This window comes from Streptomyces sp. NPDC029164 (assembly GCF_055563995.1).
Map to the genome: position 1 here is coordinate 57672 of NZ_JBVHWW010000014.1, position 51139 is coordinate 108810.

The following is a 51139-nucleotide window of genomic DNA, read 5'->3' on the forward strand; positions in this document are numbered from 1 at the left end:
CTCGGGGTGGACCAGGAGGAGTGGTGCGGGCAGTTGCGCGCACTGGCGGCCGACCGGCTGAGGCCGCTGGCCGAGAAGGGGGAACCGGGCCGGGTCAACCGGCCGCTGCTGGCCGCGCTCGGCGAGCTGGGCCTGCTGGAGCGGGTGTTCGCCTCGGGCGCGCTGGACCTGTGCCTGCTGCGCGAGTCCCTCGCCTACGGCTGCACGGAGGCCGAGACGGCTCTCGCCCTCCAGGGGCTGGGCGCGTACCCGGTGCTGCGGTTCGGGAGCGAGGCGCAACGGGAGCGCTGGCTGCCGCAGGTGCGCGCCGGGCGGGCGGTGGCGGCCTTCGCCCTGAGCGAGCCGGGGGCCGGCTCGGACGCGGCGGCACTGACGCTGGCGGCCGAGGCCGACCCGGACGCGCGGGGCGGCCTGCGGCTCAGCGGGGAGAAGTGCTGGATCTCCAACGCCCCGGAAGCGGATTTCTACACCGTGTTCGCCCGGACGGGTGAGGGGCCGGGGGCCAAGGGGGTCTCGGCCTTCCTGGTCCCGGCCGACCGTGCCGGACTCTCCGGGGAACCGCTGGACATGCTCTCTCCGCACCCGATCGGTTCCCTGGCCTTCGACGGGGTCCCGGTCGGCCCGCGCGACCTGCTCGGCGAACCCGGGCGGGGCTTCCGCGTCGCGATGGACACCCTGAACCTCTTCCGGCCGAGCGTCGGCGCCTTCGCGGTGGGCATGGCCCGGGCCGCGCTCGACGCGACGCTCGCGTACACGGCGGGACGGGCGGCGTTCGGCGGGACGCTGAGCGACCTCCAGGCCGTGGCGCACCGGGTGGCCGAGATGGCCACCCGCACCGAGGCGGCCCGGCTGCTGGTCTACGCGGCGGCAGGGGCCTACGACCGAGGCGCGGCGGACGTTCCGCGCCGGGCGGCGATGGCGAAACTGCTGGCCACGGAGACGGCCCAGTACGTGGTCGACCACGCCGTCCAGCTGCACGGGGCGGTCGCCCTGCGGCGGGGCCACCTGCTGGAGCACCTCTACCGCGAGGTGCGGGCGCCGAGGATCTACGAGGGGGCGAGCGAGGTGCAGCGCACGATCATCGCGAAGGAGCTGTACGGGACTCTGCCGGGGACCCTGCCGGGGACCCTGCCGGGGGCCCGGCCCGGGCCGCTGACCGGAGAGGAGGCCGGGCGATGAGCCTGGACCGGATCAACCCGGCGGAACTGTCGCCGGCGACGGGCTTCTCGCACGCGGTCGCCGCCACCGGATCCCGGCTCGTCTTCCTGGCCGGCCAGACCGCGCTGGACGGCTCGGGCAAGGTGGTGGGGGAGGGCCTGCCGGAACAGTTCGAGGTGGCCCTGACGAACCTCCTGGCCGCCCTCGCGGCGGCGGGCGGCTCCCCGGCCGATCTGGCCAGGGTGACGGTGTACGCCGTGGACGTGTCGGCGTACCGCGCCTGCGCGGCCGAACTGGGCCGCGTCTGGCGCCGGTTGGCGGGCCGCGACTACCCGGCGATGGCCGTCATCGGCGTGGTCCGCCTCTGGGACGACCAGGCCCTGGTCGAACTCGACGGCATCGCGGTCCTCCCGTAACCGTCCCAGAGGAGCGGACCCCTACCGCTCAGATCCGCGCACGGGTCCGGCGGTACTCGCCCGTCGTGACGCCGCCGACGCCCCAGTCCTCCAGGGCGACCTCGTCGATGAGCACGAAGGTGGTGGCCGGGTCCTTGTCGAGGACCCTGACCAGCAGGTCGGTCACACCGGCGATGATCTCGGCCTTCTGTGCGGCGGTGGCGCCCTCACGGGTGATCTTGACGTTGACGTACGGCATGACGGTGGATGTCCTTCCGGTGAGAGGGGAGTGCGCGGGCGGGCAGGAAAGGCTCAGGCGGCGCGGCCGGTCACATGACCGCCGTCCACGCGCAGGGCGTGGCCGGTGACGAACGTGGCGCCCGCGAGGTAGAGCACGGCGTCGGAGACCTCGGGGGCCTCGCCGACCCGGTTCAGCAGGGCCAGTCCGCCGAAGGAGTCCACGTCGGAGCCCGCGTGCAGCGGGGTGCGGATGATGCCGGGTGACACGAGGTTGACGCGGATCCCGTCGGCGGCGAGCTCGGCGGCCAGGCTGGTCGTCAGCGCGTGCACTCCGGCCTTGCTGACCACGGGTGCGGACGCCGGGAAGCCGGCCAGCGCGTGGTCCACCAGGACGGTGCCGATGTTGACGATGCTGCCGCCGCGGCCCTGGGCGCGCAGCGCCCGCACCACGGCCTGGGTGGTGAGGTAGGTCCCCTTGAGGTTGCCCGTCAGGAATCCGTCGAGCTCGGCCTCGGTGACCTCGGCGAAGGGCTTGGAGGCGAAGGTGCCCGCGTTGTTCACCAGGACGTCGATTCCGCCGAACCGGTCGAGCGCGGTGCGGACCAGGGCCTCGCCGGTCTCCGGTTCGGCGATGGCGCCCGCGACCCAGGCGGTCCGCTCCGGGTGGCCGAGACCGGCGGCGGCCTTGGCGAGGCGGTCGGAATCCCGGCCGTTGAGGACGACGTTGGCGCCGCTCGCCAGGAAGGCTCGGGCGATGTCCAGCCCGATGCCGCTGGAGGAGCCGGTGACGATTGCGGTGACGGCGTTGGAGTTGGCGATCATGGTGTGTGCCTTCCGGGGCGAGGGGTCGGTACTGCTGACACCGGAAAACCTACGAACCATCAACCCATAAGACCACGACGAAAATTGAAGCATGTCATAATCCCACGTTATGGATGTGGATCTGCGTGACCTTGAGCTCCTGGACGCCACCGCCGAGGCCGGCTCGCTGACCGCGGCCGCCGAGAGGCTCTACGTGAGCCAGCCGGCACTCAGTCAGCGGCTCACCCGCCTGGAGGCCCGCCTGGGCATGCCCCTCTTCGACCGCAAGGGCCGCCGCCTGGTCCCCACCCCCGCCGGCCGCCGGATGCTCGTCGCGGCCCGCCAGGTCCTCGGCGAACTGGCCTCGGCCTCCCGGGACCTGAGGGAGATCCGCGACGGACGCGACCGGCGCGTCCGCTTCACCGCGCAGTGCAGTACGACCTTCCCCTGGCTGCCGCCCGTACTGCGCGCCTTCCGCGAGCGCGCGCCGGACGTCGACGTACGCCTGGAGACCGTCCCCGACGACGCTCCGATCCCGGCGCTGCTCGCCGACCTCGTCGACGTCGCGCTGGTCACCAAGCCGGATGTGCAGATGGACCGGGTGTCCCTGACCAGGCTGTTCGACGACGAGATGATGGCCGTGGTGCCGGCCGGGCACCCGTGGGCCGCGCGGGCGCACTTGACCGCCCGTGACTTCGACGGCGTCGACCTGGTCCTCTACGACGGCTACGACCAGAGCCGCATCCCCTCGATGCCGCTGCCGATCCCGGCGGGGTCCCGGCCCGGCCGGATCACCATCATGCCGGTGGTCACCGAACTGGTGGTCGAGATGGTCGCGGGCGGCCAGGGCGTGACGGTCCTGCCCAACTGGGTGGCCGCCCCGTACGTCGCCTCGCACGGCCTCGCCCTCGTGCGGATCGGCGCGAAGCCGATGACCCGCACCTGGTTCTGCGCCACCCGGACCGGGCCGCGCCCGCCCCACCTGGAAGCCTTCGTCGAGGAACTCACAACCCGCCTGACGGCTCCCAGAAGCGCCCTCCCGGGAGACGCCTGAGCCGCGCTTGCACGGGTGGGGCAGTGCGGCGTCCCTGCGGGGTGCTTGGCGGTGTGGGGCTTGGCCGTGCTTGTACGGGTGGGGCAGCGGTGTGCGCTCGGCCGGATCCGAACGAGACGGCTTCGCCGGTGTCCGCCGAGGAGTTCCGGAACGGGCGGGCCGTCCGCGGGGGCCCTCCGGGACGTCTCCTCGGCTCGCGCCTGCGGGCACGTCACGAACGTCCGGGGCGGTTGCGCGCTCGTCCTGCGGGGACGCCCCTGCACGCCCCCGCTCCCGCTCCCGCTCCAGTCGGCACCGCTCGCGGTGGTGGAGGCCACTCGGGAACTCCGCCGGGGTGGGGACACGGCGGAGTGTCCCCGCAGGACGAGCGCGCAACCACCGCCCGGCGGCCGAAGCCGTCCCCGCAGGCGCGAGCCGAGGAGACATTCCGGCGGGGCGCCGCCCCACCCACGAGCCACGTCCCGGAGGGCCCCCGCGGACGGGCCGTCTGCTCCGGACCTTGCCGCGGTGGACGCGCCTGCGCCTGCGCCTGCCCGTTCCGGACCGCCGCCGCGGCGGATGGGTCAGGGGCGGTTCGCGTCCAGCAACTGGCCCATCCAGTCCTCGATGCCCGCCACCGTCCGCGGCAGGGCGCCCGACATCAGGCGGGCGCCGTCCGCCGTGATGACCAGGTCGTCCTCGATGCGGACGCCGATGCCCCGCAGCTCCGCCGGGAGCGTCTCGTCGTCCGGTTGGAGGTACAGGCCCGGTTCCACCGTGAGGACCTGCCCCTCCTCCAGGACGCCGTCCAGGTACGTCTCCGCCCGTGCCTTCGCGCAGTCGTGCACGTCCAGCCCCAGCATGTGCCCGCTGCTGCACAGCGTGTACCGCCGGTGCAGGTCGCCCTCCGCGTCCTTCAGGACGCCCCATTCCGCCAGGCCTTCCGCGATCACCCGCATGCCGGCCCGGTGGAAGTCCCCGAAGCTCGCGCCGGGGCGCAGCGCCGCGATGCCCGCCTCCTGCGCGGCCAGGACCAGTTCGTAGACCTGCCGCTGGACGGGGGAGAAGCGGCCCGACAGCGGGAGGGTGCGGGTGATGTCCGCCGTGTAGAGGGTGTCCGTCTCCACGCCCGCGTCCAGCAGGAGCAGTTCGTTGCCGTCCAGCCGGCCGTCGTTGCGGATCCAGTGCAGGGTGCAGGCGTGGGCGCCCGAGGCGGCGATGGTCTCGTACCCGGTGCCGTTGCCCTCGGCCCGCGCGCGCAGGCCGAAGACCCCCTCGATCCACCGCTCCCCGCGCGGATGCGCCAGCGCGCGCGGCAGGGCCCGTACGACGTCCTCGAAGCCCGCCGCCGTGTGGTCGACGGCCAGCTGGAGCTGCTGGACCTCCCACGCGTCCTTCACCAGGCGCAACTCCGAGAGCACGGAGGCCAGTTCCGCGTCGGAGGCCGCGTCGCGGCCCGCCGGTGACCCCAGTTCGTCCAAGTGCGCGCAGCGGATGCCGGTGAGGCGCCGCGCCTCCGCCAGGTCCGGTCGGCGGCCCACCCAGAACTCCCCGTACCGGCGGTCCCGGAAGAACTCCTCGTTCCCGCCCGCCCGCGGCGAGCGCGGCCGCAGGTACAGCACCGCCTCGTGGGCGCGCGGGCCCGAGGGCTCCATGACCAGGACGTGCCCGGCCTGGTCCTCGCCCGTGAGGCCCGTCAGCCAGGCGTACGCGCTGTGCGGGCGGAACCGGTGGTCGCAGTCGTTGGAGCGGACCTTCAGCTCGCCGGCCGGGACGATCAGCCGCTCGCCGGGGAAGCGGGCCGAGAGCCGTGCCCGGCGGGCCGGGGTGACGGCGTACGCCGGTACGCGCGCGGAGTCGGGAAGCGGGGAAGCGGCCCAGTCGCCCGCCATGAAGCGGGACAACTCCGCGGACACCAGGCGGTCGTGACTGCCCGTGTTGAGGAGGGCGGGGGTCTCGGTCACGAGGCTCCTTCAAGAAAGATGCGAACTGATGGGCGCACAGGTCTTGTCAGTGCAATTTCACATTACTATGTTACAGCTCACACCGCGGCACGTTAACCCCCGTCAAACGCCGTGTGACCCAGGGCAGTTCACGCACCACCCCCCACCTCACCTCTCTCCCCATCAGGAGTTCTCGGTGCTCAAGCACAGAGCTGTGCGCTCTTCCCTCCTCGCCTCCGCCGTGGCCGTGACCCTCCTCGCCACCGCCGGACAGGCCACGACGCAGGCCGCCGCGTCCGCCGCGCCGGCCCCCTTCACCGCAGCCCGGACCGCTCCCGCCCCCGGCCCCACGGGGAACCCGTTCGACGAGGTCGACCGCCTCGCCCACGCGAAGGACAACACCCCGGCGCCCGCCCCGGCCCCCGGCGGACAGGCCCTCGCCGGCCAGGTGCCCGGCGCCGCGACCGCCGCCGCGCCCGCCGACGACCTGGAGAAGCGCGGCAGGGCCGCCAAGGCGGCCCCGACCGCGACGAGCGTCGGCGTCCCCTGCACCCTCGACGGGATCAAGAACCTCACCCCGGAGCAGTTCGCCGACTTCCTCGGCGACCAGGCCGTCCTCGCCGACGGCTGCCTGCGCGGCCTCATCTGGACCTGGGACGCCCGCCTCGCCCCGGTGATGTCGGACGCCCACGTCCAGGCCGTCTCCCGCCGGATATCCGCCCTGGCCGCCGCCCACGACGGCCGCAACTCCTCGCACCTGGAGGAGATGTTCACCTACCTGCACGCGGTCGCCTACCACGACTTCTCACGCGACGAGATCGACGTCACCGACGCCCCGACCGTCGCCGCGACCCGCAAGGCCATCGACGACTTCGGCAACGCCGCGCGGACCTTCGACGTCACCCCCTCCAACGCCCGCACGCTGCGCGAGGCCCTCTACGCCGCGGGCCCCGGCCTGCGCCAGCACCAGCTCGGGCTCATCAAGAAGGTCCTGGCCACCATGGACCCGGCGCACCCCGCCACGCACCTCGACGCCACCTGGGCGGGCGCCGTCCTCGCCGCGCTCTCCACCAACTACCTCGGCGTCTACCCCGGCAACCAGGACACCGCCTTCCACGCCGCCGTCTCCGCCGACCCCGCCTACCGCGCCGCCTTCAAGGCCTTCGCCGGCTACACCCACCTCAAGGGGACCGGCAACGCCTGGGTGGCCCGCGACGCGCTGGGCGAGTACGGCCGCTTCGGCCAGATCGAGGGCCTGCGGGCCCCGATCACCGCCGACCTCGGCGCGCTGCTCGGGCCCGTCAAGGCCGGCTTCGGCGACGGCAGCGAGCCGTGGGCCAAGCTCGTCTCCTGGCTCAACTTCTACGAGGCCTGCAAGCCGTACGGGGTGTGCAAGGAGGACATCGAGAAGCAGCTCTTCCCCCATACCTACTCCTACGACAACGGCGCCATCAAGGTCCGCACCGCCCTGGACCGGGTCACCGTCGACCAGCTGTACTACGCGAGCAAGCAGGTCAAGTCCCAGTACCACCGCGTGCTCGGGACCGAGCAGCCGCTCGCGGGCGACCCCAACACCGCGCTCAACATCGTGCTCTATGCCTCCCGCGCCGACTACGTGAACTACCACCCGATCCTGACCGGCTACGGCACCGAGAACGGCGGCATCTACATCGAGAACGGCGCCACCTTCTACACCTACCAGCGCCGCGTCCCGCAGGACTCCTCCCTCACCCTGGAAGAGCTCTTCCGCCACGAGTACACGCACTACCTCAACGGCCGCTACGCCGTCCCCGGCTTCTTCGGCGAAGGCCCCTGGTACGAGAGCGACCGCACGACCGCCATGGACGAGGGCACGGCCGAGTTCTTCGACGGCGCCACCCGCGACAACGGCATCGCCGTCCGCAAGTCCCTCGTGAAGAGCATCATCAGCGACACCTCGGGCGGCGGCCCGCGCATGAGCGTCGAGCAGCTGCTGAACGCCACCTACGACGGCGACGGCTTCCGCTTCTACAGCTACGCCGGCACCTTCTTCGAGTTCCTGTGGACCGAGAAGCCCGCCCTGCTGCGCGAGATGTACACCCACCTGCGGGGCAACGACGTGGCGGCGTACGACGCCTGGCGATACCGGATGGGCGCGGACACCTACCTCCAGCGCGACTACGACCGCTTCCTGGACGCGCAGATCGCCAAGGTCGACCAGCTCTACGTGCCGAACACCTCCTTCACCCCGAACGACCAGCTGCGCGACTCCGCGCTCGCGTCGGTGAAGTCGGCCTTCGCCACGGCCACGTACAACACCCCGGACTGTGTGGAGAACGGCGACGCCGGCAAGCGCCGGTTCACCTGTACCGGCCGGATCACCGCGAACCTGAAGAACTGGCGCAGCGACGACCAGAACTTCAAGGACATGTCGGAGACGGTCGACTACTTCATCCTCGACCGGGCGGGCGCGGCCTCCAACAACCTCGCCGACATGAACTGCTCCTTCGGTCCGCTGGAGATCTGGACCAACAACAAGGCGGGCACCGCGAGTTACAGCTGTGAGGGACCGCTCCGCAGCTGACCCGGCACCGGACCGGTCCCGCGCCGGAGGGGGTGCGGGACCGGTCTGGGCAGCCATTAAAGAATGTGACATATTACTGCCGTGCTCAAGAGACACTCCCTGGACGCCGTGATCATCGGCGCCGGCGTCGTCGGGGCGGCCTGCGCGTACTACGCGGCCCGCGCCGGGCTCACCGTGGCCGTGGTCGACCGCGGGGCCGTCGCGGGCGGCACGAGCGGCGCCGGCGAAGGCAACCTGCTCGTCTCCGACAAGGAGGCGGGACCGGAACTCGACCTCGCCCTCCTCTCCACCCGGCTCTGGACCGAACTCGCCGCGCTCCTCCCGCGCGCGATCGAGTACGAGCCCAAGGGCGGGCTCGTCGTCGCCCCGGACGACACCACCGTGCGCGCCCTGCGGAGCTTCGCCGAGGGCCAGCGCGAGGCCGGGGTCGACGCGGTCGAGGTGCCCGCCGACGCCCTGCACGAGCTGGAGCCGCACCTGGCCCCGGGGCTGGCCGGCGGGTTCCACTACCCGCAGGACGCCCAGGTCCAGCCGGCCCAGGCGGCGGCGCGGCTGCTGGCCGCGTCCGGAGCCGAGGTGTACCTCGGCGAGGAGGTGACGGGCGTTCTGCTGGACCGGGGTGCCGTACGAGGGGTCAGCACCCCGCGCCGCGAACTCCTGGCCCCGGCCGTGGTGAACGCGGCCGGCACCTGGGGCGGCCGCATCGCCGAGCTGGCCGGGGTCACCCTGCCCGTCCTCCCGCGCCGCGGCTTCGTCCTGGTGACCGAGCCGCTCCCGCGGGTGGTCCGGCACAAGGTCTACGCCGCCGACTACATCGCGGACGTCGCCAGCGGCTCCGCCGCCCTGCAGTCCTCGGCCGTGGTCGAGGGCACCCCCTCGGGCCCGGTCCTGATCGGCGCCACCCGGGAGCGCGTCGGCTTCGACCGCTCCCTCTCGACGGAGGCCCTGCGCCGGCTGGCCGCGCAGGCGGCGGCGCTCTTCCCGGTGCTGGCCGACGTCCGGGTCCTGCGCACCTACCACGGCTTCCGCCCCTACCTCCCCGACCACCTCCCCGCCATCGGCGCGGACCCCCGCCGCCCCGGGCTGCTGCACGCCTGCGGCCACGAGGGAGCCGGCATCGGCCTGGCCCCGGCCACGGGCGCCCTGATCACCGCTGCCCTGACGGGCGCCGAGCCCCCGCTCCCCCCGGCCCCGTTCGACCCGGGCCGCTTCGACCAGGACCCGGCCCGATGACGGGCCGGGCAGAAGACCCGCGCGGCGGAACCCGGGACCGGCCCGCCACCCGCACCACGCCCAAGGAGAACCGCCGATGAGCCACAGCCCGCGCAGCCTCGTCGGCGGAGCCCCCTCGGCCACGTACGCCCTGCGCTTCGACGGCCGCGAGCTCACGGCCCAGGCGGGCCAGAGCATCGCCGCCGTGCTCTGGGGCGCCGGGATCCTGGCCTGGCGGACCACCCGCGAGAGCGGCGCCCCGCGCGGCGCGTTCTGCGGGATCGGCAGCTGCTACGACTGCCTCGTCACCGTCAACGGCCGCCCGAACCAGCGCGCCTGCCTGGTCCCGGCCCGCCCGGGGGACACCGTCACCACCCAGGAGGGAACCGGCCGTGCCGACCTCACCGTCTGACCCCGCCGCCCGCGCGGGCCGCGCGGATCCCACAGGTCTGCCGGCCCCCGCAGCCGCGCCCGCCCCGCCGCCTGTCGCCGTGCCGGCCCCCGCAGCCGCGCCCGCCCCGCCGCCTGTCGCCGTGCCGGCCCCCGCCGTGGTGTCCGCCCCGCTGCCTGTCGCCGCGCTGGCTCCCGCAGCCGCGCCGGCTCCCGCCGCCGCGCCCGCTGCCGGGCCCGCGCCGGCGCGGGCCGATCTCGCGATCGCCGGCGCCGGCCCGGGGAGGCTCGCCGCGAGCCCCGCCGGACACCCCGCCGCTGCCTCCGACAGCCCTGTCGTTGCTCCGGCCGGGGGCCCGCCCGGTCCCGCCGCGAGCCCCGCCGCCGCTTCCGCCGCCGCTCCTGCCGTGGGTCCCGGCGCCCCCGCCTTCGACCTCGCCGTCGTCGGTGCCGGGCCGGCCGGCCTGGCCGCGGCCGTCACGGCCGCCGGGCTCGGGCTGCGGGTCGCCGTGCTCGACGCGGGGGACCGCCCCGGCGGGCAGTACTACCGTCACCCCGCCCCGGGCCTCGGCGCGGCCCGCCCCGAGGCCCTGCACCACGGCTGGGCCGAGTTCGCCCGCCGCGAAGCCGCCCTGCGCGGCCACGAGTCGGCGGGCCGGATCACGTACCTCCCGGCCCACCACGTCTGGGCCGTGGTCCCGGACGGCGGACCCGGCTGGATCCTGCACGCCGTCGCCGGCCCCGAGGAGGCCGCCGCCGTCCTGCACGCCCGGGCCGTGCTCCTCGCCACCGGGTCGTACGAGCGGCAACTGCCCTTCCCCGGCTGGACCCTGCCCGGGGTGGTCGGGGCCGGCGGGGCCCAGGCCATGCTCAAGAGCGGGCTCGTCCTGCCCGGCAAGCGCGTCGTCGTCGCCGGGAGCGGCCCGCTGCTGCTCGCCGTCGCCGGGTCGCTCGCGGCCGCCGGGGCCCGGGTGCCGGCCGTGGTCGAAGCCGCCGCCTACACCGCGTACGCCGGCCATCTCCCCGCCCTGCTCCGCAACCCCGGCAAGATCGCCGAGGCCGCCACCCACGGCAGCGCCCTCCTGCGCCGCCGCATCCGCCTCCTGACCCGGCACGCCGTGACCGAGGCCCACGGCACCGACCGGGTCGAGGCCGTCACCGTGGCCCGCCTGGACCGGGACTGGCGTCCGCTGCCCGGTACCGCCCGCCGGATCCCCTGCGACGCCCTCGCCGTCGGCCACGGGCTCGTCCCGCAGCTGGAGCTGGCCACCGGCCTCGGCTGCGCCACCCGTCGTGCCGCCGACGGCACCGTCGCCCTGGCGCTGGACGCCGAGCAGCGGACCTCCGTCCCCGGGATCTGGTCCGCGGGTGAGACCGGCGGCATCGGTGGCGCCCAACTGGCCCTGCTCGAAGGGGAGATCGCCGCCCACGCGATCGCCGGCCGGTCCGCGCCCACCGCCCTCGCCGGCCGCCGCGCCCGTCTGCGCGCGTTCGCCGAGGCCATGGGCGCCGCCCACCGCCCCGGCGACGGCTGGACCGGCTGGCTCCGCGACGACACCGTCGTGTGCCGCTGCGAGGAGGTTCCGGCCGGCCGGATCCGCGAGGCCGTCGCCGACCTGGGGGCGCGGGACGCCCGTACGGTCAAGCTCCTCACCCGCTGCGGAATGGGCTGGTGCCAGGGCCGCATGTGCGGACCGGCCGTCGCCGCCCTCGCCGGCGGCGAACCCGCGCCCGACCGGCGGCCCCTGTCCTGCCCGGTCCCGCTGCGCCACCTCGCCGAACTTCCCCCGGCGGACGGCTGATCGGGCGGTCCGAACCCCTTGTGGCCGCTCCACACCCACTAGTAAAATGTCACACATCACCCTAGGGAGCTCTCTCATGACCGACGCGCACACCCCCGCGCCCACCACCGGTACGGACACCCGCACCCGCCCCTGGCACGGCATCATGGTCGCCACCGCGCTCCCCCTGCGCGAGGACCTCACCGTCGACTACGACGCCTACGCCGAACACGTGGCCTGGCTGATCGCCAACGGCTGCGACGGCGTGGTCCCCAACGGCTCCCTCGGGGAGTACCAGACCCTCACCGACGAGGAGCGCGCGCGGGTCGTGCGCACCGCCGTCGACGCCGCCGGCGACGGCGCCCGCGTCATGCCCGGCGTCGCCGCCTACGGCAGCGCCGAGGCCCGCCGCTGGGCCGAGCAGGCCGCCGAGGCCGGCGCCGGCTCCGTACTCCTCCTGCCGCCCAACGCCTTCCGGGCCGACGAGGAGACCGTACGCGCCCACTACGCCGAGGTCGCCCGCGCCGGGCTGCCCGTCGTCGCGTACAACAACCCGTACGACACCAAGGTGGACCTGACCCCGGCCCTCCTCGCCCGGCTGCACGCCGACGGCTCCATCGTCGCCGTCAAGGAGTTCAGCGGGGACGTGCGCCGCGCCTACGAGATCGCCGAGCTCGCCCCCGGCCTCGACCTGCTCATCGGCGCCGACGACGTCCTGCTCGAACTCGCCCTCGCGGGCGCCGTCGGCTGGATCGCCGGCTACCCCAACGCGCTGCCGCAGTCCTGCGCCACCCTCTACCGGGCCGCCGTCGCGGGGGACCTCACCACGGCCCTGCCGCTCTACAAGTCCTTGCACTCCCTGCTGCGCTGGGACTCCAAGACCGAGTTCGTCCAGGCCATCAAGCTCTCCATGGACCTGGCCGGGCGCCCCGGTGGTGCCACCCGCCCGCCCCGCTTCCCGCTCACGGGCGAGACCGAGGCCGCCGTCCGGGCCGCCACCGAGAAGGCCCTCGCCGAGGGCCTCAACTAACCGACCGGAGGGGACGCCAGATGCGTACGCGCCACGTCTACCACGCGGTGGACTCGCACACCGAGGGCATGCCGACCCGGGTGATCACCGGGGGAGTCGGGGTGATCCCCGGTGCCACCATGGCCGAGAAGCGGCTCCACTTCATCGAGCACACGGACCACGTCCGCACCCTGCTCATGTACGAGCCGCGCGGGCACTCCGCGATGAGCGGCGCCATCCTGCAGCCCCCCACCCGCCCCGACGCCGACTTCGGCGTCCTCTACATCGAGGTGTCGGGCCTGCTCCCCATGTGCGGGCACGGCACCATCGGGGTCGCCACCGTCCTCGTCGAGACCGGCATGGTGCCCGTCGTCGAGCCGGTCACCACCGTCCGGCTCGACACCCCCGCCGGACTGGTGAGCGTCGACGTCCGCGTCGAGGACGGTGCGGCCACCGCCGTCACCCTCACCAACGTCCCCTCCTTCAGCGTGGGCCTCGACCTCAAGGCCGAGGTCCCCGGCCACGGCACGGTCACCTACGACCTCGCCTACGGCGGCAACTTCTACGCCTTCGTCGAACTCGCCTCCCTCGCCGGGGGAGCCCTCCCCTTCGACCGCGCCCGCAAGGACGACCTGCTCGCCGCCGGACTCGCGGTCATGGACGCGATCAACGCGGGCGACGACCGCCCCGTCCACCCCGAGAACGCCTCCATCGCCGGGGTCAAGCACGTCTACCTCGCCGCCCCCGGCTCCGACGCCCGCCGCTCCCGGCACGCCATGGCCATCCACCCCGGCTGGTTCGACCGCTCGCCCTGCGGTACGGGCACCAGCGCGCGGATGGCCCAGCTGCACGCCCGCGGCCTCCTGGAACTCGGCGCGGACTTCGTCAACGAGTCCTTCATCGGCACCGAGTTCACGGGCCGGCTGGTCGCGGAGACCACCGTCGGCGGACTGCCGGCCGTGGTGCCCACGGTCACCGGCCGGGCCTGGATCACCGGCACCGCCCAGTACTTCCTCGACCCGGCCGACCCCTTCCCCGGAGGCTTCCTCCTGTGATCACCGTCCGAACGGCGGACTACCACACCGCCGGCGAACCCTTCCGGATCGTCGACTGCGGCGCGCAGGGCCTGGCCGTGCCCGGTGACACCGTCGCCGAGCGCTGCGCCACCGCCATCGGCCCGGGAGGGTCGGGGACGGCCCCGCGCCGGGGCGCGCTGGACGACGTACGGCGCCTGCTCGTGCAGGAGCCGCGCGGACACGCCGGGATGTACGGGGGGTTCGTGGTCCCGGCCGACGACGACGGGGCCCACTTCGGCGTGCTGTTCTGGCACAAGGACGGCTACTCCACCGCCTGCGGCCACGGCGCCATGGCCCTCGGGGCCTGGGCCGTGGACACCGGCCGGGTCGCCGCCCCGGACCACGGCGACGCCCAGGTGCGCATCGACGTACCGTCCGGGAGGGTCACCGCGACCGTGCACCGGGACGGCGGCCGCACCACCGGGGTCACCTTCCGCAACGTGCCGGCCCGGGTGGGCGCCCGCAAGGTCCCCGTCGCCACCACCCTCGGCCTCGCCGAGGCGGACATCGCGCACGCCGGGGCCTGTTACGCCTCCGTTCGCGCCCGGGACCTCGGCCTGGACGTCTCCCGGTCCTCCCTGCCCGCCCTGGTGCGGGCCGGCCGGGAGGTCCGGGCCGCGCTCGCCACGCACCCCGCCACCTGGCACCCCGACGGCCCGCTGCTGTCCGGGGTGTACGGGGTGATCCTCCACGAGGAGCTCCCCGGCACTCCGTTCGGACCGCACGAGCGCAACGTCACCGTCTTCGCCGACGGGCAGACCGACCGCTCGCCCTGCGGCTCCGGCACCTCGACGCGGCTGGCACTGCTCGCGGAGGACGGGCGGCTCGGCCCCGGCGAGGACCTGCTGAACGAGTCGGTCACCGGCACGATGTTCACCGGACGGATGCTGGACGGCGGGGCCACCGAGGTCACCGGCACCGCCTACCGCACCGGCGCACACGCGTTCGTGCTCGACCCGCACGACGCCCTGGGGACGGGATTCACGTGGTGAGGCGGCCCGGTCCGGGGAAGTCCGGCGCGTCGCCTCCGGCGGCGTCGCCTCCGGCGGCGTCGCCTCCGGCCGCGGCGGGCCGGGCGGCGCGCGCTCTCCCGCAGTTGGGCGCCGACGCCATGGCCGGGCTCCTGACCCCGGCCGCGGCCGCGGATGCGCTGGCGGAAGCCCTGCGGGCCGGGCTGGATCCCGAAGGCTGTCCGCAGCGTACGGCGCTCGCCGTACCCGGCGGCGAACTGCTGCTGATGCCGGCCGCGTCCGGCTCGTACGCCGGGGTGAAGATCGCCGGGGTGGCGCCCGGCAATCCGGCCCGCGGGCTGCCCCGGATCACCGGCTCCTACCTGCTGCTGGACGGGCCCACCCTGCGCCCGCTGGCCGTGCTCGACGCGGCCGCCCTGACCACCCTGCGCACGCCGGCCGTCTCCGCCCTCGCGCTGCGCCACCTGGCGCCGGCCGGACGCCCGCTGCGGCTGGTGCTCTTCGGCTCCGGACCGCAGGCGTACGGGCACCTCGAAGCGGCGCTCTCCGTCAGGGAGTTGGCCGAGGTGGTGGTGGTCGCCCGCGCCCCGGCGGGCGGGGAGCGGCTGGCCGCGCACGCGCGTGGCCTGGGGCTGCCCGCCCGGACCGGCACCCCGAAGGCGGTGGCCGACGCCGATCTGGTCATCTGCTGCACCTCCGCCCGGGAACCGCTCTTCGACGGGCGCCTCGTCGGCCCGGGCGCCACCGTCGTCGCCGTGGGCTCGCACGAGCCGACCGCCCGGGAGACGGACACGGCCCTCGTGCGACGCGCGGCCGTGTACGTGGAATCCCGCGCGGCGGCCCTGCGCGAGGCCGGCGACCTGCTGATCCCGGAGGCGGAAGGGGCGATCGGGGCCGGCCACATCACGGGCACCCTCGCGGACCTGGTGGCGGGGCGGATGCCGGCGGGCGGAGCGCAGAGTTGTCCACAGCTCTTCAAGAGCGTGGGCATGGCCTGGGAGGATCTTGCCGTGGCGGTCGCGCTGTGCGAGGCCGCCGGAGTGTGAGCAGCGCAACGTGACATTGTACGCTGTTCCTCTGCGCGTCGGTGGGTGTCGGGGGTCTCGGAGGAAATGCAATGGGTGACCTGAAGCAGCACAGTCTCATCAAGGCTCAGGAACGGCTCCGCGACCAGGTCGGCCACGCACTCCGCGCCGCCCTGATAGCGGGTGAGCTGCGCCCCGGCAGCGTTTACTCGGCTCCCGGCCTCGCGGCCGAACTCGGCGTGTCGGCCACCCCGGTGCGCGAGGCCATGCTCGACCTGGCGCGGGAGGGGCTGGTCGAGCCGGTCCGCAACAAGGGCTTCCGGATCACCGAGGTCAGCGAGCGCGACCTGGACCAGTTCACCGAACTGCGCACGATGATCGAGGTGCCGACCATCGGCCGGATCACGAAGATCGCCACGACGGAGCAGCTGGAGGCGCTGCGCCCGATCGCGGAGGAGATCGTCACCAGCGCGCGCGAGCACAACCTCATCGGCTACCTGGAGGCGGACCGCCGCTTCCACCTGTCGCTGCTGGCCCTGGCGGGCAACGACCGGCTCGTCGAGACCGTCGGCGACCTGCGCAAGCGCTCCCGGCTGTACGGGCTGACCGGCCTGGACGAGGCCGGCAAGCTCGTCTCCTCGGCGGAGGAGCACATCGAGCTGCTCGACCTGATGATCAGCGGCGACGCCGCGGCGGCGGAGGCCTGCATGGTCCGCCACCTCGGCCACGTCCGCTCGCTCTGGGCGCAGGGCCGCGACGAACCGGTGGGCCGCACCCCGGGCGGCCTCGGCTCCGGCCTCTAGCCTCCCGCCTCTCCGTTCCGACGGGGCCCGCCACGGCGGGCCCTGTCGCGTATCCCGTATCGGGCCCAACCGCCTTCCGGCTGACGGGATTTGGACACGGCTGAATAACGGGCCGCTCAACCTCTTGTCAGTGCAATTTCACATTACTATGTTACCGGTCACATCCTAGAGCGCGGCCCTTCACTGGAGTGACCCATGACCAAGCGCACCCAACTCGCCCTCGCCACCGCCCTGGTGGCAGCACTCGCACTCGGCGCCTCGGGCTGCTCCGACACCAAGAAGGGCTCCGCGGGCGGCGGCGCGTCCAACCCCGCCGCCGCCAACGACGGCAAGATCCTCGGCGGCACCCCGGTCAAGGGCGGCACCCTCACCGTCCTGTCCAACCAGGACTTCGCCCACCTCGACCCCGCCCGCAACTGGGTCATGCCGACCATGGACTTCGGCACGCGCCTCCTCTACCGCACCCTCGTCACCTTCAAGGCCGAGCCCGGCAAGGCCGGCAGCGAGCTGGTCCCCGACCTCGCCACCGACCTCGGCACCCCCTCCAACGGCGGCCGCACCTGGACCTTCACCCTCAAGGAGGGCCTGAAGTACGAGGACGGCACCCCGATCAAGGCCCAGGACGTCAAGTACAACGTCGAGCGCTCCTTCGCCCCCGACCTCACCGGCGGTCCCGACTACGCGGCCCAGTACCTGGCCGGGACCGAGGGCTACAAGGGCCCCCTCCAGGGGCAGCACCTGGACTCGGTGAAGACCCCCGACGACCGCACGATCGTCTTCGAACTCAAGCGCCCGGTCGCCGAGTTCTCCGCGACGGCCACGCTGCCGACCTTCTCGCCCGTGCCCCAGTCCCAGGAGAAGGGCACCCAGTACGACGCCCGCCCGTTCTCCTCAGGCCCGTACAAGATCGAGTCGTACGACCGCGACAAGAAGCTGGTCCTCGTCCGCAACGAGCACTGGGACGCGAAGACCGACACCGTGCGCAAGGCCTACCCCGACAAGTTCGTCGTCGTCATGGGACTCAAGGGCGGCCAGGTCGACGACCGCGTCATCGCCGGCGAGGGCGCCGACGCCTCCACCGTCCAGTACGCCGACATGCGCCCCGAGAGCGCCCCCAAGGTGCTGCCCAAGCCGGACGTCAAGGCGCGGCTGATCGCGGAGTCCAAGGGCTGTACCGAGATGCTCTTCCTGAACAACTCCCGCGCCCCCTTCGACGACCCCAAGGTCCGCGAGGCCATGCAGTACGCCGTCGACAAGGAGGCCGTGGTCACCGCGGGCGGCGGCCCGGCCCTCAACGAGATCGCCACCGCCTACCTGCCCCCGGCCCTGTCCGGCGGCCAGCAGGCCGACACGCTGAAGATCGCCCCGGCCGGCGACCCGGCCAAGGCCAAGGAACTGCTGAAGGCCGCCGGCAAGGAGAAGCTCAAGGTCTCCCTGTCCGTCTCCACCGGAGACAAGGGCGCCGCCGAGGCCATCCAGCAGGGCCTGTCCCGCGCGGGCATCGAGGTCGTCATCGACACCGTCGACCCGGGCGCGTACTACGACGTCATCGGCGACCTCTCCACCACCCCCGACATGACCTTCACCGGCTGGTGCCCCGACTACCCGTCCGGCTCCACCTGGATCCCCTTCGTCTTCGACGGACGCACCATCAAGGACAAGGGCAACCAGGGCAACTACAGCCAGTTCCGCGACGAGGCGACCATGAAGCGGATCGACGAGATCAACAACATGGCCGACGCGAAGCAGGCCAACCAGGCCTGGATCGACCTGGACGCGGAGCTCATGAAGAAGTCCCCGTCCATCCCGATCCTGCTGGAGCGCAAGCCGCTGCTCATCGGCCCCAACATCGCCGGGGCGTTCGGCCACCCGGTGTGGACCGGCGAGATCGACTACGCGACGGTCGGCCTCAAGGACCCCTCGAAGAGCCAGGGCTGAGGGATCCGGAGCCCCCGACACCATGACCACCACCGCACCCGGCGCCGGCGGCCAGGAGGCCCCGGCCCCGGCTCCGGCTCCGGGCGGGCCGCCCGCGCCCGGCACGCCCTCGGCCTCGGCCCCCGACGCCGCCACAGCCCGGCCCGCGGCAGCGCCCGGCAGCAGCCCCTGGCAGCTGGCCCGGCGCGAACTCCGCCGCCGCCCAGCCGTCCGCGTCAGCCTCTGCGTCGTCCTCCTCTTCGTCCTGATGGCCGCGACCGCACCCTGGCTGGGCGCCCTCGGCGGCTGGTCCCCGGAAGACTTCGACAAGTCCGCCATCGACCCCTACCTCGGCGGCCAGCCCCTCGGCTCCTTCGGCGGGATCAGCCCCGAGCACTGGCTCGGCGTCGAACCCGTCACCGGCCGCGACCTGTTCGCCCGCGTGGTCCACGGCGCGCAGGTCTCCCTGCTCATCGCCTTCGCCGCGACCGCCATCGTCGTCGTCGCCGGCACCGCCGCCGGAATCGCCGCCGGCTACTTCGGTGGCCGCACCGACGCGGTCCTGTCCCGGCTCATGGACCTCACCATGTCCTTCCCCTCGCTCATCTTCATGATCGCGATGCTGTCCGTGGCCAAGGACGTCAACCGGATCGTCCTCATGACCTCCGTCATCGGAGTCTTCGGCTGGCCCGGAGTCGCCCGCGTCGTCCGCGGCCAAACCCTCTCCCTCAAGCACCGCGAGTACGTCGACGCCGCCCGGGTGGGCGGCGCCGGCCCCTGGCGGATCCTGACCCGCGACATCCTCCCGGGCGTCTCGGGCCCCGTCATCGCCTACACCACCCTGCTCATCCCCGGGATGATCAGCACCGAGGCCGCCCTGAGCTACCTCGGCGTCGGAGTCCGCCCGCCCACCCCCTCCTGGGGCCAGATGATCGCCGAGTCCGTCGCCTACTACGAGACCGACCCCATGTACTTCGTCATCCCCAGCGTCTTCCTCTTCCTCGCCGTCCTCGCCTTCACCCTGCTCGGCGACGCGCTGCGCGACATCCTCGACCCGAGGGGGGGCCGCACGTGATCGCCTACCTCGCCCGCCGGCTGCTCGCCCTCGCCGGGGTGCTCCTCGCCATCGCCGCCGTCACCTTCCTCATCTTCCACGTCCTGCCCGCCGACCCGGCCGCGGCCGCCTGCGGCAAGACCTGCAGCGCCGAGCGCCTGGCCGACGTACGGACGTACCTGGGCCTCGACCAGCCCCTGTGGCGGCAGTTCGCCGACTTCCTGACCGGCATCTTCACCGGCCGCACCCTCGGCACCGGCCAGTACGCCGTCGCCTGCGACCTCCCGTGCCTGGGCTACTCGTACGAGAACTCCCTGCCCGTGTGGGACCTGCTCATGGACCGGCTCCCGGTCTCCGCCTCCCTCGCCGTCGGCGCCGCCGTCCTGTGGCTGGTCCTGGGACTGGGCGCCGGGGTCACCGCCGCCCTGCGCAAGGACACCGCCACCGACAAGGCCCTGATGGTCGGGGCGGTCGCCGCCGCCTCGCTGCCCGTCTACTTCACCTCCGTGATGCTCATCTACGGGGTCATCCGCATCGCCGGCCTCCTGCCCTACCCCACCTACCAGGCCTTCACCGACAACCCGCTCGGCTGGGCCTCGAACCTGCTCCTGCCCTGGACCGCGCTCGCGCTGCTGTACGCCGCCATGTACGCGCGCCAGAGCCGCGGTTCGATGATCGAGGCGATGGCCGAGCCCTACATCCGCACCGCCCGCGCCAAGGGCATGCCCGAACGGACCGTCGTCGTCAAACACGGGCTGCGCTCCGGGATGACCCCGATCCTCACCATCTTCGGCATGGACCTCGGCGGCCTGCTCGCCGGAGCCGTCATCACCGAGTCCCTCTTCGGACTCCCCGGCATCGGGCGGCTGTTCTACGGCGCCCTGGTCAGCTCCGACCAGCCCGTGGTCCTCGGGGTCACCCTGCTCGCCGCCTTCTTCATCGTCGTCGCCAACCTCGTGGTCGACGTCCTGTACGCCGTCATCGACCCGAGAGTGAGGTACTGATGACCGCTCCGCTCCTCGAAGTACGCGACCTGCGCGTCACGTTCACCACCGAGCGCGGGACCGTACGGGCCGTCGACTCGATCGGTTTCACCGTCGAGGCCGGCCGCACCCTCGGCATCGTCGGCGAGTCGGGCTCGGGCAAGTCCGTCACCTCGCTGGCCGTCATGGGCCTGCACCGGGGCACGGTCGAGGTGGCCGGCTCCGTGCGGCTGTCCGGACAGGAGCTGACCACCCTGTCCGAGCGGGAGCTCTCCCGGGTCCGCGGCCGCCGCATGGCCATGATCTTCCAGGACCCGCTCTCCAGCCTGCACCCCTACTACACGGTCGGCGAGCAGATCGCCGAGCACTTCCGGGTGCACTTCAAGGCCGGCCGGGCCGCCGCGCGCAAACGGGCCGTCGACATGCTCGGCGAGGTCGGCATCCCGGAACCGGCCCGACGCGCACGGGAGTACCCGCACCAGTTCTCCGGCGGCATGCGGCAACGGGCGATGATCGCCATGGCCCTGGCCTGCGAGCCCGACCTGCTGATCGCCGACGAACCGACCACCGCCCTGGACGTCACCGTGCAGGCGCAGATCCTGGAACTGATCGCCCGGCTCCAGCAGGAACGCGGACTCGGCGTCGTGATGATCACCCACGACCTGGGCGTCGTCGCCCGCGTCGCCCACGAGGTGCTGGTCATGTACGGCGGCCGGGCCGCCGAACAGGCCCCGGCCGACGAACTGTTCACCGACCCCGCCCACCCCTACACCCGGGGCCTGCTCGACTCCCTGCCCCGCCTCGACACGGCGGACGACGAGCCGCTGCCCTTCATCCCCGGCTCCCCGCCGTCCCTGCTCGCACCGGCCCCCGGCTGCGCCTTCGCCCCGCGCTGTCCCCGGGCGGCCGCGCGCTGCACCGACGTACGGCCCGAGCCGGCGGCGTACGGGGACGGACCGGAGAGGACGGTCGCCTGCCACTTCGCCGGGGACCTGACCCGTACCGCCGAGGAGGCGGCCCGATGACCGAGACGACGACCGCCGCACACGAGAGCACGGGACGGGGCACCGCCGCCCCCCTGCTGTCCGTACAGGACCTCACCATGACCTTCCCCGGCCGGCGATCCGTGACCGGGCGCCGGGGGGCGCCCGTGCGCGCCGTCGACGGGGTGTCCTTCGACCTGGCGGCCGGGCAGACCCTCGGCCTGGTCGGGGAGTCGGGCTGCGGGAAGTCCACCACCGGACGGACGCTGGTGCGGCTGCTGGAACCCACCTCGGGCCGGATCGCCTTCGAGGGCAAGGACATCAGCCGACTGTCCCAGGGCGCCCTGCGCCCGCTGCGCAAGAACATCCAGATGGTCTTCCAGGACCCGCACTCCTCGCTCAACCCGCGTCAGAGCGTGGCCCGGATCATCTCCGACCCGCTGCTGGTACAAGGCTGGAGCGCGGCCGACGCCCGCCGCCGCGCCGCCGAGCTGATGGAGCTCGTCGGGCTGATCCCCGAGCACATCGACCGTTACCCGCACGAGTTCTCCGGAGGCCAGGCCCAGCGCATCGGCATCGCCCGCTCCCTGTCCACCAGCCCCCGGCTGATCGTCGCCGACGAGCCGGTCTCCGCGCTGGACGTCTCCGTACAGGCCCAGATCGTCAACCTGATGGAGCGGCTGCGCGCCGAACTGGGCCTCGCCTACGTGTTCATCGCCCACGACCTGTCGGTGGTCAAACGGGTCAGCGACCGGGTCGCCGTCATGTACCTCGGCCGGATCGTCGAGATCGGGGACAAGAAGTCCCTCTACGAGAACCCGCAGCACCCGTACACCCGGGCGCTGCTGTCCGCCGTTCCGCTGCCCGACCCGGCGGCGGAACGGCGGCGGGAGCGGATCGTGCTGCTCGGCGACCCGCCGAGCCCGGCCGCCCCACCCCCCGGCTGCACCTTCCACCCCCGCTGCCCCGAGGCGCAGCCGATCTGCCGTACCGAACGCCCCCTGCTGCACCCGGTCGCCTCCCGCGAGGTGGCCTGCCATCTGGCGTAGGCAGAGGGGCCCCGGTGACCGCCGGGGATCCAGGGGGACGGGAGGGGCCCCGGAGACAACGGCGTCTCCGGGGCCCCTCCCGCTGTCCGCGGCCGTGGGCGGCGCAGTCCGCGTCAGCCCAGTTCGCGGCGGAAGAACTCCAGCTCCAGGGCCATCAGTTTCTCGCGGGTGCCGCCCGGGGTCATGTGGGTGATGCCCGGGAGGGCCAGGAGCTGGTGGGGGCGGCCCGCGTCGGTCAGGGCCTGCGAGAGGCGCAGGGTGTGGGAGGGGTGGACGTTGTCGTCGGCCAGGCCCGTGATCAGCAGCAGCGGGCGGGAGAGCCCGGGGGCGTCGGGGATGAGGGAGTCGCGGGTGTAGACGTCCGGGTGCTCCTGCGGGAGGCCGAGGTACCGCTCCGTGTACGCGGTGTCGTAGTGCCGGAAGTCCGTCGGCGCGGCGCCGGCCGCCGCCGCGTGGAAGACGTCCGGGCGGCGCAGCACCGCCATGGCCGCGAGGTAGCCGCCGTAGGACCAGCCGCGCACCCCCACCCGGCCGAGGTCGAGGTCGCCGTGGCGGGCCGCGAGCGCGTGGAGGGCCGCGACCTGGTCGTCGAGGGTGACCTCGGAGAACCCGCGGTACATCGCCTGGGTGTAGGAGGGGGAGACGTGCGGGGTCCCGCGGTTGTCCACGGTCACCACCGCGAAGCCCTGGTCGGCCCACCACTGGCGGAGCTGCCAGCGGCGCGGGTCGACGGTGATGTCCTGCGTGCCGGGACCGCCGTAGCTGTCCATCAGGACGGGCAGCTTCCGGCGGGGACGTGGTCGCGGGGCAGTACGAGGGCGGTGGGGATGCCGTGTTCGGTGACCCGCTCCAGGAGGGGCGCCGTCCGGTAGGGCAGCGGCTGTGACAGGTCGGCGGGGGTGAACACCCGTCCGTCGGGGGTACGGAGGGTGCGCCGGACCCCGTCGGCATCGGCCGTGGTCAGCAGCAGGATCCCGGCCGAGGCCTGGACACTGTGCACGCCGGGCCCGTCGGCCACCGGGGTCAGTTCGCCGGTGGCCGGGTCCAGCAGCAGCACCTGCTGCTCGGCGGGGTCGCGCAGGCCGGCCTCGATCAGCAGCCGGTCCCGGTGGACCCCGGCGACGCGGCGGACCTGGATCCCGTCCCCGGTGAGCAGCCGGCCGTCGACCGCGAGGGCCCGGGCGGCGCCGCCCTCGGTGTCGGCGGCGGTCAGCATCCGCCCGTCGGCGAGCCGGGCCGGGGTGCCGGGGAGATCCGGGTCCACCCACCGCGGGTGCGTGGTGCGGGACAGTTCGGTGGTGCGGCCGGTGGCCGGGTCGGCGGAGAGCAGCAGCACGTTCTGCTGGAGCCGGTCCTGGACGGTCAGCAGGATCTCCCCGGCGGATTCCCAGCCCGCGTCGGAGACGTAGGGGTAGGTCTCGGCGTCCCAGTCGAGCCGGATCCGGGCCGGGCCCCCAGCCTCGGCCGCACCCGCGCCTTCCCCCTCGCCTTCGCCCTCGTCCTCGCGGAGCACCCACAGCTGGACGTCGGCGTTGGGCCCGCCCGCCTCGGGATAGGCGAAGTCCTCGCCCGGCAGCTCGGGGTGCGCCGGGTCGGCGAAGTACCGCCGCTGGAGGGCGGACTCGTCGACCCGGGCGGCCAGCAGGGTGACCCCGTCCGGGGACCACCAGTGGCCCCGGGAGCGGCCCAGTTCCTCGGCGGCGGCGAACTCGGCGAGGCCCCAGCGGGCGCCGTCGTCCGGGCTGACCCGCCCGCCCGGGGCGACGTACAGGACGTCGTCGGCGACGTAAGCGGTGCGCGAGCCGTCGGCGTTGGGCCGGGGGTCCACGACGGGTCCGGCGGCCGCGATCTCCTCGGGCTTCCCGTCTCCGGCGGCGGTGACCCCGTAAAGCCGCCCGTACAGCGCGAAGACGGCGCGCCGGCCGTCGCCGGAGAGGGCGTACGAGCCGATCCCGGCGGCCACGAGCCGGGTCCGCTCGCGCAGTCGGCGCTCGGCGGCCGGCAGGGTCCCCGGCTCGGGGCACAGCTCGCGCGGATCGGCAAGCCGGGTCTCGGCTCCGGTGGCGGTGTCGAGCACCCAGAGGCTGTCGAAGGCGTCGGTGGGGCCGGTGGAGCGGAGGAACCAGAGGAGCCGGCCGTCGTCCCCGAAGGAGAACGCGCGCGGGGCGCCGTAGGAGAAGCGGGCCGTGCTCGCGGAGAGCCTGAGGAAGTCATCCATGATCATAGTGTGACATGTGCAATGTCACTACCACTAGGCCGTTCGAGTGGTGACCCCAGGGGTGCGGGCTTAGCGTCGAAAGGGTGGACCCGAACGTATCGCCGAGCAGCAACGGGACCGATGGCAAGGTCCGACAAAGCGGCCACGGACTCGCCCTGTTCGTCATCGCCTCCTGTCAGCTCATGGTGGTGCTCGACATCACGATCGTGAACATCGCGCTGCCACACATCCAAACCGCGCTCGACTTCTCGACCGAGAGCCTTTCCTGGGTCGTCAACGCCTACACCCTCGCCTTCGGCGGCCTGCTGCTCCTCGGCGGCCGCACCGGCGACATCCTCGGCCGCAAGCGGGTCTTCATCTTCGGTGTCCTGCTGTTCGGCCTGGCCTCCTTCCTCGGCGGACTCGCCCAGACCGAGGGTCAGTTGATGGCGGCCCGCGCCCTCCAGGGCGTCGGTGGAGCCATCGCCTCCCCGACCTCCCTCGCGCTGATCACCACCACCTTCCGCGAAGGCCCCGCACGCAACCGGGCCTTCGGCGTGTTCGCCGGCGTCTCGGCGGCCGGCGGCGCGATCGGTCTGCTCCTGGGCGGCATCCTCGTCGAATGGCTCGACTGGCGCTGGGTGCTCTTCGTCAACGTCCCCATCGCCGTGGTGATCGCGGTACTGGCCACGAAGGTCCTGCGCGAGTCCGAACGCCATCCCGGACACTTCGACTTCGCCGGCGCGCTGCTGTCCACCCTGGGCATGGTCGCGCTGGTCTACGGCTTCATCCGGGCCTCCCAGGAGGGCTGGCGCGATCCGGTGACCCTCGGCTCCTTCGGCGCCGCCGTCGTCCTGCTGACCCTGTTCATCCTCAACGAGCGGCGCTCGCCCCAGCCCATCACCCCGCTGCACATGTTCGCCGACCGCAACCGGGCCGGGACCTACGGGATCATGCTCATGCTCGCCTGCGCGATCTTCGGCATGTTCTTCTTCCTGACCCTCTTCGTGCAGATCGTGCTCGGCTTCAGCCCGATCCAGGCCGGCCTCGCCTTCCTCCCCGTCAGCGTGATGGTCGCGCTGGGCGCCGGGCTCACCTCGCAACTGCTGCCGAAGTTCGGGCCCAAACCGTTCATGGTCGGCGGCGCCCTGTCCTCGGCGGCAGGGCTCGGCTGGCTGACACAGACGGACGTCCACTCCACGTACCTGGGCAGCATCCTGGGCCCGATGCTGCTCTTCGCCCTCGGCATGGGCCTGCAGTTCGTCTCGCTGACCCTCATGGCCCTGTCCAACGTCCCCGACCGGGAGTCGGGAGCCGCGTCCGGACTGCTCAACACGATGCAGCAGGTGGGCGGCTCCCTCGGCCTGTCCATCCTGGTCACGGTCTTCGGCACGGCCAGCCGCAACGAGGCCAAGGAGCAGGTGCCCGGCTTCCTCGGCACGGCCACCCCCGCACAGCGGGCGGCCTTCCAGCAGACCGGCCAGATCCCGAAGCCGTGGAGCGACCAGATCCTCACCTCGGGCATCAGCGCGGCCTTCATCGTGGCGGCGATGTTCACCCTGGCCGGCGCGGCGATCGCGCTGTTCGCCATCCAGGTCCGCCCCTCGGACCTCGAACGCCTCCAGGGCAACCACAGCCCGGCGGCGGACCGCACCTAGGGCGCGCGGCCTGTTTCGGGCAGCGCGGGGCTCAGGCCGTGGTGACCCCGGCGCCGGTGACGCGGGCCGCGAAGGCGTTCAGGTTGCCCGCCATGCGGGCGAGGCGCTCGTCCAGGGTCAGGGACTCCTCGTGGCGTACGGTCCGCAGCTTCGGCTGCCGCTTGCCGCGTACGTAGAGGGAGCAGGCGAGGTCGGCGCAGATGTAGGTGCCGACCGTGTTGCCCTCGCGGCCGCGGGCGCCCGCCAAGGGGGCGGCGAGCAGGGTGACCCCCGAGGACGCGTGACCCGTCAGGCAGATCTGGCACAGGCTGGACTTCACCGCGCTGGTGCGGCCCACGGACGGTACGCGCAGGGAGATCCCCAGCGGCCCCGCCTCCCGCGGCAGCACGAGGTGGGCCCGCAGCGGCGCACCCGGATCCACCCATCCCAGGAAGTCCAGGTCGCCCCAGGGCAGTTCGGCGAAGTCGAGCGGCAGGCGCAGCCGCGCGGCCTCGCCCTTGGTGCAGTTCACGAAGGACGCACGGATCTGTTTCTCACTGAGTGGTTCCACGGGCATCGACCTTATGGCCCGTTCTGACCGGCCGCACCCCAATATCCGGTGGCTGAGCCTCCGGTGCCGGGGCCTCCCGTGTCCGCGGCGGGACGAGCGCGGCGCGCAGCCGGGCGGCGTCGGCCCGGGTGTCCATCCGCAGGGCCAGCCAGGAGCCGTCGGCGAAGGCCAGGTCCACCCGGGTCGGCCGGCGGCGGAGCCGGGGTACGCGGCGCAGGGCACTGGCGGCGGTGTGGGCCGCGCGGTCCGGGTCGCCGCGGCCCCACGGCGGCCGCGCGGTGACCGTACCCGTGAGCCGCGCTGCCCCCGCGCGGCCGGGGCACGCGGTGAACATCCCGTAGGGCCCGTCGGTCTCGTCCTGCCAGCGCGTCCAGTGGAAGCCGTGCAGGGCCGGCGCGAACCGCCCCGCCTCGCTCGCCCGGCCACCCCGCAGCGCCGGGCCGTGGAAGAGCCGCCCGACCAGGCGCCCCGCCCGTTCGAACGGGTCCAGCAGCGCGGCCACCGCGTCGGCCAGATCGTCGGGCAGCGCGGTCAGGAACCGGAAGAGGAAGAAGCCGCCGATCCGCGCGACAGTGGCTCCGGGGCGGGAGAGCCGGGCAGCATCGCGCGCGGCGGGCGCCGTGCGTACGGTGACAATCTGCCCGGAATCTCCTCGTTCATCCGGCCATGATGGCCGGACGGCCGCTACGCGTCCACGCGACGGACCCGGCAGCGCGCCGGGCCGTCCGTCCGCAGGGTGATCCCGGCCCCGACCGGGACCGCGGTGTCCACGGCCTCGAACTCGTACGCCCGCAGGATCATCGCCAGCGCGACCACCGACTCCAGCATCGAGAAGTGCTGCCCGATGCACGCGCGCGGGCCGCCGCCGAAGGGAAACCACGCATAGCGCGGCCGCGCCGCCTCCGCCTCCGGGGTGAAGCGCTCGGGGTCGAAGCGCTCCGGGTCCGGCCAGTGCTCCGGGTGGCGGTGCGTCACCCAGGGCGCCACGATCACGTCCGCGCCCGCGGGGACGGTGTGCTCCCCGATCCTCGTGTCGACGACGGCCTTGCGGCCGATGACCGGCGCGGCCGGATACAGGCGCATGGCCTCCTTGAGCACCCGGGTGAGGTACGGGAGCCGGTCCAGGTCGGCTGCCTCGGGCGTACGGTCGCCCAGGACGCGGGAGATCTCCTCGCGGGCCCGGCTCTGCTCGTCGGGGTGGCGTGCCAGCAGGTGCAGGGTGAAGCAGAGGGAGGTGGCGGTCGTCTCGTGCCCGGCGAGCAGGAAGATCAGCACCTGGTCGCGCAGCTCGGAGGCGTCGAACTCCTTGTCGTCCGAACTCCTGGCGGCGGCGAGCAGCGTCAGCAGGTCGTCGCCGCCGCCGTCCTGGCCGTCGGTGTCCGCGCCGGCCCCGCCCCGCCGCTCAGCGATGATCTTGTCGCACACCCCGTAGAGCTCGTCCATCGCGGCGGCCGCCCGCCGGTTGCCCGGGGTGGGCCAGTGACGCGGGATGGTGGCGGGGGAGTAGCCGCGGCGCAGCACGTAGTCCGTGATGACCGGAAAGCATCGGGCCACGACGTCGGCGGTGGCCTCGACGTCGGTACCGAAGAGGATCCGGGCCACGGCGCGCAGGGCGAGGTGCATCATCTCGTCGGAGACGTCGACGACGCCGTCCGGGGCCTCGTCCCACGCGGTGATGACCGATGCGGTCTCGGCGGCGACGGCCCCGGCATAGCCGTCCACCCGGCGCCGGGTGAAGAGCGGCTGCACCAGCCGGCGCTGGCGCAGGTAGTCCTCGTCCTGGCTGGTCAGCAGCCCGTTGCCGAAGGAGTCCCGGACCTCCTGGTAGAAGGCGTTGTCCTTGCGGAAGTTGGCCGAGTCGGAGGCGAGCACCTGCTGGGCGCCCTCGGGCGAGAAGACGCAGTACAGCTCGGCCCGCATCCGGGGCGGGCCGGCCGTGACCCGTACGACGTCGCCGTGCCGGTGCTGTGCCCGCAGATAGGTGCCGAGGGAGTCCGACCTCAGGTCGAAGAGCGACCCGAGCAGCGGTACCCCGACGAGTTCGGGAACCTCCGCCCCCGCACCGGCCCTTACGTCCGCCCCACCCGCCATGCCCGCTCCCTCGTCCGGTACCGGAGGCCCGATTCTGCCGGTGCCCCGGCACGTATGACCAGGATCCCCGCCCCATCCGGCCGAATACCGACGCATCCCCGGGGCCTCGGACGGTCCACAAGGTGATCAACACACCGTGCGTGACGCGAGATCACCTACGCTGGCGAGCGCCGGTCAGTTCCGGCCAACGCCCGCCAAGGCCCGTTTCGTTGAAGGAGTTCCCGATGTCCGTCGTCGTCACCGCCGTGGTCCACCCGAAGCCCGGGCTGCTGGAGGAGGCGCTGGCCACGTACGCCCGCCACATCGACGCCGTCCACGCCGAGCCCGGCTGCGAGCTCTACGCGCTGCACACCGACGGCACCTCGATCGTGATCATCGAGAAGTGGGCGAGCCGGGCGGACCTCGACGCGCACGCGGGCGGCGAGGTGATGGCGAAGCTCGGACCCGAGCTGAACGCCCTGCGCGACCAGCCCGCCGACGTCACGATCCTCCAGCCCCGCCCGGCAGGAACGACACAGGGCGCGCTGTGACCGGAGGCCGCGACCAAGCCGCCGACGCGGCGACCGAGACCTTCGTCGCCCACCGCAACCTGCTCTTCACCGTCGCCTACGAGATGCTCGGATCCGCGGCCGACGCGGAGGACGTCCTCCAGGAAACCTGGCTGCGGTGGGTCGAGACCGACATGCGGCAGGTGCGCGAACAGCGCGCGTACCTGGTCCGGATCACCACCCGGCAGTCGCTCAACCGGCTGCGCACCCTGTCCCGCCGCAGGGAGTCGTACGTCGGCCCCTGGCTGCCCGAGCCGCTGCTCACGGCCCCGGACGTGGCCGAGGACGCCGAGCTCGCCGAGAGCGTGTCGACGGCCCTCATGCTCGTCCTCGAAACGCTGTCGCCGACCGAGCGCGCCGTCTTCGTGCTGCGCGAGGTCTTCGACGTCGGCTACGAGGAGATCGCGGCCGCCGTCGACAAGAGCCCCGCGGCCGTCCGCCAGATCGCACACCGCGCCCGTCTGCACGTGGACGCCCGCCGCCCGCGCGAGACGGTCTCCGCGAGCAGGACCCGAGCGGCGCTGGAGTCGTTCCGGCGCGCGCTCGAAACCGGGGACCTACAGGGCCTCCTCGACGTCCTCGCCCCCGACGTCGTCCTCATGAGCGACGGCGGCGGCATCAGGCAGGCCGCGGTTCGCCCGGTCATCGGGGCGGACAAGGTGACCCGCTTCGTCTTCGGCGGCGCCGGCAAGTCCCGGAGCACGCTCACCGCCGTCCCCACCGTGGTCAACGGCAACCCGGCGCTCTTCCTGCGGGTGAACGGCGAGATCGACGGCGTCATCACGGTCCGCGTCGACGCCGGCCGCATCACCGGCCTCTACTACGTCCGCAACCCGGAAAAACTGACCCGCGTCGCCACCGAGACCCCACTCACCCTGCGCTGACCCGTCCGGCGGATCGACCCCCGCCCGGGGGTCAGAGACGCCAGCGCTTCTGGCCCGGGCCCTTGCAGGTGTAGAGCTTGCCGTTCGTCTTGCCGATCCCGGTCGCTCCGGACGTCGAGCAGTAGGCGCCCGGGGTGACGGTGCCGGCGCTCCCGCCGCCCGTACCGCCGGACGAGGTGTCGTCGTCGTCCGTGGGGGGCGTGGGCGTGGACTTCGGGTGGAGATCGGTGTTCTGCTCGGCCGGACACGGCGTGCCGGGCGCGACGAGGTGCACGCTCGTGTTCGCGTACTGCGGAAGGAGCTTCGTTCCCCCCGCGGGGCTCTGGAAGCAGGCGACCCAGTCCGCGTGGGCGGCGGGAAGCTCCACGTCGTTGTACGCGCTGAACGCGGTGAGTTCCTTGTCGATCAGGTCCTCGACGACCTTCTCCGCCTCCCCGAAGGGCTTGCCCACGACGGCGGGCATCAGCGGGTCCGTGCTCTTCGTCGGCGTGGGTGCCGTCGAGGCGGCGGCCGGAGGTGTGGCGGCCGGCGGCGTGGCGGCGGCGGCGACAGGCTGGGTGGCGGCCGGCTGCGGCTTGGCATCGGCGGCGGACTTCTTCGGCGAATCGCCCAGGAACGGGGTCAGGAACCAGAGCCCCGCCAGCACCGTTGCGACGACCTTCTTCACCTGGCTCCACGGACTCAGCCAGGCGAGGGCTATGCCGGCGGGCGGTATGAGGACCAGCAGGGTGATGATCAGTGCCGGGTGCTGCCACCAGCGCCGTACGGGCGCTTGCGGGTGCGGGTACGGCGGCGCGTAGGTCACGTGGAGTCCTTCTGACGGGACGTGATGGGCCCGGCGAGCGTATAGAAGATTGAAACTTGTACCGAGCGGTACGGGAGATGCGGCCGAAGAAATCTTGGTCGCGGCCCGGCCGGGAAATGCCCTTGAGTCTCCAGTGACTGGAGACAGCAGAGTGGGGGACATGGACGCCACGACCCTCTACTCGATCGGCGAGCTCTCCCGGCGGACGGGCCTGCCCGTGCGGACCATCCGGTTCTACTCCGATGCCGGGGTGGTGGCGCCGACCACTCGAACCCCCGCCGGCTACCGGCTCTACGACCTCGACGCACTGCTCCGTCTGGAACTCCTGCGTACCCTGCGCGAGCTGGGCATGGACCTGGCCACGGTCCGGCGGGTACTGGACCGCGAGCTCTCGGTGGCGGACGTCGCCGCGGCGCACGCCGACGCCACGGACGTCCAGATCCGGGTGCTGCAACGGCGCCGGAGCGTTCTGCGAGCCGTGGCCGCCGGCGGGTCCAGCCCTGAGGAGATCACGCTCATGCACAGGCTCACGCAGTTGTCCGCCGAGGAACGCCGACGGTTGACCGACGACTTCGTCGAGGGCACCTTCGGGACCTTCGGGACCTTCGGCAGGGCGGAGGCCGATCCCGCCGCGGTGGCCATGGTCCGCGCGGCCCTTCCCGACCTCCCCGACGAACCGTCCGAAGAGCAGGTCGCCGCGTGGGTGGAACTCGTCGCGCTGGTCGGCGACGAGGACTTTCGGGCCCGGATGCGCCGGACGGCCGGGTGGCAGGCCGCCGGGCGCACGCCCGACATCGAGAGCGCGGCCGGCGACGAACTGACGGAGTTCACCCGTCAGAAGGTGACCGAGGCCATGGAGTCGGGCATCGACCCGCTGAGCGACCGGGCCGCGCCCGTCATCGACGACCTCGTGCACCGCTTCGCCGAGGCCTTCGCACGCACCCCTGACAGGGACTTCCGGGAGTGGATGGCCCAGCGGTTCGGAGAAGCCCACGATCCCCGGGTGGACCGCTACTGGCGGCTGGTGTGGATCGTCAACGGCTGGCAGGTCGTACCGAACCTGATCCCGGTGTACCCCTGGCTCATCCAGGCCCTGCGGAACGGCCGCCCTTGAGCGAGCGCCCCCACTCCCACGCCGTGTGCGCCACGAGCGCCACGGCGACGAGGACGGCGATCACGCGAATCGTGCTCCAGGTGACCTCGGCGAAAGCGCCCGCGGCGTCCGCCTCCACCTTCAGGCGGGCAGAGGTCTCGACATAGGCGATGAGCGGCACCAGAAGACGGAACGAAAGTCCGCCGATTCCGGGGATCCGCGCCAGATTGCCGAAGAGTCCCATCGGGGCTCCGAAAAGAAAAGCGCAGAGTCCCCAGATCAGAATTCCCGAGGACACGCCTTCGCTGCTCATGCCGTCGGATGTCATTCCGATCGGCGCGACGGGGCTCAGATATTTGAGCAGGTAGTAGACGGCCACGCCGATGCCCAGCGCCGAAGAGGCCAGCCAGGCCGACTCCGTCTTCGACGGCCGGGTGCATCCGATCAGGAAGGCGAGGCACGCCCACGACCATCCCGCGGAGAACACCAGGTTCACCACGTGAAAGACCGGGCCGTCGAATGTGGCCGCGAGCGCACCCAGCGCGCCGATCGCCACACCCGCTCCGAGAGCTGAAATTACGGACATGGTGCGTGTGCGCGGAAGATCCACTCTACGTTTCCCTGTCTGCGGGTCAGGGGCCACGAGGGCTGGGCGATCGCCCCGGGCCGTCGACGGGGTTTCCGCGGGAGCGGAGACGCCGGCGACGGCCCACAGGCGGAGCAGGGGGACGGAAAAGCGTCCTGGCCCGCGGCCCCCTTAAATGTCGCGGAAGATTTCGATCTGGGCGCCGACCGAGTTGAGGCGCTCGGCGAGTTCCTCGTAGCCGCGGTTGATCACGTAGACGTTGCGCAGGACCGAGGTGCCCTCCGCGGCCATCATCGCGAGGAGGACGACCACCGCCGGGCGCAGGGCCGGGGGGCACATCATTTCCGCGGCGCGCCAGCGGGTGGGGCCCTCCACCAGGACGCGGTGGGGGTCCAGGAGTTGGAGGCGGCCGCCGAGGCGGTTGAGGTCGGTCAGGTAGATGGCGCGGTTGTCGTACACCCAGTCGTGGATCAGGGTCTGGCCCTGCGCGACGGCGGCGATGGCCGCGAAGAACGGAACGTTGTCGATGTTCAGCCCGGGGAACGGCATCGGGTGGATCTTGTCGATCGGGGCTTCGAGCTTGGACGGGCGGACGGTGAGGTCCACCAGGCGGGTGCGGCCGTTGTCCGCGACGTACTCCGCCGAGCGGTCGTGGTCGAGGCCCATCTCCTCCAGTACCGCGAGCTCGATCTCCATGAACTCGATCGGCACCCGGCGGATCGTCAGCTCCGATTCCGTGACGACCGCCGCGGCGAGCAGGCTCATCGCCTCGACCGGGTCCTCGGAGGGGGAGTAGTCCACGTCCACGTCGATGTTCGGGATGCCGTGGACGGTGAGGGTGGTGGTGCCGACGCCCTCGACCTTGACGCCCAGCGCCTCCAGGAAGAAGCAGAGGTCCTGGACCATGTAGTTGGACGAGGCGTTGCGGATGACGGTGACGCCGTCGTGCCGGGCCGCGGCCAGCAGCGCGTTCTCGGTGACCGTGTCCCCGCGCTCGGTGAGGACGATCGGGCGGTCGGGGGAGACCCCGGCCTCGACCTTCGCGTGGTAGATGCCCTCGGTCGCGGTGATGTCCAGGCCGAAGCGGCGCAGGGCGATCATGTGCGGCTCGATGGTGCGGGTGCCGAGGTCGCAGCCGCCGGCGTACGGCAGGCGGAAGCTGTCCATCCGGTGCAGCAGCGGGCCGAGGAACATGATGATGCTCCGGGTCCGGCGCGCCGCGTCCGCGTCCATGGCCTCCAGGTCGAGGCGCGCCGGCGGGATCAGCTCCAGGTCCACGCCGTCGTTGATCCAGCGGGTGCGGACGCCGATGGAGTTCAGCACCTCCAGGAGGCGGTAGACCTCCTCGATGCGCGCCACCCGCCTCAGCACCGTACGGCCCTTGTTGAGGAGCGAGGCGCAGAGCAGGGCGACGCACGCGTTCTTGCTCGTCTTGACGTCGATGGCGCCCGACAGCCGGCGGCCGCCGACCACTCGCAGGTGCATCGGGCCGGCGTAGCCGAGGGAGACGATCTCGCTGTCGAGCGCTTCGCCGATGCGGGCGATCATCTCAAGGCTGATGTTCTGGTTGCCGCGCTCGATCCGGTTCACGGCACTCTGGCTGGTGCCGAGTGCTTCGGCGAGCTGACTCTGTGTCCAGCCCCGGTGTTGACGGGCGTCACGGATGAGCTTGCCGATGCGTACGAGGTAGTCGTCTGCCATGGGGGCACGTTATCTCAGATATGAGATGACTCCCGCGCTGGGTATGCCGGATGGGTGTGTCAGGTGGGCGATTTGGGGGTTATTGACCGTCAGATCCCATAGTGGCTCCGCATGCGCGTGATGCCTCGGCGGTCCGGCCGGGCAGACGGGTGAGTGGGTCGCCGCCGCTGCCGATCCCGTGGGGGAGGAGCGGGGCCGGCGGCTCGTGCCGAGTCGCGCCGAGGGGCTGCCCCCCGGCGGCTCGCCCGTCGCGGCCCGGGGCGCCGCCGCGGCAGCCCCTGGAGCCCCGTCCGCGGCGGGTCGGCGGCAGGTCGGAGCCGGTCCGCGGGTGCGCGCCTCGTCCCCGGACCCGGACATGTACTAGAGTTATCTCGACATCGAGATATCTGCCGAAGGCGTACCGCAGCCGCCCCCGCTGGTAAGGGTTACCTAACTTAGCCCTACCTTAGCGGATTGGCCAAGGGGCGTGGCGGCAGGATGCGGTTATACGCGCGAATTCATGCATGAAGGAGACTGTCGTGTCGGCGAACAGCTTCGACGCCCGCAGCACGCTGCAGGTGGGCGACGAGTCGTACGAGATCTTCAAGCTGGACAAGGTCGAGGGCTCCGCCCGCCTTCCCTACAGCCTGAAGGTCCTGCTGGAGAACCTGCTCCGTACCGAGGACGGCGCGAACATCACCGCCGACCACATCCGGTCGCTCGGGAACTGGGACTCGCAGGCCCAGCCCAGCGAGGAGATCCAGTTCACGCCGGCTCGCGTGATCATGCAGGACTTCACCGGCGTTCCCTGCGTCGTGGACCTCGCCACCATGCGTGAGGCCGTGAAGGCCCTCGGCGGCGACCCGGCGAAGATCAACCCGCTCTCGCCCGCCGAGATGGTCATCGACCACTCGGTCATCGCCGACAAGTTCGGCACGAAGGACGCCTTCGCGCAGAACGTCGAGCTGGAGTACGGCCGCAACAAGGAGCGCTACCAGTTCCTGCGCTGGGGCCAGACCGCCTTCGACGACTTCAAGGTCGTCCCCCCGGGCACCGGCATCGTCCACCAGGTCAACATCGAGCACCTGGCCCGCACGGTCATGGTCCGTAACGGCCAGGCGTACCCCGACACCCTCGTCGGCACCGACTCGCACACCACCATGGTCAACGGCCTGGGCGTGCTGGGCTGGGGCGTCGGCGGCATCGAGGCCGAGGCCGCGATGCTCGGCCAGCCGGTCTCCATGCTGATCCCGCGCGTCGTGGGCTTCAAGCTGACCGGCGAGCTGCCCACCGGCACCACCGCCACCGACCTGGTGCTCACCATCACCGAGATGCTGCGCAAGCACGGCGTCGTCGGCAAGTTCGTCGAGTTCTACGGTGAGGGCGTCGCCGCCACCTCCCTCGCGAACCGCGCCACCATCGGCAACATGTCGCCGGAGTTCGGCTCCACCGCCGCGATCTTCCCGATCGACGACGAGACCCTGAAGTACCTGCGCCTGACCGGCCGCGACGCCCAGCAGGTCGCGCTCGTCGAGGCGTACGCCAAGGAGCAGGGCCTGTGGCTGGACCCGGCCGCCGAGCCGGACTTCTCCGAGAAGCTGGAGCTCGACCTCTCCACGGTCGTCCCCTCCATCGCCGGCCCGAAGCGCCCGCAGGACCGCATCGTCCTCGCCAACGCCGCGCAGCAGTTCACGCAGGACGTGCGCAACTACGTCGAGGACGACGACGAGGCGGGCAAGGAGTCCTTCCCGGCCTCCGACGCCCCGGCCGCCACCAACGGCGTGCCGAGCCGCCCGACCCAGGTCACCCTGGCCGACGGCACCTCCTTCGAGATCGACCACGGCGCCGTCACCGTCGCCGCGATCACCTCCTGCACCAACACCTCGAACCCCTACGTCATGGTCGCCGCAGCGCTCGTGGCCAAGAAGGCGGTCGAGAAGGGCCTGACCCGCAAGCCCTGGGTCAAGACCACCCTGGCCCCGGGCTCGAAGGTCGTCACCGACTACTTCGACAAGGCCGGCCTGACCCCGTACCTCGACAAGATGGGCTTCAACCTCGTCGGGTACGGCTGCACCACCTGCATCGGCAACTCCGGTCCGCTGGACGAGGAGATCTCGAAGGCGATCAACGAGCACGACCTCGCGGTCACCTCGGTGCTCTCCGGCAACCGCAACTTCGAGGGCCGGATCAACCCCGACGTCAAGATGAACTACCTGGCCTCCCCGCCGCTGGTCGTCGCGTACGCCATCGCGGGCTCCATGAAGGTGGACATCACCACCGAGGCCATCGGCATCGACACCGAGGGCAAGCCGGTCTTCCTCAAGGACATCTGGCCCTCCGAGGCCGAGGTCAACGACGTCGTGGCGAACGCCATCGGCGAGGACATGTTCAGCAAGTCCTACCAGGACGTCTTCGCGGGCGACGCCCAGTGGCAGGCGCTGTCCATCCCCACCGGCAATACCTTCGAGTGGGACCCGCAGTCCACCTACGTCCGCAAGCCCCCCTACTTCGAGGGCATGACGATGGAGACCACCCCGGTCTCCGACATCGCCGGCGCCCGCGTGCTGGCGAAGCTGGGCGACTCGGTCACCACCGACCACATCTCCCCGGCCGGTGCGATCAAGGCCGACACCCCGGCCGGCAAGTACCTCACCGAGCACGGCGTCGAGCGCCGCGACTTCAACTCGTACGGTTCCCGCCGCGGCAACCACGAGGTCATGATCCGCGGTACCTTCGCCAACATCCGCCTGCGCAACCAGATCGCGCCGGGCACCGAGGGCGGCTTCACCCGCGACTTCACCGTCGACGGCGCGCCGGTCGCGTTCATCTACGACGCCTCGCAGAACTACCAGGCCGCCGGCATCCCGCTGGTCATCCTGGCGGGCAAGGAGTACGGCTCCGGCTCCTCCCGCGACTGGGCCGCCAAGGGCACCGCGCTGCTCGGCGTCAAGGCCGTCATCGCCGAGTCCTACGAGCGCATCCACCGCTCCAACCTGATCGGCATGGGCGTCCTGCCCCTGCAGTTCCCGGAGGGCGCCACCGCCGCCTCCCTGGGCCTCACCGGCGAGGAGACCTTCGCCTTCACCGGTGTGGAGGAGCTGAACAACGGCACCACCCCGCGCACCGTCAAGGTCACCACCGACACCGGTGTGGAGTTCGACGCGGTCGTCCGCATCGACACGCCGGGTGAGGCGGACTACTACCGCAACGGCGGCATCATGCAGTACGTGCTCCGGAACCTCATCCGAGGCTGAGCACCGTAGCGGCACCAAAGGGCCGTATCCCCGTTAAGGGGGTACGGCCCTTCCGCCTTTTCCGGCCGGGGCCAGGTTTCGGGGAGGTCTCAACTCGGAAAAGCTGACAGGCAACCGTGTGCATGATCTTGCTCACACGAGCGGAAGTGGACTATACCTGTGCCCGTCCGGATCGCCGCGGTACTGAGCGGCGCCGGACCGGGGGATGGCGGGGACCTGCGGTGATGTCCGCATGCGCGGTGCCGTCGTGATTTCCGGCCTCCCTCACACTTCTGACGAAGGCGAGGACATGAGCATGGGATCCACTGGTGAGGGCCTCGGCCGCCGTGACCTGATCAAGCGCTCCGCGGCGCTGGGACTGATCTCGGTGCCCACGATGAGCTTCCTGTCCGCCTGCGCCTCCGGCGGTGAGGACACGACGAAGGGGCCGGACAAGGCCGCGGTGACCAAGGAGAACCCCTTCGGCGTGGCCAAGGGCGGCAAGCTCGACGTCGTCGTCTTCAAGGGCGGGTTCGGTGACGACTACGCGAAGGCCTGGGAGGCCGCCTTCGACAAGAAGTGGGGCACCACCAGCTCCCACCTCGGCACCCAGGAGATCACCGGCAAGCTCCAGACGCGCTTCAACGGCGGGAACCCGCCGGATGTCGTCGACGACTCCGGCGCCCAGAAGATCAAGCTCGACGTGCTCTTCAAGAGCAACCAGCTCGCCGACCTCACCCCGGTGCTCGACGCGCCCTCGCTCGACGACCCGAGCAAGAAGGTCCGCGACCTGCTGATCGCGGGCACCATCGAACAGGGCACGCAGGGCGGCAAGTTCGTCTCCCTGAACTACGTCTACACCGTCTTCGGCTTCTGGTACTCCGGCAAGCTCTTCAAGGAGAAGGGCTGGACGCCGCCCAAGACCTGGGACGAGTTCCTCGGGGTCTGCGCGAAGGCAAAGGAGGCCGGCATCGGCGGACTCGCCCACCAGGGCAAGTTCCCGTACTACATCAACGTCGTCATCATGGACCTGATCGCCAAGAAGGGCGGTCTGGACGCCATGAAGGCGATCGACAACCTGGAGCCGAACGCCTTCGAGGGCAGCGCGGCCGCCCTCGCCGCCGTCGAGGCGGTCTACGAGGTGGTCGAGAAGGACCTGCTGCTGCCGGGCACCAACGGCCTCACCCACACCGAGTCCCAGACCGCGTGGAACCAGTACAAGGCCGCCTTCATCCCCTCCGGCTCCTGGCTGGAGAACGAGCAGCTCAAGCAGACGCCCGACGACTTCGACATGCAGTTCCTGCCGGTCCCGCTGCTGGCCGACAGCAAGCTGCCCTTCGAGGCCATCCGGGCCGGCGCCGGCGAGCCCTTCATCGTTCCGGAGAAGGCGGCCAACAAGGCCGGCGGCCTGGAGTTCATCCGTTCGATGCTCTCCCGCGAGTGGTCGACGATCTTCGCCCAGCAGGCCAACTCGCTCACCGTGGTCAAGGACGGCGTGGACCCGGGCGTCAAGCTGCGGCCGGGCACCCAGTCCGCGGTGACCGCCCTCAAGGCGGCGGGGACGAATACCTTCAACTACCTTTACCCCGACTGGTACAGCGAGATGGACACGGCCATCCAGGACGCGTCCAATGAGCTGATGGCCAAGCGGATTCAGCCGAAGGAGTGGATCAAGCGGGCTCAGGCTGCGGTAAACAAGGCGGCGCAGGACCCGAACGCCAAGAACAACCGTCGCAGCTGATCGCACGCCCCACCGGTCACCGGCACACCAGGGACGGACACCATGAGCCAAGTAGCCCAGGGCAGAGGACGGAGCGGCTTCATCGCCGGCTTCCTCCTCGCACCCCTCGCGCTGTACCTGACCTTCGTCATCTGGCCGTACGTACAGACGTTCGGTTACTCCTTCACCAACTGGACGGGCCAGTCGCCGACCTTCGACTTCGTCGGGGTGGACAACTACACGGCCCTGATGAAGGACGAGGTCTTCCGCGGCGCCCTGTGGCACAACCTGCTGCTCCTGGTGTTCGTCCCGGTGGTCACCATCCTGCTCGCCCTCTTCTTCGCCTTCATGGTGAACGCGGGCGGGCGGGGCGGGGCCGGCGGGGTGCAGGGCGTGCGGGGATCGGGCTTCTACAAGATCGTCTACTTCTTCCCGCAGGTGCTCTCCCTCGCCATCCTCGCGGTGCTCTTCGGGGCCGTGTACCGCACCGACGAGGGCGGCCTGCTCAACGGCGTCCTCATCAAGCTCGGCCTGGTCGACCGGCTGCACCCCATCGAATGGCTCAACGAGCCGAGGCTCGTGCTCTGGTGCCTGCTCCTCGTGGTCGTCTGGCACGGGGTCGGCTTCTACCTCGTGCTCTTCTCGGCGGCCATGCAGTCCGTCCCCAAGGACATCTACGAGGCCGCCCTGCTCGACGGGGCGGGGCGCGCCCAGACCTTCTTCAAGGTCACGCTGCCCCTGCTGTGGGACTCCGTACAGACCTCCGCGGTCTACCTGGGCATCGCCGCGATGGACATGTTCGTCCTCGTGTCGACCATGACCTCGGGCCAGTTCGGCGGCGGACCCGACCACCACAGCGAGGTCATGGCCACGGTGCTGATGAGGAACTTCCTCTACTTCGGCAAGAGCGGCTACGCCTGTGCCATGGGCGTGGTCATGCTCGTCCTCACCATGATCCTTTCCGTCATCACGCTGCGCGCCACCCGCCGCGAGCGCATCGAGTTCTGAGCGGGAGAACCTCATGACCACAGTGATCAAGGCTCCGGGCGAAAAGGCCGCGGAGCGGTCCGGGGGAGCCGGCCCGAGCGGGGAACGGGGCGGCAAGGGCTCCGAGGGCATGGTCCTCAACGTCTTCTCCCACGGCTTCCTCGCCGTCTGGGCCATACTGATCGTCCTGCCCCTGATCTGGCTGGCGCTCGGCTCCTTCAAGACCGACGCGCAGATCGGCGGCTCGGCCCTCAGCTGGCCCTCCAACTGGAACGTCGACGCCTTCGGCCGCGCCTGGGACAAGGGCATCGGCGACTACTTCGCCAACACGCTCATCGTGATGGTGTTCTCGGTCCCGCTGACCATGCTGCTCGGCTCGATGGCGGCGTACGTCCTGGCCCGCTACCCCTTCCCGGGGAACCGGTTCATCTACTACTTCTTCGTCAGCGGGGCGATGTTCCCCGTCTTCCTCGCGCTGGTCCCGCTGTTCTTCATGGTCAAGCGCTTCGACATGCTGAACACGTACCAGGGCCTGATCCTCGTGTACGTCGCCTACTCGATGCCGTTCACCGTCTTCTTCATGCACTCGTTCTTCCGCACGCTGCCGACGGCGGTGCACGAGGCGGCGGTGATCGACGGGGCCTCCGACACCCGGATCTTCTTCCAGGTGATGGTGCCGATGGCCAAGCCCGGCCTGATCAGCGTCGGGATATTCAACATCCTGGGCCAGTGGAACCAGTACATCCTGCCCTCCGTGCTGATGCAGCCCCAGACGGGATCGGACCCCGAGCGCTACCTGCTCACCCAGGGCCTGATCCAGCTCCAGCAACAGCAGGGGTACGAGACCGACCTGCCGGTGCTGTTCGCCGGCGTGACGATCGCGATGATCCCGATGCTGGTGGTCTACCTGTCCTTCCAGCGCCAGATCCAGGCCGGCCTGACGTCCGCCACCCTGAAGTAGGTCAGCCGGGGACCACCGACCAGCCGACCGCCGAGGCCGAGGGGTCGAGCGAGAGGTTGCCGACCGCCTTCTCCAGCGCCCGGGCCCCCTCGCCCTCGGCGGTCAGCAGCGCGGACACGGTCACCTTGCCGGGGTCCGGCCCGTCCGCACTGCGGATCTACCGGAGCTGGTACCCCGGCCTGGCGAGCGCGCCGGCCAGCCGGTGCCGGATGTGGGCCGCCTCCGCCTCCAGGCACACCGCTCCACTCCGATCGCGGCCCCGAAGCCGAACGCCGCGGCCATGTGGCCCGCCATGATCCACTCACTGGTCATCGGCTCGTCCTCCGCTCAGAGCCAGGTGCCGAACGTGCGGATGTACCAGTACCAGCCGGACTGGAAGAGGGACTGGCTCGCCTCGCTGTCGGCCCCGAAGACGTGCCACATGATCAGGAACATCGAGATGTCGAAGACCGAGCTGACCGGGCCGATGGTGATCATGAAGCGGCCGATGCCCTTGGCGTCCCAGTTCCGGGGCCTGCGCAGGTAGTCCTCGTCCATCCGGTCCCACGGGGTCGCCGGCTGCGAGATGTCGTAGACCAGGTTCTGGACCGGCAGGATGATCGCGAGCATCGGCTGGAAGGGGTCCCGGGACACGCCCGGCCATGGCCGGGGGCGGAGCCCGGGGGTGCGTGCGCGGCGGAGCTGCCGGGGCACGCGGAAGGAAGAGAATGGAAAGAAACGCGACCGGGCACGGGACAGCGGTGAACCGCGGCCGTGCGCACTCGGGCAGAGCTCAGCTGATCAACAGGTCAGCCGAGGAGAGCGCGGCAAGGACTTCGATCGGGACTCATCCCGAACACCTCCTCGCGCAGCGCTGTCATGACGGGCGCCCGATCCGGCCGGGAAGGCCGCAGAGGACCGGCGCCTCAGCGGCCGTAGCACGATCCAGGGGCCGGTTCCCTCCCCCTTTCGGCCAGTACGGCCGTTTCGTGCCGTGTCAGCCTCTTGACGTGTGGATGCGCAAAGGCTCGACTTAAGGTTCACAAGTTGGAGAGACGCCGGGGTCTCGAAGCGCGAAACCGCGACGTGTCCCGGCCGGGGGGCGACGGCTTGCCGTCGCTTATGGGCAGGAGTGGATGAGTCGTGCAGACTCCCGGATCGCAGTCCTCGCTGCATCGCGCGAATCTCGAACGGGTCGTGCGGGCGGTGCGGCTCGCGGGATCGCTGACCCAGGCGGAGATCGCCCGCACCACCGGACTGTCGGCGGCCACGGTCTCCAACATCGTCCGGGAACTGAAGGACGGCGGGACCGTCGAGGTCACCGACACCTCGGCGGGGGGCCGGCGCGCGCGCAGCGTCTCGCTCAGCGGTGACGCGGGGATCGTCATCGGCGTCGACTTCGGCCACACCCACCTGCGGGTGGCGGTGGGGAACCTGGCCCATCAGGTGCTGGCCGAGGAGTCCGAGCCGCTGGACGTCGACGCCTCCTGGGCGGACGGCTTCAACCGGGCCGAAGCCCTGGTCGGGCGGCTCATCGCGGACATCGGGGTCGGGCTGGAGAAGGTCATCGGCGTCGGTCTCGGCGTGCCCGGCCCGATCGACGTGGAGTCCGGGACCCTGGGCTCGACCGCGATCCTGCCGGGCTGGGCGGGCATCAACCCCCGCCAGGAGCTCTCGCAGCGCCTCGGCGTGCCGGTGTACGTGGACAACGACGCGAACCTCGGAGCCCTCGGTGAGCTCGTTTGGGGGAGCGGGCGGGGAGTAAAGGACCTGGCGTACATCAAGGTGGCCAGCGGCGTCGGCGCCGGCCTGGTCATCAACGGCGAGATCTACCGCGGACCGGGGGGCACCGCGGGCGAGATCGGGCACATCACGCTGGACGAATCGGGCCCGGTCTGCCGCTGCGGCAACCGCGGGTGCCTGGAGACCTTCACCGCCGCCCGGTACGTCCTGCCGCTGCTCCAGGGCACGCACGGGCCGGAGTTGACGATGGAGCGGGTGGTCGAACTGGCCCGGGACGGGGATCCGGGCTGCCGCCGCGTGATCACGGACGTGGGCCGCCACATCGGCAGCGGCGTGGCCAGTCTGTGCAACCTCCTGAACCCCAGTCGCGTGGTGCTGGGCGGCTCGCTCGCGGAGGCCGGTGAACTCGTCCTGGCCCCCATCCGTGAATCAGTGGGGAGGTACGCGATTCCCAGCGCGGCGCGGCAACTGTCGGTGCTAACCGGGTCCCTGGGCGGGCGGGCCGAGGTGCTGGGCGCGCTGGCGCTCGTACTCAGCGAGATGGGCGATTCGACACTTTTGTCAGATCATGGAAGTGGAGTGCGAGCTCCCGCCGTCTTGCCTTCAGGTAGATAACGGATGGCACCGTTGTCATCTCGTTAAGGATTCACTCCTTGACGGCAAAACGCGGCCGGGGTTGACTCACATCCACCTCGGCCGCAGTGCTGCGGCCTCGTCAGGGAGGTTCAAGTAATGAACACGCGTATGCGCAGAGCCGCCGTAGCTGTTGCCGCCGGTGCCATGGCCGTTTCGCTCGCCGCTTGCGGCAGTGCGAAGGAGGCCGGCGACACGACGAAGGAGTCCTCCGGCGCTGCCAAGGGCGACGCGATCAAGGTCGGCCTGCTCCTGCCGGAGAACCAGACCGCGCGTTACGAGAAGTTCGACAAGCCGCTGATCGAGAAGAAGGTCGCCGAGCTCACCGGCGGCAAGGGTCAGGTCGTCTACGCGAACGCCAAGCAGGACGCGACCACGCAGAACTCCCAGGTCGACACGATGATCACCAACAAGGTGGACGTCCTGATCGTCGACGCGGTGGACTCCAAGGCCATCGCCGGCTCGGTCAAGAAGGCGAAGGAGGCCGGCATCCCGGTCATCGCCTACGACCGCCTGGCCGAGGGCCCGATCGACGCGTACACCTCCTTCGACAACGAAGAGGTCGGCAAGGTCCAGGGCAAGGCGCTGCTGGAGGCGCTGGGCGACAAGGCCAAGGACGGCCAGATCGTCATGATGAACGGTTCGGTCACCGACCCGAACGCCAAGCTCTTCAAGTCCGGCGCGCACTCCGTCCTCGACGGCAAGGTGAACGTCGGCAAGGAGTACGACACCGTCGAGTGGAAGCCGGAGAACGCCAACACCAACATGGCGGCCGCGCTCTCCGCGCTCGGCAAGGACAAGGTCATCGGCGTCTACTCCGCCAACGACGGCATGGCGGGCGGCATCATCACCGCCCTCAAGGCCGCCGGCGTCTCCCCCCTGCCGCCGGTCACCGGCCAGGACGCCGAACTCGCCGGTGTGCAGCGCATCGTCGCGGGCGAGCAGTTCATGAGCGTCTACAAGCCGTACGCCCCCGAGGCCGAGGCCGCCGCGAAGATGGCCGTCGCCCTCGCCAAGGGCGAGAAGCTCGACGGAATCACCACCTCCACCGTCGACAGCCCGACCACCAAGGGCGTCGCGTCGGTGCTGATCCCGGTCGTCTCGCTGACCAAGGGCAACATCAACGACACGGTCGTCAAGGACGGCGTCTACTCGGTCGCCGAGATCTGCACCGACAAGTACGCGGCGGCCTGCGCCGCGGCCGGCCTGAAGTAGCGGCCCCCGTCGCCTCCTCGCGAGGCGGCCCCCGTGCCTGACCGGCGCCCCGCCCACCTCATCCCCGCCACGCGGCGGGGCGCCGGGCAGAAACGATCCTCCCCCCCATTCGCCCCGCTCCTGCTCTTTTGCACGACATCCCCGCCGGTCAGGCGGCGAAGGAGATGGTTCATGTGTCCGCTGCGCCCGTGCTGGCGTTGCGAGGGGTCTCGAAGCGGTTCGGCGCCGTTCAGGCCCTGACCGACGTAGAACTCGAGATCCACTCCGGTGAAGTGGTCGCCCTCGTCGGCGACAACGGTGCCGGAAAGTCCACGCTGGTCAAGACGATCGCCGGCGTGCACCCCATCGATGAAGGTGTCATCGAGTGGGAGGGCCGTCCGGTCTCCATCGGCAAGCCCCATGACGCCCAGAACCTGGGCATCGCGACGGTCTACCAGGACCTGGCGCTGTGCGACAACATCGATGTCGTCGGCAACCTCTTCCTCGGTCGCGAACTCAAGCGCCACGGCGTCCTCGACGAGGTGGAGATGGAGCGGCGCGCCCGCGAGCTCCTGACCACCCTGTCCATCCGGATCCCCAGCGTCCGTATCCCCATCGCCTCGCTCTCCGGCGGTCAGCGCCAGACCGTGGCGATCGCCCGCTCCATGCTGGGCGAGCCCCAGCTCGTCATCCTCGACGAGCCCACCGCCGCGCTCGGCGTCGAGCAGACCGCACAGGTGCTCGACCTCGTGGAGCGGCTGCGCGAGCGCGGCCACGCCGTCATCCTCATCAGCCACAACATGGCCGATGTGAAGGCCGTCGCCGACAAGGTGGCGGTCCTGCGGCTGGGCCGCAACAACGGTGTCTTCAACGTCGCCGACACCTCGCAGGAAGAGATCATCTCCGCCATCACCGGTGCCACGGACAACGCCGTGACCCGCCGGGCGGCCCGCACCTCGGAGGCCGGCAAGTGAGCACCCAGAACCCCGCCACCGATCCACTGGGCAAGGGCCCCGCCGGCTCGCAGGAGTACATCGACCCGGTCAACCCGGCGGCGGCCCACGACGCGATCCCGGCCGTGGACCCCCGCCTCCTCGTCAGGGAGCAGGGCCTCGCCGGCTACGTGGGCGAGTTCAAGCGCAAGATGAAGGCCGGCGACCTGGGCTCCATCCCCGTCGTCATCGGCCTGATCGTCATCTGGTCCATCTTCCAGGGGCTGAACTCGAACTTCCTCTCCCCGGAGAACCTCACCAACATCGCGATCACGATGACCGCCACCGGCATGATCGCCATCGGCATCATCTTCGTGCTGCTGCTCGGCGAGATCGACCTCTCGGTCGGCTCCGTCAGCGGCGTCTCGGGCGCGATCGTCGCCGTCCTCGCCGTCACGCACGGCGTGAACGAGTGGCTGGCGATCCTGGCGGCCGTGGCCGGCGGCGCCGTGATCGGTTCCATCCACGGCTTCTTCTTCGCCAGGATCGGCGCCCCGGCCTTCGCCGTCACCCTGTCGGGCCTGCTGTTCTGGCTGGGCGCGATGCTGCAGATCCTCGGCAGCAACGGCACGATCAACATCGACTCCGACGGCGTGGTCGGCCAGCTGACCACGTACTTCTTCTCGGACGTGGCCGTCGCCTACGGGCTGGCCGCGCTCGCGGTGGCCGGCTACTTCCTCGCGGCCTTCTTCGACGCGAAGCGCCGCGACGCCGCCGGGATGCCCTCCCGGCCGCTCGCCGAGATCCTGCTGCGCACCGGCCTGCTCGCGGTGTTCACCTTCGGCCCCGCCGTGGTGTTCAACCAGTACAAGGGCCTGCCGCTCGCGGTGGTGCTCTTCCTGCTGGCGCTGGTCGTCACGGACTTCGTGCTCCGTCGCACGACCTTCGGGCGAAACGTTTTCGCACTGGGTGGCAGCGTCGAGGCCTCCCGCCGCGCGGGCATCAACGTCACCCGGATCCGGATCACGGTCTTCGCGATCTCCGGCACCTTCGCCGCCATCGGCGGTCTGTTCTGGGCCTCCAAGATCGCGGCCGCCAACCAGAGCGCCGGCGCCGGCGACCTGCTGATGAACGTGATCGCGGCGGCCGTCATCGGCGGCACCAGCCTCTTCGGCGGCCGGGGCCGGACCTGGAACGCCCTCCTCGGCGTCATGGTCATCATCTCGATCCAGTACGGTCTGGCACTGGAAGGCATCGCGACGCCGATCCAGTACATGATCACCGGTGCGGTGCTGCTGACCACCGTGGTGATCGACTCGGTCTCGCGCAAGACCCAGAAGACGGCCGGACGCGCCTGACGGCGCGGCCGACTGCCCGCCGGAGCGGCATCCGGCGGTAAGACCGGTCACAGTGCCCGGCGCCACTTCACGTGGCGCCGGGCATCCGTGCGTACATGTGCGGGCACTCCTGTGCGGGTATACGCCCGTATGTGATGTGTGGCCGCGTGGTGGTGCGTACATGTATGACAAAGGTGTGACTCCGCCGGGACGGCCCGATGACCGCGTCCCGCAGCGGAACATTAGACTCGACAGACCAGCAAGCAACTGCAAGGAGGCACGGGTGCTGCTGACCCGCATCAAGGGACCGCGCGATCTGGACCGGCTCAGCCAGGAGGAGCTCGACCAGCTCGCCGCAGAGATCAGGTCCTTCCTCGTCGACGCCGTCTCCAAGACCGGCGGGCACCTCGGCCCCAACCTCGGCGTGGTCGAACTGACGATCGCCCTGCACCGGGTCTTCGAATCGCCCAAGGACAAGGTCCTCTTCGACACCGGCCACCAGGCCTACGTCCACAAGCTGCTCACGGGCCGCCAGGACTTCGGCAACCTGCGCTCCAAGGGCGGCCTGTCCGGCTACCCCTCGCGCGCCGAGTCCGACCACGACGTGATCGAGAACTCGCACGCCTCCACCGTGCTGGGCTGGGCCGACGGCCTCGCCAAGGCCAACGAGGTGCTCGGCCGCGAGGACCACCACGTCGCCGCCGTCATCGGCGACGGCGCGCTGACCGGCGGCATGGCCTGGGAGGCGCTGAACAACATCGCCGCCGCCAAGGACCGCCCGCTGGTCATCGTCGTCAACGACAACGAGCGCTCGTACGGCCCCACCATCGGCGGCCTCGCGAACCACCTGGCCACCCTGCGCACCACGGACGGCTACGAGCGCTTCCTGGCCCGCGGCAAGGAGATCCTGGAGCGCACCCCGGTCGTCGGGAAGCCGCTCTTCGAGACCCTGCACGGCGCCAAGAAGGGCCTCAAGGACTTCATCGCCCCGCAGGGCATGTTCGAGGACCTGGGCCTGAAGTACATCGGCCCCATCGACGGCCACGACATCGAGGCCCTGGAGTCCGCCCTGCAGCGCGCCAAGCGCTTCAGCGGCCCGGTCATCGTGCACTGCCTCACCCAGAAGGGCCGCGGCTACACCCACGCGGAGCAGGACGAGGCCGACCGTTTCCACGGCATCGGTCCGATCCACCCCGACACCGGCCTGCCCGTCTCCACCGACGCCGCCAGCTGGACCTCCGTCTTCGCCGACGAGATGGTCCGGCTCGGCAAGGAGCGCAAGGACATCGTCGGCATCACCGCGGCCATGCTCCAGCCGGTCGGCCTGAAGAAGTTCGCGGACGCCTTCCCGGACCGGATCTACGACGTCGGCATCGCCGAGCAGCACGGCGCCACCTCGGCGGCGGGCCTCGCCACCGGCGGCGCCCACCCGGTCTTCGCGGTGTACGCCACCTTCCTCAACCGCGCCTTCGACCAGGTGCTGATGGACGTGGCCCTGCACAAGTGCGGGGTCACCTTCGTCCTGGACCGGGCCGGTGTCACGGGCACCGACGGCGCCTCCCACAACGGTATGTGGGACATGTCGATCATGCAGGTCGTGCCCGGTCTGCGGCTGGCCGCCCCGCGCGACGCCGAGCAGCTGCGCGCCCAGCTGCGCGAGGCCGTCGAGGTCAAGGACGCGCCGACCGTCGTCCGCTACTCGAAGGGCGTAGTCGGCCCGGCCGTCCCGGCCGTCGGCCGGATCGGCGGCATGGACGTGCTGCGCACCCCGGCCCCCGAGGTCACCCGGCCGGACGTACTGCTCGTCTCCGTCGGCGCGCTCGCCCCGATGTGCCTGGAGATCGCGGACCTGCTCGACAAGCAGGGCATCTCCACGACCGTGGTCGACCCCCGCTGGGTCAAGCCCGTCGACGAGGCCCTGGCCCCGCTCGCGGAGCAGCACCGGGTCGTCGTCACCGTCGAGGACAACGGCCGTACCGGTGGCGTGGGCTCCGCCGTCGCGCAGGCCCTGCGGGACGCGGGCGTCGACGTACCGCTGCGCGACTTCGGCATCCCGCAGCGCTTCCTCGACCACGCCTCCCGCAAGGAGGTCATGGCCGAGATCGGGCTGACCGCTCCGGACATCGCACGGCAGGTCACGGGCCTGGTGGCGAAGCTGGACGGGCGCTACGACAGCGAGCCGGCCACCGCCGTCGACTAGGACGGGTACCAGCCACTAGATCGCCGCGCGGTTGCACGTCACGGGCCGGGAGATCACCCTTGAAGGGGTGGGCCTCCCGGCCCGTTCGCGTGCGTCGACACCTGTTTCGGAGGTGCGTCGGTGAGTAGGGATATGAACAGCCCCTTCCGCACCAAGACGGTGGAGCAGTCCATCCGCGACACGGAGGAGCCGGAACACGCGCTCCGGAAGTCGCTCTCCGCCTGGGACCTGACGGTTTTCGGTGTGGGTGTCATCATCGGCACCGGCATCTTCGTCCTCACGGGCATCGCGGCCCGGAACAACGCAGGACCCGCCACCGCCCTCGCCTTCGTGGCGGCGGGCATCGTCTGCGCTCTCGCGGCGCTCTGCTACGCCGAGTTCGCGTCCACCGTGCCGGTGGCCGGATCCGCGTACACCTTCTCGTACGCCTCGATCGGTGAGCTGCCCGCCTGGATCATCGGCTGGGACCTGGTGCTGGAGTTCGCCCTCGGCACCGCCGTCGTCGCGGTCGGCTGGTCCGGATACGTGCGCCACCTCATGGACACCAACCTCGGCTGGACCCTGCCGACCTCCCTGTCCGGGCCCGATGCCGGCGGCCACTTCGACCTGCTGGCGTTCCTGCTGGTCCTGGTGCTGACGTGGATCCTGGTCGTCGGGACGAAGCTCTCGGCCCGCATCACCGCGGTCGTCGTCGCCATCAAGGTCACGGTCGTGCTGCTGGTCATCGTCGCGGGCCTGTTCTTCATCAAGGCCGACAACTACTCGCCGTTCATCCCGCCGGCCCAGCCACAGGCCGAGGGCGTCAGCGGCTGGCACTCGCCCCTGGTCCAGTTGCTCTTCGGCTACGAGCCCACGAACTTCGGCGTCATGGGCATCTTCACGGCGGCCTCGCTCATCTTCTTCGCCTTCATCGGCTTCGACGTGGTGGCGACGGCGGCCGAGGAGACCAAGAACCCCCAGCGGGACATGCCGCGCGGCATCCTCGGCTCGCTGCTGATCTGCACGGTGCTCTACGTCGCCGTGACCCTGGTGGTCACCGGCATGCAGAAGTACTCGGAGATGTCCCCGACCGCGCCGCTCGCCGAAGCCTTCAAATCGGTGAACCAGCCGTTCTTCTCGGGTGCCATCAGCCTCGGCGCGGCCGTCGGTCTGATCACCGTGTGCATGATCCTGCTGCTCGGCCAGACCCGCGTGTTCTTCGCGATGAGCCGTGACGGACTGCTGCCGCGGGTCTTCTCCGTGACGCACCCGAAGTACCGCACCCCCTACCGGGCGACCCTGCTGCTCGGCGGGGTCATCGCGATCGTCGCCGGTTTCACCAGCCTGGAGACCCTCGCGGAACTGGTGAACATCGGCACCCTGTTCGCCTTCGTGGTGGTCGCGCTGGGCGTGATCGTCCTGCGCAAGACCCGCCCCGACCTGCACCGGTCCTTCCGGACCCCGTGGGTGCCGTTCATCCCGATCGTGTCGATCGCGGCCTCGTTCTGGCTGATGCTCAACCTGCCGGCCGAGACCTGGCTGCGCTTCGGCATCTGGATGGCCGTCGGCATCGTCCTCTACTTCCTCTACAGCTACCGCAACAGCCGTCTGCACCAGGTCGGCCAGGACGCGAAGTTCTGAGCGCCGCCCGCCGGCCGCACACGACGCAGCGGGGGGGGGGGGGGGGGGGGGGGGTGGGGGGGGGGGGGTGTGTGGGGGGGGGGGGGGGGGGGGGGGAGGGAGTGGGGGGGGGGGGCTGGGCC

At 71.5% G+C, this 51139-nt stretch carries 45 protein-coding genes (1 of these 45 running past the window's edge); 31 read left to right on the forward strand and 14 right to left on the reverse strand.

From position 1 onward, the window contains the following. Together ACZ4VT_RS15615 and ACZ4VT_RS15620 are read left to right on the forward strand one after the other, a co-directional pair. Positions 1-1179, forward strand: partial view of an acyl-CoA dehydrogenase family protein gene (locus ACZ4VT_RS15615; protein ID WP_467949893.1) — the 3' portion only. It extends 15 nt beyond the left edge of the window; only the last 1179 of its 1194 coding nucleotides appear in the window; its start codon lies beyond the left edge, outside the window; the stop codon is at positions 1177-1179. Next, positions 1176-1574: a RidA family protein gene (locus ACZ4VT_RS15620; RefSeq protein ID WP_467949895.1), complete on the forward strand. Its 399-nt coding sequence runs from the start codon at positions 1176-1178 to the stop codon at positions 1572-1574. Before ACZ4VT_RS15615 ends, ACZ4VT_RS15620 begins: the two co-directional genes overlap by 4 nt. Before the next feature lie 28 nt (positions 1575-1602). On the opposite strand, the gene ACZ4VT_RS15625 is transcribed toward ACZ4VT_RS15620, so the two are convergent. Then, positions 1603-1812, reverse strand: a complete 210-nt coding sequence (locus ACZ4VT_RS15625; protein ID WP_467949897.1) for a tautomerase family protein — start codon at positions 1810-1812, stop codon at positions 1603-1605. A 53-nt stretch (positions 1813-1865) separates the two neighbouring features. Further along, positions 1866-2615, reverse strand: a complete 750-nt coding sequence (locus tag ACZ4VT_RS15630; protein ID WP_467949899.1) for an SDR family NAD(P)-dependent oxidoreductase — start codon at positions 2613-2615, stop codon at positions 1866-1868. 109 nt (positions 2616-2724) lie between these two features. Here ACZ4VT_RS15630 and ACZ4VT_RS15635 point away from each other — a divergent pair, with 109 nt between their 5' ends. Further along, the gene (locus ACZ4VT_RS15635; protein WP_467949901.1) at positions 2725-3648 is read left to right on the forward strand and encodes a LysR family transcriptional regulator; all 924 of its coding nucleotides are present in this window, start codon (positions 2725-2727) and stop codon (positions 3646-3648) included. Between the two features lie 563 nt (positions 3649-4211). Here the strand turns inward: ACZ4VT_RS15635 and ACZ4VT_RS15640 are convergent. Continuing rightward, positions 4212-5591 carry an aminopeptidase P family protein gene (locus ACZ4VT_RS15640; RefSeq protein WP_467949903.1) on the reverse strand — a complete coding sequence of 460 codons (1380 nt, stop codon included), beginning with the start codon at positions 5589-5591 and terminating at the stop codon, positions 4212-4214. 175 nt (positions 5592-5766) lie between these two features. Between ACZ4VT_RS15640 and ACZ4VT_RS15645 the strand changes: the two genes are divergently transcribed. The 7 genes from ACZ4VT_RS15645 to ACZ4VT_RS15675 all read left to right on the forward strand — a co-directional run bounded on the left by ACZ4VT_RS15645 (position 5767) and on the right by ACZ4VT_RS15675 (position 14593). Continuing rightward, positions 5767-8133, forward strand: coding sequence for a collagenase (locus ACZ4VT_RS15645; RefSeq protein ID WP_467949906.1), 2367 nt, complete (start codon positions 5767-5769; stop codon positions 8131-8133). An 81-nt stretch (positions 8134-8214) separates the two neighbouring features. Beyond that, positions 8215-9366, forward strand: a complete 1152-nt coding sequence (locus ACZ4VT_RS15650) for an NAD(P)/FAD-dependent oxidoreductase (protein ID WP_467949908.1) — start codon at positions 8215-8217, stop codon at positions 9364-9366. A 76-nt stretch (positions 9367-9442) separates the two neighbouring features. Then, a complete protein-coding gene (locus ACZ4VT_RS15655; protein ID WP_467949911.1) occupies positions 9443-9757 on the forward strand; it encodes a (2Fe-2S)-binding protein in 315 nt (104 codons plus the stop codon). A gap of 385 nt (positions 9758-10142) precedes the next feature. Further along, on the forward strand, positions 10143-11537 hold the full coding sequence (locus ACZ4VT_RS15660; RefSeq protein ID WP_467950075.1) for an FAD/NAD(P)-dependent oxidoreductase: 1395 nt from the start codon (positions 10143-10145) through the stop codon (positions 11535-11537). Between the two features lie 76 nt (positions 11538-11613). Beyond that, entirely contained in the window at positions 11614-12546 is a 933-nt protein-coding gene (locus ACZ4VT_RS15665; protein ID WP_467949913.1) for a dihydrodipicolinate synthase family protein, read from the forward strand. 20 nt (positions 12547-12566) lie between these two features. Then, entirely contained in the window at positions 12567-13580 is a 1014-nt protein-coding gene (locus ACZ4VT_RS15670; RefSeq protein ID WP_467949915.1) for a proline racemase family protein, read from the forward strand. Further along, a complete protein-coding gene (locus tag ACZ4VT_RS15675) occupies positions 13577-14593 on the forward strand; it encodes a proline racemase family protein (protein WP_467949918.1) in 1017 nt (338 codons plus the stop codon). Before ACZ4VT_RS15670 ends, ACZ4VT_RS15675 begins: the two co-directional genes overlap by 4 nt. Here ACZ4VT_RS15675 and ACZ4VT_RS15680 read toward each other — a convergent pair. After that, positions 14583-14714 (reverse strand): hypothetical protein, encoded by a 132-nt coding sequence (locus ACZ4VT_RS15680; protein ID WP_467949921.1) that lies wholly within the window; start codon positions 14712-14714, stop codon positions 14583-14585. The two genes, ACZ4VT_RS15675 and ACZ4VT_RS15680, sit on opposite strands and share 11 nt — an antisense overlap. On the opposite strand from ACZ4VT_RS15680, the gene ACZ4VT_RS15685 reads away from it, so the two are divergent. The 7 genes from ACZ4VT_RS15685 (at position 14713) to ACZ4VT_RS15715 (ending at position 22386) form a co-directional block, all read left to right on the forward strand. Beyond that, a complete protein-coding gene (locus tag ACZ4VT_RS15685) occupies positions 14713-15618 on the forward strand; it encodes an ornithine cyclodeaminase family protein (protein WP_467949923.1) in 906 nt (301 codons plus the stop codon). The two genes, ACZ4VT_RS15680 and ACZ4VT_RS15685, sit on opposite strands and share 2 nt — an antisense overlap. Before the next feature lie 71 nt (positions 15619-15689). Next, positions 15690-16400, forward strand: a complete 711-nt coding sequence (locus ACZ4VT_RS15690) for a GntR family transcriptional regulator (protein ID WP_362799643.1) — start codon at positions 15690-15692, stop codon at positions 16398-16400. A 195-nt stretch (positions 16401-16595) separates the two neighbouring features. After that, complete coding sequence (locus ACZ4VT_RS15695; protein ID WP_467949931.1) at positions 16596-18338, forward strand: ABC transporter substrate-binding protein; 1743 nt, start codon at positions 16596-16598, stop codon at positions 18336-18338. A 22-nt stretch (positions 18339-18360) separates the two neighbouring features. Further along, positions 18361-19392: an ABC transporter permease gene (locus ACZ4VT_RS15700; RefSeq protein ID WP_467949933.1), complete on the forward strand. Its 1032-nt coding sequence runs from the start codon at positions 18361-18363 to the stop codon at positions 19390-19392. Then, positions 19389-20375, forward strand: coding sequence for an ABC transporter permease (locus ACZ4VT_RS15705; protein WP_467949935.1), 987 nt, complete (start codon positions 19389-19391; stop codon positions 20373-20375). The genes ACZ4VT_RS15700 and ACZ4VT_RS15705 overlap by 4 nt, the downstream gene beginning before the upstream one ends. Continuing rightward, positions 20375-21379 carry an ABC transporter ATP-binding protein gene (locus tag ACZ4VT_RS15710; protein ID WP_467949936.1) on the forward strand — a complete coding sequence of 335 codons (1005 nt, stop codon included), beginning with the start codon at positions 20375-20377 and terminating at the stop codon, positions 21377-21379. Before ACZ4VT_RS15705 ends, ACZ4VT_RS15710 begins: the two co-directional genes overlap by 1 nt. Further along, positions 21376-22386: an ABC transporter ATP-binding protein gene (locus ACZ4VT_RS15715; RefSeq protein ID WP_467949937.1), complete on the forward strand. Its 1011-nt coding sequence runs from the start codon at positions 21376-21378 to the stop codon at positions 22384-22386. Before ACZ4VT_RS15710 ends, ACZ4VT_RS15715 begins: the two co-directional genes overlap by 4 nt. A gap of 113 nt (positions 22387-22499) precedes the next feature. Here the strand turns inward: ACZ4VT_RS15715 and ACZ4VT_RS15720 are convergent, their stop codons facing one another. Continuing rightward, positions 22500-23156, reverse strand: a complete 657-nt coding sequence (locus tag ACZ4VT_RS15720) for an alpha/beta hydrolase family protein (RefSeq protein WP_467949939.1) — start codon at positions 23154-23156, stop codon at positions 22500-22502. Then, on the reverse strand, positions 23156-24604 hold the full coding sequence (locus ACZ4VT_RS15725) for a DPP IV N-terminal domain-containing protein (protein WP_467949940.1): 1449 nt from the start codon (positions 24602-24604) through the stop codon (positions 23156-23158). The genes ACZ4VT_RS15720 and ACZ4VT_RS15725 overlap by 1 nt, the downstream gene beginning before the upstream one ends. An 83-nt stretch (positions 24605-24687) precedes the next feature. Between ACZ4VT_RS15725 and ACZ4VT_RS15730 the strand changes: the two genes are divergently transcribed. Further along, positions 24688-26241: an MFS transporter gene (locus tag ACZ4VT_RS15730; protein WP_467949942.1), complete on the forward strand. Its 1554-nt coding sequence runs from the start codon at positions 24688-24690 to the stop codon at positions 26239-26241. A 31-nt stretch (positions 26242-26272) separates the two neighbouring features. On the opposite strand, the gene ACZ4VT_RS15735 is transcribed toward ACZ4VT_RS15730, so the two are convergent. From ACZ4VT_RS15735 to ACZ4VT_RS15745, 3 genes are all read right to left on the reverse strand, one after another. After that, entirely contained in the window at positions 26273-26791 is a 519-nt protein-coding gene (locus tag ACZ4VT_RS15735) for an FBP domain-containing protein (protein ID WP_467949944.1), read from the reverse strand. Then, positions 26775-27293: a hypothetical protein gene (locus ACZ4VT_RS15740; protein ID WP_467949946.1), complete on the reverse strand. Its 519-nt coding sequence runs from the start codon at positions 27291-27293 to the stop codon at positions 26775-26777. The genes ACZ4VT_RS15735 and ACZ4VT_RS15740 overlap by 17 nt, the downstream gene beginning before the upstream one ends. A 182-nt stretch (positions 27294-27475) precedes the next feature. After that, positions 27476-28882, reverse strand: coding sequence for a cytochrome P450 (locus ACZ4VT_RS15745; RefSeq protein WP_467949947.1), 1407 nt, complete (start codon positions 28880-28882; stop codon positions 27476-27478). A gap of 224 nt (positions 28883-29106) precedes the next feature. Between ACZ4VT_RS15745 and ACZ4VT_RS15750 the strand changes: the two genes are divergently transcribed. Next, positions 29107-29412 carry a putative quinol monooxygenase gene (locus ACZ4VT_RS15750; RefSeq protein WP_467949949.1) on the forward strand — a complete coding sequence of 102 codons (306 nt, stop codon included), beginning with the start codon at positions 29107-29109 and terminating at the stop codon, positions 29410-29412. Beyond that, positions 29409-30314, forward strand: coding sequence for an RNA polymerase sigma-70 factor (locus ACZ4VT_RS15755; protein WP_467949951.1), 906 nt, complete (start codon positions 29409-29411; stop codon positions 30312-30314). Before ACZ4VT_RS15750 ends, ACZ4VT_RS15755 begins: the two co-directional genes overlap by 4 nt. 31 nt (positions 30315-30345) lie before the next feature. Here ACZ4VT_RS15755 and ACZ4VT_RS15760 read toward each other — a convergent pair whose 3' ends face one another. Next, a complete protein-coding gene (locus ACZ4VT_RS15760) occupies positions 30346-31119 on the reverse strand; it encodes a hypothetical protein (protein ID WP_467949953.1) in 774 nt (257 codons plus the stop codon). A gap of 160 nt (positions 31120-31279) precedes the next feature. Here ACZ4VT_RS15760 and ACZ4VT_RS15765 point away from each other — a divergent pair, with 160 nt between their 5' ends. Next, positions 31280-32233 carry a MerR family transcriptional regulator gene (locus ACZ4VT_RS15765; protein ID WP_467949955.1) on the forward strand — a complete coding sequence of 318 codons (954 nt, stop codon included), beginning with the start codon at positions 31280-31282 and terminating at the stop codon, positions 32231-32233. Here the strand turns inward: ACZ4VT_RS15765 and ACZ4VT_RS15770 are convergent. Both ACZ4VT_RS15770 and ACZ4VT_RS15775 read right to left on the reverse strand, forming a co-directional pair. Further along, positions 32202-32768 carry a hypothetical protein gene (locus ACZ4VT_RS15770; protein ID WP_467949957.1) on the reverse strand — a complete coding sequence of 189 codons (567 nt, stop codon included), beginning with the start codon at positions 32766-32768 and terminating at the stop codon, positions 32202-32204. The genes ACZ4VT_RS15765 and ACZ4VT_RS15770 overlap by 32 nt on opposite strands. Positions 32769-32969: 201 nt before the next feature. After that, complete coding sequence (locus ACZ4VT_RS15775; RefSeq protein WP_467949959.1) at positions 32970-34499, reverse strand: helix-turn-helix domain-containing protein; 1530 nt, start codon at positions 34497-34499, stop codon at positions 32970-32972. Positions 34500-35002: 503 nt separating this feature from the next. On the opposite strand from ACZ4VT_RS15775, the gene acnA reads away from it, so the two are divergent. From acnA to ACZ4VT_RS15795, 4 genes are all read left to right on the forward strand, one after another. Continuing rightward, the gene (acnA, locus tag ACZ4VT_RS15780) at positions 35003-37732 is read left to right on the forward strand and encodes an aconitate hydratase AcnA (RefSeq protein ID WP_467949960.1); all 2730 of its coding nucleotides are present in this window, start codon (positions 35003-35005) and stop codon (positions 37730-37732) included. A 295-nt stretch (positions 37733-38027) separates the two neighbouring features. Further along, positions 38028-39452: an N-acetylglucosamine/diacetylchitobiose ABC transporter substrate-binding protein gene (ngcE, locus tag ACZ4VT_RS15785; RefSeq protein WP_467950077.1), complete on the forward strand. Its 1425-nt coding sequence runs from the start codon at positions 38028-38030 to the stop codon at positions 39450-39452. Positions 39453-39494: 42 nt separating this feature from the next. Beyond that, a complete protein-coding gene (locus tag ACZ4VT_RS15790) occupies positions 39495-40439 on the forward strand; it encodes a carbohydrate ABC transporter permease (protein ID WP_467949962.1) in 945 nt (314 codons plus the stop codon). A gap of 13 nt (positions 40440-40452) precedes the next feature. Beyond that, positions 40453-41379, forward strand: coding sequence for a carbohydrate ABC transporter permease (locus ACZ4VT_RS15795; RefSeq protein ID WP_351287467.1), 927 nt, complete (start codon positions 40453-40455; stop codon positions 41377-41379). Position 41380: 1 nt separating this feature from the next. On the opposite strand, the gene ACZ4VT_RS15800 is transcribed toward ACZ4VT_RS15795, so the two are convergent. Together ACZ4VT_RS15800 and ACZ4VT_RS15805 are read right to left on the reverse strand one after the other, a co-directional pair. Further along, a complete protein-coding gene (locus ACZ4VT_RS15800; protein ID WP_467950079.1) occupies positions 41381-41536 on the reverse strand; it encodes a hypothetical protein in 156 nt (51 codons plus the stop codon). Between the two features lie 170 nt (positions 41537-41706). Then, entirely contained in the window at positions 41707-42012 is a 306-nt protein-coding gene (locus tag ACZ4VT_RS15805; RefSeq protein ID WP_467949965.1) for a cation transporting ATPase C-terminal domain-containing protein, read from the reverse strand. Positions 42013-42501: 489 nt separating this feature from the next. Between ACZ4VT_RS15805 and ACZ4VT_RS15810 the strand changes: the two genes are divergently transcribed. From ACZ4VT_RS15810 to ACZ4VT_RS15835, 6 genes are all read left to right on the forward strand, one after another. Then, complete coding sequence (locus tag ACZ4VT_RS15810) at positions 42502-43716, forward strand: ROK family transcriptional regulator (protein ID WP_467949967.1); 1215 nt, start codon at positions 42502-42504, stop codon at positions 43714-43716. 117 nt (positions 43717-43833) lie between these two features. After that, positions 43834-44949: a substrate-binding domain-containing protein gene (locus ACZ4VT_RS15815; RefSeq protein WP_467949969.1), complete on the forward strand. Its 1116-nt coding sequence runs from the start codon at positions 43834-43836 to the stop codon at positions 44947-44949. A 164-nt stretch (positions 44950-45113) separates the two neighbouring features. Next, the gene (locus tag ACZ4VT_RS15820; RefSeq protein ID WP_351585531.1) at positions 45114-45902 is read left to right on the forward strand and encodes an ATP-binding cassette domain-containing protein; all 789 of its coding nucleotides are present in this window, start codon (positions 45114-45116) and stop codon (positions 45900-45902) included. A gap of 26 nt (positions 45903-45928) precedes the next feature. Further along, positions 45929-47218, forward strand: a complete 1290-nt coding sequence (locus ACZ4VT_RS15825; protein WP_467950081.1) for a sugar ABC transporter permease — start codon at positions 45929-45931, stop codon at positions 47216-47218. Positions 47219-47480: 262 nt separating this feature from the next. Further along, positions 47481-49397 carry a 1-deoxy-D-xylulose-5-phosphate synthase gene (dxs, locus tag ACZ4VT_RS15830; protein WP_467949971.1) on the forward strand — a complete coding sequence of 639 codons (1917 nt, stop codon included), beginning with the start codon at positions 47481-47483 and terminating at the stop codon, positions 49395-49397. Between the two features lie 132 nt (positions 49398-49529). Next, positions 49530-51017: an amino acid permease gene (locus tag ACZ4VT_RS15835; protein WP_467949973.1), complete on the forward strand. Its 1488-nt coding sequence runs from the start codon at positions 49530-49532 to the stop codon at positions 51015-51017. Positions 51018-51139 lie beyond the last annotated feature (122 nt).

Coding starts and splice junctions, on each gene's coding strand:
- ACZ4VT_RS15620 (WP_467949895.1), top strand. CDS start 1,176: ATGAGCCTGGACCGGATCAACCCGGCGGAACTGTCGCCGGCGACGGGC.
- ACZ4VT_RS15625 (WP_467949897.1), bottom strand. CDS start 1,812: ATGCCGTACGTCAACGTCAAGATCACCCGTGAGGGCGCCACCGCCGCA.
- ACZ4VT_RS15630 (WP_467949899.1), bottom strand. CDS start 2,615: ATGATCGCCAACTCCAACGCCGTCACCGCAATCGTCACCGGCTCCTCC.
- ACZ4VT_RS15635 (WP_467949901.1), top strand. CDS start 2,725: ATGGATGTGGATCTGCGTGACCTTGAGCTCCTGGACGCCACCGCCGAG.
- ACZ4VT_RS15655 (WP_467949911.1), top strand. CDS start 9,443: ATGAGCCACAGCCCGCGCAGCCTCGTCGGCGGAGCCCCCTCGGCCACG.
- ACZ4VT_RS15665 (WP_467949913.1), top strand. CDS start 11,614: ATGACCGACGCGCACACCCCCGCGCCCACCACCGGTACGGACACCCGC.
- ACZ4VT_RS15670 (WP_467949915.1), top strand. CDS start 12,567: ATGCGTACGCGCCACGTCTACCACGCGGTGGACTCGCACACCGAGGGC.
- ACZ4VT_RS15685 (WP_467949923.1), top strand. CDS start 14,713: ATGGCCGGGCTCCTGACCCCGGCCGCGGCCGCGGATGCGCTGGCGGAA.
- ACZ4VT_RS15680 (WP_467949921.1), bottom strand. CDS start 14,714: ATGGCGTCGGCGCCCAACTGCGGGAGAGCGCGCGCCGCCCGGCCCGCC.
- ACZ4VT_RS15690 (WP_362799643.1), top strand. CDS start 15,690: ATGGGTGACCTGAAGCAGCACAGTCTCATCAAGGCTCAGGAACGGCTC.
- ACZ4VT_RS15695 (WP_467949931.1), top strand. CDS start 16,596: ATGACCAAGCGCACCCAACTCGCCCTCGCCACCGCCCTGGTGGCAGCA.
- ACZ4VT_RS15700 (WP_467949933.1), top strand. CDS start 18,361: ATGACCACCACCGCACCCGGCGCCGGCGGCCAGGAGGCCCCGGCCCCG.
- ACZ4VT_RS15710 (WP_467949936.1), top strand. CDS start 20,375: ATGACCGCTCCGCTCCTCGAAGTACGCGACCTGCGCGTCACGTTCACC.
- ACZ4VT_RS15715 (WP_467949937.1), top strand. CDS start 21,376: ATGACCGAGACGACGACCGCCGCACACGAGAGCACGGGACGGGGCACC.
- ACZ4VT_RS15720 (WP_467949939.1), bottom strand. CDS start 23,156: ATGGACAGCTACGGCGGTCCCGGCACGCAGGACATCACCGTCGACCCG.
- ACZ4VT_RS15725 (WP_467949940.1), bottom strand. CDS start 24,604: ATGGATGACTTCCTCAGGCTCTCCGCGAGCACGGCCCGCTTCTCCTAC.
- ACZ4VT_RS15745 (WP_467949947.1), bottom strand. CDS start 28,882: ATGGCGGGTGGGGCGGACGTAAGGGCCGGTGCGGGGGCGGAGGTTCCC.
- ACZ4VT_RS15750 (WP_467949949.1), top strand. CDS start 29,107: ATGTCCGTCGTCGTCACCGCCGTGGTCCACCCGAAGCCCGGGCTGCTG.
- ACZ4VT_RS15765 (WP_467949955.1), top strand. CDS start 31,280: ATGGACGCCACGACCCTCTACTCGATCGGCGAGCTCTCCCGGCGGACG.
- ACZ4VT_RS15775 (WP_467949959.1), bottom strand. CDS start 34,499: ATGGCAGACGACTACCTCGTACGCATCGGCAAGCTCATCCGTGACGCC.
- acnA (WP_467949960.1), top strand. CDS start 35,003: ATGAAGGAGACTGTCGTGTCGGCGAACAGCTTCGACGCCCGCAGCACG.
- ngcE (WP_467950077.1), top strand. CDS start 38,028: ATGGGATCCACTGGTGAGGGCCTCGGCCGCCGTGACCTGATCAAGCGC.
- ACZ4VT_RS15790 (WP_467949962.1), top strand. CDS start 39,495: ATGAGCCAAGTAGCCCAGGGCAGAGGACGGAGCGGCTTCATCGCCGGC.
- ACZ4VT_RS15795 (WP_351287467.1), top strand. CDS start 40,453: ATGACCACAGTGATCAAGGCTCCGGGCGAAAAGGCCGCGGAGCGGTCC.
- ACZ4VT_RS15815 (WP_467949969.1), top strand. CDS start 43,834: ATGAACACGCGTATGCGCAGAGCCGCCGTAGCTGTTGCCGCCGGTGCC.
- ACZ4VT_RS15820 (WP_351585531.1), top strand. CDS start 45,114: ATGGTTCATGTGTCCGCTGCGCCCGTGCTGGCGTTGCGAGGGGTCTCG.
- ACZ4VT_RS15835 (WP_467949973.1), top strand. CDS start 49,530: ATGAACAGCCCCTTCCGCACCAAGACGGTGGAGCAGTCCATCCGCGAC.